51 protein-coding genes and 4 tRNA genes (2 of these 55 cut by a window edge) are annotated in these 57,671 nt (G+C 33.3%); 43 read left to right on the top strand and 12 right to left on the bottom strand.

The genetic code is table 11. The annotated features are described in order from the left end of the window. The 4 genes from ACWA1B_RS19755 to ACWA1B_RS19740 all read left to right on the top strand — a co-directional run. Positions 1 to 158: the end of a GSCFA domain-containing protein gene (locus tag ACWA1B_RS19755; RefSeq protein WP_456909915.1), read on the top strand. Its footprint begins 793 nt before the window's first position; 158 of the gene's 951 nt are visible here — the last part of the coding sequence; the start codon falls outside the window, past its left edge; the stop codon is at positions 156 to 158. 174 nt (positions 159 to 332) lie between these two features. Next, positions 333 to 5,432 carry a translocation/assembly module TamB domain-containing protein gene (locus ACWA1B_RS19750; RefSeq protein ID WP_456909913.1) on the top strand — a complete coding sequence of 1,700 codons (5,100 nt, stop codon included), beginning with the start codon at positions 333 to 335 and terminating at the stop codon, positions 5,430 to 5,432. A gap of 4 nt (positions 5,433 to 5,436) precedes the next feature. Continuing rightward, entirely contained in the window at positions 5,437 to 7,731 is a 2,295-nt protein-coding gene (gene tamL / locus ACWA1B_RS19745; RefSeq protein WP_456909911.1) for a translocation and assembly module lipoprotein TamL, read from the top strand. Positions 7,732 to 7,952: 221 nt separating this feature from the next. Then, positions 7,953 to 8,588, top strand: a complete 636-nt coding sequence (locus ACWA1B_RS19740; protein ID WP_456909909.1) for a DUF4230 domain-containing protein — start codon at positions 7,953 to 7,955, stop codon at positions 8,586 to 8,588. A 104-nt stretch (positions 8,589 to 8,692) separates the two neighbouring features. On the opposite strand, the gene ACWA1B_RS19735 is transcribed toward ACWA1B_RS19740, so the two are convergent. The 3 genes from ACWA1B_RS19735 to ACWA1B_RS19725 form a co-directional block, all read right to left on the bottom strand. Then, positions 8,693 to 10,450: an aromatic amino acid hydroxylase gene (locus ACWA1B_RS19735; protein ID WP_456909907.1), complete on the bottom strand. Its 1,758-nt coding sequence runs from the start codon at positions 10,448 to 10,450 to the stop codon at positions 8,693 to 8,695. Between the two features lie 137 nt (positions 10,451 to 10,587). Further along, complete coding sequence (locus ACWA1B_RS19730) at positions 10,588 to 11,031, bottom strand: hypothetical protein (protein WP_456909905.1); 444 nt, start codon at positions 11,029 to 11,031, stop codon at positions 10,588 to 10,590. A 102-nt stretch (positions 11,032 to 11,133) separates the two neighbouring features. Next, positions 11,134 to 11,544: a group III truncated hemoglobin gene (locus ACWA1B_RS19725; RefSeq protein WP_456909903.1), complete on the bottom strand. Its 411-nt coding sequence runs from the start codon at positions 11,542 to 11,544 to the stop codon at positions 11,134 to 11,136. A 389-nt stretch (positions 11,545 to 11,933) separates the two neighbouring features. Here ACWA1B_RS19725 and ACWA1B_RS19720 point away from each other — a divergent pair, with 389 nt between their 5' ends. After that, positions 11,934 to 14,090 carry an RICIN domain-containing protein gene (locus tag ACWA1B_RS19720; protein WP_456909901.1) on the top strand — a complete coding sequence of 719 codons (2,157 nt, stop codon included), beginning with the start codon at positions 11,934 to 11,936 and terminating at the stop codon, positions 14,088 to 14,090. Between the two features lie 78 nt (positions 14,091 to 14,168). On the opposite strand, the gene ilvA is transcribed toward ACWA1B_RS19720, so the two are convergent. From ilvA to ACWA1B_RS19700, 4 genes are all read right to left on the bottom strand, one after another. Beyond that, positions 14,169 to 15,413: a threonine ammonia-lyase IlvA gene (ilvA, locus tag ACWA1B_RS19715; protein WP_456909899.1), complete on the bottom strand. Its 1,245-nt coding sequence runs from the start codon at positions 15,411 to 15,413 to the stop codon at positions 14,169 to 14,171. Between the two features lie 181 nt (positions 15,414 to 15,594). Continuing rightward, positions 15,595 to 16,140 carry a DUF4136 domain-containing protein gene (locus ACWA1B_RS19710; RefSeq protein ID WP_035651920.1) on the bottom strand — a complete coding sequence of 182 codons (546 nt, stop codon included), beginning with the start codon at positions 16,138 to 16,140 and terminating at the stop codon, positions 15,595 to 15,597. A 44-nt stretch (positions 16,141 to 16,184) separates the two neighbouring features. Further along, complete coding sequence (locus ACWA1B_RS19705; protein WP_456909896.1) at positions 16,185 to 18,161, bottom strand: urocanate hydratase; 1,977 nt, start codon at positions 18,159 to 18,161, stop codon at positions 16,185 to 16,187. Positions 18,162 to 18,620: 459 nt separating this feature from the next. Then, on the bottom strand, positions 18,621 to 18,806 hold the full coding sequence (locus tag ACWA1B_RS19700; protein ID WP_456909894.1) for a DUF5522 domain-containing protein: 186 nt from the start codon (positions 18,804 to 18,806) through the stop codon (positions 18,621 to 18,623). 113 nt (positions 18,807 to 18,919) lie between these two features. Here ACWA1B_RS19700 and ACWA1B_RS19695 point away from each other — a divergent pair, with 113 nt between their 5' ends. From ACWA1B_RS19695 to ACWA1B_RS19670, 6 genes are all read left to right on the top strand, one after another. After that, entirely contained in the window at positions 18,920 to 19,255 is a 336-nt protein-coding gene (locus tag ACWA1B_RS19695; protein ID WP_456909893.1) for a hypothetical protein, read from the top strand. Between the two features lie 88 nt (positions 19,256 to 19,343). Further along, positions 19,344 to 20,252: a 1-aminocyclopropane-1-carboxylate deaminase/D-cysteine desulfhydrase gene (locus tag ACWA1B_RS19690; RefSeq protein ID WP_456909891.1), complete on the top strand. Its 909-nt coding sequence runs from the start codon at positions 19,344 to 19,346 to the stop codon at positions 20,250 to 20,252. Then, a complete protein-coding gene (locus ACWA1B_RS19685; RefSeq protein ID WP_456909889.1) occupies positions 20,245 to 21,144 on the top strand; it encodes a glucosaminidase domain-containing protein in 900 nt (299 codons plus the stop codon). The genes ACWA1B_RS19690 and ACWA1B_RS19685 overlap by 8 nt, the downstream gene beginning before the upstream one ends. A 27-nt stretch (positions 21,145 to 21,171) precedes the next feature. Further along, positions 21,172 to 21,423, top strand: a complete 252-nt coding sequence (locus tag ACWA1B_RS19680) for a hypothetical protein (protein ID WP_456909887.1) — start codon at positions 21,172 to 21,174, stop codon at positions 21,421 to 21,423. 40 nt (positions 21,424 to 21,463) lie between these two features. Next, positions 21,464 to 22,750: a glutamate-1-semialdehyde 2,1-aminomutase gene (gene hemL, locus ACWA1B_RS19675; protein ID WP_456909885.1), complete on the top strand. Its 1,287-nt coding sequence runs from the start codon at positions 21,464 to 21,466 to the stop codon at positions 22,748 to 22,750. Between the two features lie 167 nt (positions 22,751 to 22,917). Further along, complete coding sequence (locus ACWA1B_RS19670; protein WP_456909883.1) at positions 22,918 to 25,386, top strand: zinc-dependent metalloprotease; 2,469 nt, start codon at positions 22,918 to 22,920, stop codon at positions 25,384 to 25,386. Between the two features lie 57 nt (positions 25,387 to 25,443). Here the strand turns inward: ACWA1B_RS19670 and ACWA1B_RS19665 are convergent, their stop codons facing one another. Beyond that, complete coding sequence (locus ACWA1B_RS19665; protein ID WP_456909881.1) at positions 25,444 to 25,884, bottom strand: hypothetical protein; 441 nt, start codon at positions 25,882 to 25,884, stop codon at positions 25,444 to 25,446. Between the two features lie 194 nt (positions 25,885 to 26,078). On the opposite strand from ACWA1B_RS19665, the gene ACWA1B_RS19660 reads away from it, so the two are divergent. Together ACWA1B_RS19660 and ACWA1B_RS19655 are read left to right on the top strand one after the other, a co-directional pair. Then, a complete protein-coding gene (locus tag ACWA1B_RS19660; protein WP_456909879.1) occupies positions 26,079 to 27,101 on the top strand; it encodes a 2-hydroxyacid dehydrogenase in 1,023 nt (340 codons plus the stop codon). A 67-nt stretch (positions 27,102 to 27,168) separates the two neighbouring features. Beyond that, positions 27,169 to 27,765, top strand: coding sequence for a hypothetical protein (locus tag ACWA1B_RS19655; RefSeq protein ID WP_456909877.1), 597 nt, complete (start codon positions 27,169 to 27,171; stop codon positions 27,763 to 27,765). Here the strand turns inward: ACWA1B_RS19655 and ACWA1B_RS19650 are convergent. Both ACWA1B_RS19650 and lysS read right to left on the bottom strand, forming a co-directional pair. Continuing rightward, entirely contained in the window at positions 27,762 to 27,950 is a 189-nt protein-coding gene (locus ACWA1B_RS19650; protein ID WP_456909875.1) for a hypothetical protein, read from the bottom strand. The two genes, ACWA1B_RS19655 and ACWA1B_RS19650, sit on opposite strands and share 4 nt — an antisense overlap. An 87-nt stretch (positions 27,951 to 28,037) precedes the next feature. After that, positions 28,038 to 29,741: a lysine--tRNA ligase gene (gene lysS, locus ACWA1B_RS19645; RefSeq protein WP_456909873.1), complete on the bottom strand. Its 1,704-nt coding sequence runs from the start codon at positions 29,739 to 29,741 to the stop codon at positions 28,038 to 28,040. Positions 29,742 to 30,091: 350 nt separating this feature from the next. On the opposite strand from lysS, the gene ACWA1B_RS19640 reads away from it, so the two are divergent. From ACWA1B_RS19640 to ACWA1B_RS19615, 6 genes are all read left to right on the top strand, one after another. Next, positions 30,092 to 30,823, top strand: a complete 732-nt coding sequence (locus tag ACWA1B_RS19640; protein WP_456909871.1) for a hypothetical protein — start codon at positions 30,092 to 30,094, stop codon at positions 30,821 to 30,823. Positions 30,824 to 30,909: 86 nt separating this feature from the next. Then, positions 30,910 to 31,662: a hypothetical protein gene (locus tag ACWA1B_RS19635; protein WP_456909869.1), complete on the top strand. Its 753-nt coding sequence runs from the start codon at positions 30,910 to 30,912 to the stop codon at positions 31,660 to 31,662. Between the two features lie 5 nt (positions 31,663 to 31,667). Further along, a complete protein-coding gene (lipB, locus tag ACWA1B_RS19630) occupies positions 31,668 to 32,369 on the top strand; it encodes a lipoyl(octanoyl) transferase LipB (protein WP_456909867.1) in 702 nt (233 codons plus the stop codon). A gap of 20 nt (positions 32,370 to 32,389) precedes the next feature. Next, the gene (locus ACWA1B_RS19625; protein ID WP_456909865.1) at positions 32,390 to 33,208 is read left to right on the top strand and encodes an AraC family transcriptional regulator; all 819 of its coding nucleotides are present in this window, start codon (positions 32,390 to 32,392) and stop codon (positions 33,206 to 33,208) included. Between the two features lie 79 nt (positions 33,209 to 33,287). Further along, positions 33,288 to 33,887, top strand: a complete 600-nt coding sequence (locus tag ACWA1B_RS19620; protein ID WP_456909863.1) for an NAD(P)H-dependent oxidoreductase — start codon at positions 33,288 to 33,290, stop codon at positions 33,885 to 33,887. A 173-nt stretch (positions 33,888 to 34,060) separates the two neighbouring features. Beyond that, positions 34,061 to 34,912 carry a nuclear transport factor 2 family protein gene (locus ACWA1B_RS19615; protein WP_456909861.1) on the top strand — a complete coding sequence of 284 codons (852 nt, stop codon included), beginning with the start codon at positions 34,061 to 34,063 and terminating at the stop codon, positions 34,910 to 34,912. Positions 34,913 to 34,946: 34 nt separating this feature from the next. On the opposite strand, the gene ACWA1B_RS19610 is transcribed toward ACWA1B_RS19615, so the two are convergent. Further along, a complete protein-coding gene (locus tag ACWA1B_RS19610) occupies positions 34,947 to 35,612 on the bottom strand; it encodes a ribonuclease HII (protein WP_456909859.1) in 666 nt (221 codons plus the stop codon). Positions 35,613 to 36,169: 557 nt separating this feature from the next. Here ACWA1B_RS19610 and ACWA1B_RS19605 point away from each other — a divergent pair. The 7 genes from ACWA1B_RS19605 (at position 36,170) to ACWA1B_RS19575 (ending at position 46,608) form a co-directional block, all read left to right on the top strand. Further along, entirely contained in the window at positions 36,170 to 39,274 is a 3,105-nt protein-coding gene (locus ACWA1B_RS19605) for a SusC/RagA family TonB-linked outer membrane protein (protein WP_456909857.1), read from the top strand. 9 nt (positions 39,275 to 39,283) lie between these two features. Continuing rightward, positions 39,284 to 40,870, top strand: a complete 1,587-nt coding sequence (locus ACWA1B_RS19600) for a RagB/SusD family nutrient uptake outer membrane protein (protein ID WP_456909855.1) — start codon at positions 39,284 to 39,286, stop codon at positions 40,868 to 40,870. A gap of 180 nt (positions 40,871 to 41,050) precedes the next feature. Then, positions 41,051 to 43,018 carry a putative porin gene (locus ACWA1B_RS19595; RefSeq protein WP_456909853.1) on the top strand — a complete coding sequence of 656 codons (1,968 nt, stop codon included), beginning with the start codon at positions 41,051 to 41,053 and terminating at the stop codon, positions 43,016 to 43,018. A gap of 44 nt (positions 43,019 to 43,062) precedes the next feature. Further along, on the top strand, positions 43,063 to 44,424 hold the full coding sequence (locus tag ACWA1B_RS19590) for a pyridoxal-phosphate dependent enzyme (protein ID WP_456909851.1): 1,362 nt from the start codon (positions 43,063 to 43,065) through the stop codon (positions 44,422 to 44,424). 84 nt (positions 44,425 to 44,508) lie between these two features. Then, positions 44,509 to 44,991 carry a 3'-5' exonuclease gene (locus ACWA1B_RS19585; RefSeq protein WP_456909849.1) on the top strand — a complete coding sequence of 161 codons (483 nt, stop codon included), beginning with the start codon at positions 44,509 to 44,511 and terminating at the stop codon, positions 44,989 to 44,991. A gap of 75 nt (positions 44,992 to 45,066) precedes the next feature. Continuing rightward, on the top strand, positions 45,067 to 46,338 hold the full coding sequence (locus ACWA1B_RS19580) for a DUF2851 family protein (protein ID WP_456909847.1): 1,272 nt from the start codon (positions 45,067 to 45,069) through the stop codon (positions 46,336 to 46,338). A gap of 42 nt (positions 46,339 to 46,380) precedes the next feature. Next, positions 46,381 to 46,608, top strand: a complete 228-nt coding sequence (locus tag ACWA1B_RS19575) for a PspC domain-containing protein (RefSeq protein ID WP_142450666.1) — start codon at positions 46,381 to 46,383, stop codon at positions 46,606 to 46,608. 76 nt (positions 46,609 to 46,684) lie between these two features. Here ACWA1B_RS19575 and ACWA1B_RS19570 read toward each other — a convergent pair whose 3' ends face one another. Further along, a complete protein-coding gene (locus ACWA1B_RS19570; RefSeq protein ID WP_456909845.1) occupies positions 46,685 to 48,196 on the bottom strand; it encodes an APC family permease in 1,512 nt (503 codons plus the stop codon). Between the two features lie 257 nt (positions 48,197 to 48,453). On the opposite strand from ACWA1B_RS19570, the gene ACWA1B_RS19565 reads away from it, so the two are divergent. The 17 genes from ACWA1B_RS19565 to rpoB all read left to right on the top strand — a co-directional run. Continuing rightward, a complete protein-coding gene (locus ACWA1B_RS19565) occupies positions 48,454 to 49,344 on the top strand; it encodes a ComEA family DNA-binding protein (protein ID WP_456909843.1) in 891 nt (296 codons plus the stop codon). Between the two features lie 13 nt (positions 49,345 to 49,357). Continuing rightward, a complete protein-coding gene (locus ACWA1B_RS19560) occupies positions 49,358 to 50,500 on the top strand; it encodes an acyl-CoA dehydrogenase family protein (protein ID WP_456909841.1) in 1,143 nt (380 codons plus the stop codon). Positions 50,501 to 50,585: 85 nt separating this feature from the next. Then, positions 50,586 to 50,780: a 30S ribosomal protein S21 gene (gene rpsU / locus ACWA1B_RS19555; RefSeq protein WP_026730435.1), complete on the top strand. Its 195-nt coding sequence runs from the start codon at positions 50,586 to 50,588 to the stop codon at positions 50,778 to 50,780. Positions 50,781 to 50,886: 106 nt separating this feature from the next. Then, positions 50,887 to 51,780 carry a tyrosine-type recombinase/integrase gene (locus ACWA1B_RS19550; protein WP_456909839.1) on the top strand — a complete coding sequence of 298 codons (894 nt, stop codon included), beginning with the start codon at positions 50,887 to 50,889 and terminating at the stop codon, positions 51,778 to 51,780. Between the two features lie 35 nt (positions 51,781 to 51,815). Beyond that, a complete protein-coding gene (hpf, locus tag ACWA1B_RS19545) occupies positions 51,816 to 52,118 on the top strand; it encodes a ribosome hibernation-promoting factor, HPF/YfiA family (RefSeq protein ID WP_035652108.1) in 303 nt (100 codons plus the stop codon). A gap of 91 nt (positions 52,119 to 52,209) precedes the next feature. After that, positions 52,210 to 52,283: transfer RNA gene (locus ACWA1B_RS19540), tRNA-Thr, on the top strand. Positions 52,284 to 52,345: 62 nt separating this feature from the next. Beyond that, a tRNA-Tyr gene (locus ACWA1B_RS19535) sits at positions 52,346 to 52,426 on the top strand. Between the two features lie 79 nt (positions 52,427 to 52,505). After that, positions 52,506 to 52,577, top strand: a tRNA-Thr gene (locus tag ACWA1B_RS19530). A 55-nt stretch (positions 52,578 to 52,632) separates the two neighbouring features. After that, positions 52,633 to 53,820, top strand: coding sequence for an elongation factor Tu (gene tuf, locus ACWA1B_RS19525; protein ID WP_057123935.1), 1,188 nt, complete (start codon positions 52,633 to 52,635; stop codon positions 53,818 to 53,820). A gap of 60 nt (positions 53,821 to 53,880) precedes the next feature. Further along, positions 53,881 to 53,951 (top strand) — tRNA-Trp (locus ACWA1B_RS19520). A gap of 18 nt (positions 53,952 to 53,969) precedes the next feature. Continuing rightward, entirely contained in the window at positions 53,970 to 54,167 is a 198-nt protein-coding gene (secE, locus tag ACWA1B_RS19515) for a preprotein translocase subunit SecE (RefSeq protein WP_008466927.1), read from the top strand. Between the two features lie 10 nt (positions 54,168 to 54,177). Beyond that, the gene (gene nusG / locus ACWA1B_RS19510) at positions 54,178 to 54,729 is read left to right on the top strand and encodes a transcription termination/antitermination protein NusG (protein ID WP_012024012.1); all 552 of its coding nucleotides are present in this window, start codon (positions 54,178 to 54,180) and stop codon (positions 54,727 to 54,729) included. A 67-nt stretch (positions 54,730 to 54,796) separates the two neighbouring features. Further along, positions 54,797 to 55,234: a 50S ribosomal protein L11 gene (gene rplK / locus ACWA1B_RS19505; RefSeq protein ID WP_008466923.1), complete on the top strand. Its 438-nt coding sequence runs from the start codon at positions 54,797 to 54,799 to the stop codon at positions 55,232 to 55,234. A gap of 13 nt (positions 55,235 to 55,247) precedes the next feature. Next, on the top strand, positions 55,248 to 55,937 hold the full coding sequence (gene rplA / locus ACWA1B_RS19500; RefSeq protein ID WP_012024013.1) for a 50S ribosomal protein L1: 690 nt from the start codon (positions 55,248 to 55,250) through the stop codon (positions 55,935 to 55,937). A 22-nt stretch (positions 55,938 to 55,959) separates the two neighbouring features. Beyond that, positions 55,960 to 56,460: a 50S ribosomal protein L10 gene (rplJ, locus tag ACWA1B_RS19495; protein WP_026730430.1), complete on the top strand. Its 501-nt coding sequence runs from the start codon at positions 55,960 to 55,962 to the stop codon at positions 56,458 to 56,460. Between the two features lie 92 nt (positions 56,461 to 56,552). Next, positions 56,553 to 56,924, top strand: a complete 372-nt coding sequence (gene rplL, locus ACWA1B_RS19490; protein WP_026730429.1) for a 50S ribosomal protein L7/L12 — start codon at positions 56,553 to 56,555, stop codon at positions 56,922 to 56,924. A gap of 266 nt (positions 56,925 to 57,190) precedes the next feature. Further along, positions 57,191 to 57,671 carry the start of a DNA-directed RNA polymerase subunit beta gene (gene rpoB / locus ACWA1B_RS19485; protein ID WP_456909834.1) on the top strand. The gene runs 3,332 nt beyond the window's last position, so 481 of the gene's 3,813 nt are visible here — the first part of the coding sequence; its start codon is at positions 57,191 to 57,193; its stop codon lies off the right edge, out of view.

The following is a 57,671-nucleotide window of genomic DNA, read 5'->3' as shown; positions in this document are numbered from 1 at the left end:
AGGAAAGCATTTCGGTAATGCAGGAAGTTGATGAAATCCAAAAAAGTTTGCGTCACAGAAGTTTCAATCCAGAATCTGAACAGCATCAAAAATTTTTAGCAAAACTTCAGCAAAAAATAAATCTTTTAGGAGAAAAATTACCACAAATCAACTTCTAATTTGCCAAATCTTGTCGTCGTATAAAGTAAGAAATTGACTGTTTTACAGTGAAATTTTAGAATAATTGCAGATAATTGTGTAAATTGTTAAGGTTTAAAATCCACAATTTTGTAGACTGTATAATTACGGCCTTATAAAACTGCAACTTTAATCTAATCGTGTTTTGCTGACGTATGAATAAGAAATCAATTCATTTTCTAAAAAAAACACTTCGTGTACTGCTTTGGTGCGTGGGTTCTGTGGTTGCGCTTTTATTGCTTTTAATTGTTTTAATTCAGGTTCCGTCAGTTCAGAATTTTGTTAAGGACAAAGCGGTTTCTTACCTTCATAAAAAGATAAAAACTAAAGTTTCGTTAGATCATATTTCGATCAAATTTCCAAAAGATGTAGTACTGGAAGGTTTTTATTTTGAAGATCAAAAAAAGGATACACTTTTAGCTGGAAAGCGTTTAGAACTCGATGTTGATCTTTTTAAACTGGTTAGCAGTGAACTCGAAATCAATTCAGTTTCCTTAGAAAATACGACTGCTAATATTTCCCGAGATAAAAATGGTGTTTTCAACTTCGATTATATCATAAAAGCATTCGAATCAAAAGAACCAAAAGTTGAAGATCCAGACAGCAAACCTTTTAAAATTTCAGTTGTAAAAGTCAATTTAGACACTATCAAATTCAATTTTAAAGATGATTTCTCTAAAAATGATATTCGCGTAAAGCTGACTCATTTTGATACAAAATTCAAAGAATTTGATTTGGATAAAATGAATTTCGATATTCCGAATATCGATCTTGACGGACTTAAATTGGTTTTGAATCAAGATGTTGTAGAGAAAATTGCTGAGGTCTCGGTAAAAACAGTCGATACGATTTCCAAGCGACCGGACTTCAAATTAAAACTCGGAAAAATCAGTTTGTCAAAAATTGATATTGCTTACGATAATAAAGATTCAAAATTGGATTCGGGAATAAAACTCGGAAATCTAAATTTATCTTTCAACGAAATTGATTTAAACAAACAGGTTTTAGATTTTGATACTTTCGAACTTAAAAATCTAAGCGGAAATTTAAGATTAGGCGCAAAAGACAAACAAATTGATGCGCCCGATTTAGATACAACAGATATAAAACAAGTTGGCTGGAAAGCAAAGCTAAATAAAGTTGATATCGAAAATATTGCTTTCAAGTTTGATGATATGCAATCAAAACCAATTCAAAAAGGAATTGATTACAGTCATTTAGATTTTGATAAATTCAATTTTGAAGCAGAGAAATTATATTACGGAAATGATACAATTTCCGGAAACATAAAATCTTTGGCTGTAATTGAAAAAAGTGGTTTAAATATTCAGGCTTTAAAAACCGATTTTTTCTACGGACCAAAAAATGCGTATCTGAATAATTTATACTTAAAAACACCGCAAACGCTTCTTCAAGATAAAATCAAAGTCGAATATAAATCGCTCAAATCGCTTCAAAAAGATCTCGCAAATCTTTCGATTGAAGCTGATATAAAGAATTCAAAAATTGGTTTCAAAGACATTTTACTGTTCGCGCCTTATTTGCAAAAAACAAATCCGTTTAAAAGTAATCCAAATGCTGTTTTAGCAATCAACATAGGTTTGAGCGGAAAAGTGAAAGATTTGGATATTCCGTTATTTGAAATGAGCGGAATAGGAACCACAAAAGTTTCCCTTTCGGGGAAGATAAAAGGCCTGCCTGATGCGCAAAAAGCGTATTACGATTTGAATATCAAAAAACTTTCGAGCACTTCAAAAGATATCTATGCATTTGTGCCGAAAGGAACAATTCCGAACAATATTCAAATTCCGCAACAGTTAAGTTTAAGAGGAAAATTCAAAGGTTCGGTGCAGAATTTCAAAACAAATCTGGCTTTGAACAGCAGTTTCGGAAATGCAAAAGTCGATGCTTTATTTGATCAGCGCGTCAAAAAAAGAGAGAAATATGATGCCACGGTTTATTTATTGGATTTTAATTTGGGAAGATTAATCAAAAATGATTCGATCGGAAAAATTACGCTCAAAGCAAAAGTCAAAGGAACAGGTTTAGACCCAAAAACCGCAAATGCAGTAGTGGACGGATTGGTTCAAAAAGCGGTTTTTAATAAATATACATACAAAGATTTGGCATTAAAAGGAAATATTGAAAATGGATTATTTGCCGTAAAATCAGGCATGAAAGATCCAAATTTGAATTTCGATTTGGTTGCTAGCGGAAATACAAAAGAGAAATATCCGGCCATAAAACTAAAATTGAATTTAGATATAGCCGATTTAGAAAAACTGAATCTTCACGCCGGACCAATGAAACTTCGCGGAAATGTCGATGCCGATATTGCCAACAGCAATCCAGATTTTTTGAACGGAAAAGTGTTTCTTTCGAACATTCAGATTTTACAAGACAAAGAACCAACTGTTTTAGATTCGGTTCGTGTAATCGCATTTTCAGATAATACTAGAAATAATATCAAAATTTCGTCGCAGTTTTTAAAAGCTGAAGTTGATGGAAAATACAAATTGACGACACTAATTGCATCTGTAAAAAAATCGTTGTCGAAATATATTGATCTGAAAAATCCAAAAGTAAATGGAGAATCGGATGAACAAAGATTAGCTTTTACATTAACGGTTGATAACGACCCGATTTTGTTTAAATTAATTCCGAAACTGACAGGTTTAGAGCCCATTAAAATTACCGGAAAATATAATAATGTAACCGATTCTTTAGAAATAAAAGGAATAATCCCAAGAATTGTTTATGCGGATAATACGATTTCTGATGGAAAAATAAATATTGAAGCCAAAGAAAATGCTTTAGAATATGCTATTTCTGTTGCCACAATTGAAAGCGGTTCATTGAAAATTCCGTTTACGAGTTTATCCGGAAAAGTGGAGAATAACATTCTGGATTATGCACTCGAAATAAAAGATGCGAAAGACAAACAGCAATATTTTGTTGGCGGAGAATTCAAAGCGGAAGATTCTAAAAATAGCTGCAAAATCGATGCTGAAAACTTCGTTTTAAACTATGACAAATGGAAAATTGATCCCGAAAATAAAATTGAATTTCAAAAAAATCAGCTTAATATCAACAAGTTTTTCCTTGGAAATGAAGGAAATGAATTGAAAATTCAATCGCAAGGAACACAAAATAATGCGCCAATTCAGGTTGATTTTGTGAATTTCAAAATTGAAACGATCATGAACATTGTCAAAAAAGACAAATTGCTCATGCAAGGTTTGATTAATGGAAATGCGGTTGTCGAAAACGTTATGACAAAACCCACTTTTACATCCGATTTAAAAATTGATGATTTTACTTTTAAAGGCGATAAAGTGGGTGATTTAGAAGTAAAAGTGAATAACAAAACAGCTAATATTCTTACAGCGAATGTACAATTGAGCGATGAAGGAAATGATGTAAATCTGTCAGGAGATTATGTGATTGATGCCGGAACTTTTGATTTTAATGTCGCAATAAACAAACTGAATATAAAAAGCATTCAGGGTTTCAGCATGGACAATATTTCTGAAGGAACAGGTTATTTATCAGGAAATTTTAAAATTCAAGGCACGACTGATGCGCCTAAAATTAATGGTGAACTTAATTTTAATGATTCGGCTTTTAGAGTTACACAGCTGAATTCCTATTTCAAAATTGATCAGGAAAAAATCGCTTTTGATAATGGCGTAATCACTTTTGATAAGTTTACGCTTCACGACGAAAATGACAATGAATTATCGGTTGACGGAACTATTCAGTCGCCTGATTTCAAAAAGTACAACTTCGGTTTAACGATTGTGGCGGATGATTTTAGAGCGATTCATTCTAAAGCTCCAGATAATGATTTGTTCTACGGAGATTTGTTTTTAGACACCAAATTAAACGTAAAAGGAACGCTTGAAAATCCTGTTATTGGTGGAAATATCAAAGTCAATAAAGAAACTAAGTTTACGGTTGTTTTGCCGCAATCAGATCCTTCAATTGCTGATAGAGAAGGAATTGTGGAATTTGTTGACGAAGACAACCAATACCTGAGACAAACTGCTGAAATGGAGAAAAAACTAAATCAGTCAGAATTAATTGGAATGGATGTCAGCGTCGATATTTCGATTGATAAAGAAGCAGAATTGACTTTAATTATCGATAAAGGAAATGGAGATTATCTGAATTTAAAAGGCGAAGCGCAATTAACAGGCGGAATCGATCCTTCGGGAAAAACAACTTTAACGGGTAAATATGAATTCACAGATGGAGCATATGAAATGAATTTCAACATGATCCGAAGAAAATTCAATATTCAGAAAGGAAGTTCGATTACCTGGAATGGCGAGCCGACAATGGCAAGTTTGAATATTACGGCAATTTATAAAGTAGAAACCGCGCCTATAGATTTGCTTGGAAATCAATTAGGCGATAAAACTCAGGCTGAAAAAAACACCTATAAACAAAAAATACCTTTTGAAACACATCTAAAAATGAATGGCGAATTATTGAAGCCAGAAATCACTTTTGATATTGTACTTCCGGAGGGTAATTATGGAGTTTCTTCTAATATTGTAGAGTTGTCTCGTACGAAACTGGAACAATTGCGCCAAGAACCAGCTGAAATGAACAAACAAGTTTTTGCGCTTTTATTACTAAATAGATTTATTGGCGAAAATCCGTTTGCGAGTGAAAGTGGTGGCACAAGTGCCGAATCTTTGGCGAGACAAAGTGTGAGTAAGATTTTGTCACAGCAATTAAATGATTTTGCCGGAGAATTGATTAGCGGTGTTCAGTTGGAATTTGATTTGGAATCAACCGAAGATTACACCACAGGAACGATGGAAAATAGAACCGATTTGAATGTTGGCGTTTCTAAAAAACTTTTAGATGATCGATTGAAAGTTACTGTTGGAAGTAGTTTTGCAGTCGAAGGACAAGAGCGCGCCAACGAGCAGAGCACGAATATTGCAGGCGACGTTGCTTTAGATTATCAGTTGACAAAAGACGGTCGTTATATGCTTCGTGCCTATCGAAAAAATGAATATCAGGTGGCAGTTGAAGGTCAGGTAATCGAAACCGGAATTGCATTTATTATTACGATGAGTTATAATAAATTCCGTGAACTTTTTCATCGCAGTGAAGCCGAAAAAGAAATGATTAAAGAAGAAAAACTGCGAAAAGAACGACAAAAACAAAAGGATAAAGAAGAGAAGGAAAAAGGTATTAAAAAAGAAGATCAAATTAAAGGCACCGATATAAAAACATAATAAAATGAAAAACAGATATATAAAATATTTTATTACGCTGTCCTTATTTTTTGTTTTTGGATGCAGTAATACTAAATATTTGCCCGAAGGCGATTTGCTTTATACTGGAGCTTCAGTAAAAGTGAAAGATTCAATTATTAAAAAGAAAGATCGAAAAGCTTTAGAAAACCAGCTTGAAGATTTGCTTCGCCCAAAACCGAATAAGCAATTCTTAGGTCTTCGTCCGAAATTATGGATTTATAATATTGCCGGCCAGCCCAAAAAAGACAAAGGTTTTCGATATTGGCTTCGAACAAAAGTGGGCGAGGAACCTGTGCTTTTTAGTAAAGTCGATTTAGATTATAATGCCTCTGTATTACGAAATTTTACGGAGAACAAAGGCTATTTCAAAACTCGTGTTAGTGCTGATTCAACCGTTCGAAATAAGAGAGTTACCGCTGAATATATTGTTGTTCCCAAAAAACAATATATAATCAAAAGCGTGACTTTCCCAGATGATTCACTGGCAATGTCAAGAATCATTGGAAGATCAAGTCGAAGAAGTTTGCTGAAAGTTGGAAATCCCTATGATTTGGATGTTATAAAAGCTGAAAGAGAACGAATAGACGCAAGACTAAAAGAAAAAGGCTATTATTATTTTAATCCCGATTATATTTTGGCTAAAGTAGATAGCAGTAAAGGCGATCATGAAGTAAAAATAAGATTAGTCATAAAAGACGATGCTCCTCCAAAAGCGGTGACAGCTTATAAAATTGATAAAATTATTGTTTATCCAAATTTCTCCATTTCAAAAGACAGTGTAAAATACAAACCTGAAGACATTGTTCAGTACAAAGATTTCACCATTATCGATACGGCAGATACTTTTAAACCAAGAGTTTTTGACCGAACAATTTATTTTAAAAAAGGAGATTTATATAACAGAAAAGATCACAATTTAACTTTAAACCGATTTGTAAATCTGGGAACTTTTAGTTTTGTAAAAAATGAATTTCGAACGTCAGACAGTATAAAAAACGCACTGGATTCTTATTATTATTTGACTCTTTTGCCGAAGAAATTCATTCGTGTTGAGGTTTTGGGAAAAACAAATTCAGCGAGTTATACAGGTACAGAACTCAATGTAAATTGGAACAATCGAAATTTATTTCGCGGAGCAGAATTGCTGACTGTTTCTGTTTTTGGTGGCGCCGATTTTCAACTTGCAGGCGTGAATAAAGGCAAGAATATATATAAATTGGGAACTGAAACGAGTTTGACCTGGCCGAGATTTATAACGCCATTTCATATAGATGGATCGAGTGAATATGTGCCAAGAACCAAAGCGACACTTCGTTATGAATATCAAAACAGAACCCAATTGTATGCCTTGAATTCTTTTAAAACTTCTTTTGGTTATTTGTGGAAAGAAAATGCCCGAAAAGAACATCAATTTAATGTAATGGATATTACATATGTAAGTCCGAATCATGTAAGCGCAGAATATCAGGCAGATGCCGAGCAAGATGAATCTCTTAAAAAAGTAATTGAAAAACAATTGATTTTTGGTCCCACATATACTTACACGTATACAAATACAATGCAAAAGCGTAAAAAGAATACGTTTTATTTTAGTGGAGAATTAGATCTGGCTGGGAATGTAACGGGATTAATTACGGGGGCAAATGTCAAAAAAAATGATACCATTAAAATTTTTGATGTTCCGTTTAGCCAATATGCAAAAATTAGAGGCGATTTTAGGCATTATTTGAAATTAGGAAAAGAAAGTGAATTAGCCAGCCGAATTATCGTGGGAGCTGGAATTCCTTATGGAAATTCAACTGTACTACCTACTTCCAAACAGTTTGTAGTAGGTGGAACAAATAGTATCAGAGCTTTTAGAGCTCGATCAATTGGTCCAGGAAGTTATTTAAATACAACCACAACAAATGATTATCTACCTGATCAGTCGGGAGATTTAAAACTGGAATTCAGTACAGAATATAGAGCGAAGCTTTTTAGTATTGTAAAAGGCGCAGCATTTATTGATGCAGGAAATATTTGGCTTGTAAACGCCGATCCAAATAAACCTGGTGCCGAATTTTCTAAAGATTTTATGAAAGAAATTGCCGTAGGCGCGGGTGTAGGTTTACGATTTGATGTGTCTTTCTTTATTCTAAGAACCGATTTGGCATTTCCGCTCAGAAAACCTTATTTACCAGAAGGCCAAAGATGGGTAATTAAAGATATTGATTTTGGAAGTGGACCGTGGAGAAAAGAAAACCTGATTTTGAATATTGCAATTGGATATCCATTTTAAGTTTTGCCGTGTCTTTTTCGCCACGACTCGAGCGATAGCCAACAGGCGAAGCAATTCACGAATTTTAACTAATCTTAGCGTTGAATTTTTTTAATCAATTTCACAAATTAAAAATTCGAATAATTTAACTTTAAACATTTCAGAAAATTAATATAATTCGTGAATTCGTGGCGGCAAAAACTAAAAAAAAGGAGTAAATTGGTCTAAAATATTTTAGAGGAATGCAAAACTTAGTCAAAAGAATTATCGGTATCAGTGTTATAGTTTTAGTCATTATTTTGGCCTTTAAATATTGCCAATTCAAAAAAGACGACGATTCTGACATTCAATACAATACCAATTTAATTCAGCAACAAATTCTAAATGTTGGGAAATTGGTTGTCACCGAAGGACATTTTTCAGAAGTTATTACGTATAAAAATCAGCAGAAATATTTCTTGGACATGATTTCTTTTGAGAAGAAAGCGCTTGTGGTCGTAAATGCAAATGTGACCGTTGCCTACGATTTGCATAAAATGAAATATGATATCGATGAAAAAAATAAAACCATTACGATTTTAAATATTCCAAAAGAAGAAATTACCATCAATCCCGATATTCAGTTTTATGATGTTGAACAAAGCAAACTGAATCCGTTTACTGGCGATGATTACAATAAAATCAACAAATCAGTAAAAGCAAATCTGGCTAAAAAAATTGAAAATTCTACTCTAAAAACAAATGCCCAAAATCGTTTAATAAGCGAATTGTCTAAAATTTTGATTATGACAAATTCAATGGGATGGAAACTGGAATATAACGGAAAAACTATTGAGTCGGAGACTGAGTTGACTCAGGATTTGAATTCAAAGTTGTAAAAAAAGAATCTCGCAAAGACGCAGAGTCGCAAAGTTTTTACTTAAATAAGTTTGCTTTGCGACTATGCGTCTTTGCGAGATTAAAATAATCTGCGTGCTATATTTTAAGCAGTTTCCTTATCAAAAATCAAATCCAAACCGCCAGCGATTAAATGTGCCACTTCTGGGCGTTTTACTTTCAATTGATCAAGGTGAACTAAGACTTCTTGAAGTAGTTGTTTATCATCAGAATCCTTCAAAAGTTCTGTAATTTCAACAGACAATAACCAATCGTTAGCATGATTATTTTTTAATTTTTCAAAAACAGATTTTAATTCCGTTTTAGAATCTTTATTATTTCGCATGTTTCGAACAGTAGCGTATAGAATCTCTAATTCATCGCGTTCGTCAGTATGTTTTGCTTTAATAGTTTTAGTTGACGGAACAATATTAATCAAGTCAAAACTATTCACGTCGGCTGGACCAGAAAATGCAGAAACCACTTTTTTACCAATTGCCATATCGTAATTTCCCCATTCTGGCTGAAACAAAATCGTTTCACCATGAGTTACCGTACAATTTTTAAAACTGATTAGAATAATTTCTCCGTGAAGGTTTCGTGAACCGGTAATAATTTCACCTTCAACAATAATATTGCCTTCAAATTCCAGTTTCACCGTTTCGTTTTCAACAATACTGTAAGCCTGTAAATCTTTCGGACTCATGTCTTCAATCGCTAAATTGAAGCCTTTCAGTTTTCCAATCGGACTTCCAAATCCGTGTGGGTGTGTTAAAGTTCCGTGACCAACTAATTCTTTTTCGCGGTATGCCAAAGCTGTTTTTCCAGTAGTCTGAATATAAACCGGTTTTCCTTCTTCTTCAATTACATTTGTAAAAACTCCTGAAATTTGCAAACCAGTACTTAATTCAATTGTTCCTAAAGCGTTGGACTGAATCAATTTTTGAATTCCAGATAATCCGCCGGTACGTAAAGCCATTTTATTGGCAAATTCTTCTAAAATCAAACTCAAATAAGAGAAAGTTGGTGTTACATATAATTGAGGTTGTAGTTGCGTAATATCAAAATTTTGATTCGCTGCCGAAATATCATAAGGGATTTTCTTTACATTATCAGTCATACAGTGAGCGCTTTCACCAATTGAAGAAAGCAATCCGGCGCCATATATTTTTGGGTTTTCAACAGTTCCAATTAATCCGTATTCAACTGTCCACCAATGTAAATTTCTAATTTGAGCCATTTCAGATAATTCTCCCATGTTGTTTTGTAAATCGGCAACAGCTTTTTCAGCTTCGTCAATTTTTTCTTGTGGAGTATCTTCTGCTTCTTTCAAAATCGAAAGCAAACGAATCGCTTCATACATTTGATAATCTTTATGAGAAGAAATCGCTTTGCATCCAATTTCGCCAAAACGTCTTAAATATTCTGCATATTCAGGATTCGCAATAATAGGAGCGTGGCCTGCACCTTCATGAATAATGTCTGGAGCTGGCGTATATTCAATATGTTCTAATTGTCGGATATCTGATGCAATAACCAAAACATTATAAGCCTGAAACTCCATAAAAGCATTTGGCGGAATAAATCCGTCAACGGCTACGGCAGCCCAGCCAATTTCGGTAAGAATACGGTTCATTCCGTACATACTTGGAATCGAATCAATTTCGATTCCGGTTTTTTTCAAACCTTCTAAATAGGAGTGATGAGCAACTTTAGAAAGATAATCTACATTTTTACGCATCACATAGCGCCAAACCGCTTGATTGATAGGTGTGTAATCGCTATAATCCTGAGGCTTAATGAATTGCTTTAAATGTTTAGGTAATCGCTCTAATAATGGATTTGTTTCTATAGATGCATTCATTTCGAAAACGTTGTAGATTAGAATGTAAAATTACGAATTTAGACCTCTAATTTTTGCTGTTCAGCACAAATTTTTTATTCGAAAGTGTATTTTATTGCGTTTTTATAGATTTTTAGAACTTACCAAGAAAACAGATTTTAACAGTCATTATTCTCATAATTGACTTTTTCCATTGTTTTTTCAAAGTCAGCCAACTCTTTTTTTGTCATCGGAGCTTCTTTCAATTCAACTTTCAATTGTTTTTTAGTGTCGGGACTTATCCATAATCCTGAAAAAGTATTTTCGATTTTCTTCAAAATTAATACGCCGCTGAAACCATGTTCTACAAGAACAAATTCATTTTCAGCTTTTCTATTCTGAGTGATGTTTAACTGAATCCAATTCTTTGATTTGTTGTAGCGATACATTGAGGTGTACATTAAATCTGCTGTACATGGATTTTCTTCAGTTTTTATGTAAACCGTTATTGGTGTTTTTCCGTCAACAGTTCCTTTGTATAAATTTGATATTGGAGCCGTTTGAGCTTGAATTGTATTGAAAAAGGAGAAACAAATTATTAAAAAAAGCATTATTTTTTTCATACGAAAAACATTTAGTAGGTTTTTAATTTGGTTAAGATGGGCTTGTGTTAAACCAAATTTATTTAAAAAATAATAACATCGTCTAAATTTTGAAATTTACTTTTAAGATTTCTTGATCGAATTTCTCAATTCATTTTCAGCATTTCTGAAGTATTCAATTTTATGGTTGAACATAAAAGCCATGTTTGTGGCGCGCATTTTTGCTTCTTCTGTCAAGGGACCTGCAAATTGGGAATCAATTGTAGTGTTGAAAATTTCAATCCAGCGATCAAAATGAGTTTTATCGACTGGTAATTGTTTGTGAGGAGGAAAAGGTGTTCCGGAATAAGCTCGCACATCAAATAAAATAGTCTGCCAAAAACCATACATTTTTTGCAAATGTGGTTCCCATCGATTTTGTAATTTGTCATTAAATATTGGACCAATGAGATCATCTTTTCTAACATTGTCATAAAAGCTGTCCACCATTTGTTTAATATCTTCCAAAGTCGAAATATCTTTAATGCCATTCATTGTTTTTCTTTCTAAAATGAATTGCAAAAATACGATATAACTTCTTGCTTAATCCATGATATTTGTCATTTAACAAGTGGTTTTTCAACCCTTAAAACAATTAAATTTAGGTTGTAAAATACCTTTTTTTGAAATATTGTAGATGTACTAAAATAAAAAGTAAGGTTTTTTGTGTTTTATTTTTTATTAATTATTTCATAATCAATATATTGTATTTTAACTAGATAAGTTTTTGTTAAGGTAAATTTTACAAATGATGTGTATTTGTAAAGTTTCAATTATATCGATTTCGTTAAAATTGATATATTTTTGATGCGTTTTAATAAAAATAATCACAATAAAATGAGAAAAATTTAACTATTAACAAACCTTCAAAAACCACAAAAAAAATGCACAAAACTACTCAAAAACCTACAAATCGGGTAAAAGCTTTTATGACACAAATCATTATAATAATGCTTTTATGTATCACAAAAACAAATGCTCAGACGGTTACGCCTTTTATAACATCAGGTGATCAGACAAAATTACTTCAACAGCAGGCAACTGTAAGTTTCGGAACAAATTCAGGAACAAATCCATCTACAGTTACAGTTAATGCAGGAACAACCTATCAAACAATGGACGGCTTTGGTTATACGCTTACAGAAGGCAGTGCCGAAGTGATAAGCGGAATGGCAGCAACACAGCAAAACCAGTTATTGAATGATTTGTATAATCCAACTACAGGATTAAATGCAAGTGTAATCCGTATTAGTATTGCAGCGTCAGATTTAAGCAGTTCTTCTTATAGCTACAACGAAACTTCGGGAGATACAAATATGAATAATTTTAGTTTAAACGGACCCGATTTAACTTATTTGATTCCGATTATCAAAAAAATTCAGCTGATTAATCCCAACATCAAAATATTAGCAACTCCATGGACGGCACCGAGATGGATGAAAACCAATGGTTCCTGGGTTGGTGGAAGTTTACAGACGCAATATTATGCGGCTTATGCCAAATATTTTGTAAAATACCTTCAGGCTATGCAGGCGCAGGGAATCTCGATTTGGGCCATCACGCCACAAAACGAACCTGAAAACCCAAACAACGAGCCAAGTATGCTGATGAATTCTACAGAGCAAAAGAATTTTATTAATCAACAACTTGGACCTCAATTGGCTGCCGCTGGATATGGCGGTGTTAAGATTATTGCTTTTGATCACAATTGCGATAATACAGCATATCCAATTGATGTTTTGAACAACAGTAGTTACGTAGACGGTGCAGCATTTCACTTGTATTTAGGAAATATCTCTGCCATGTCAACTGTAAAAACGCAAACAAATAAAAACGTTTATTTTACAGAACAATACACTGGTTCTGGAGGAAGTTTCAGTGGCGATTTTGGCTGGCACATGCAAAATGTTGTTATTGGTAGTACAAACAACTGGTCGAAAACAGTTTTGGAATGGAATGCTGCCAATAATTCAAGTTTAGGACCGCGCACACCTGGCGGATGCAGTACATGTTTAGGTGCTATTACAGTTAATAATAGTACAAGCTATACTAAAAATGTTGCGTATTATATTATTGGCCAAATTTCTAAATATGTAAAACCGGGTGCAGTAAGAATTGGTTCTTCCAGCACAAGTGGTAGTATTTTATCAGTTGGATTTAAAAACCCTGATGGATCTATTGCTCTAGTGCTTTATAATACTTCCGGATCATCAAATACTATAAAAGTTGTTTCAGGATCGTCAGCATTTAATTATACCGTTCCGGGATCATCGGCAGTCACATTTACTTGGGGAACAGGAACACCGCCTCCAACAGGTTTTCCAGGATATTATAATATCATTTCAAGAAACAGTAATAAAGGTTTGGATGTTGCCGATAATTCTACAACTAGTGGCGGAAGAATTCAACAATACGATGTTACTAGCGGTGGGGGAAGCAACCAAAGGTGGAAATTTGTTTCTGATGGAAGTGGAAATTATTACATTATTGTAAAATCAACGGGAATGTATCTGGCAGTTGAAAATAACGGAACTGCAAATGGACTAAAAGTACAGCAAAGAACTTTTGTTAATTCTAATGAATTCAAGTGGACAGTTGCAAGTCTTGGCGGTGGATATTATAAAATTACCAATGTAAATACAGGCAAATCCCTTGATGTTGAAAATGTTTCTACAGCAAATGGAGCTAATATTCAGGTTTGGGATTATACCGGCGGACTAAATCAGCAATGGCAATTTGTTCAGGTAGAATCTACAGCAAAAAAAGCGTTGGCACAAACAATTTCGGCAGAAGAAGAAAATCCAAATGATATGGTGATTTTTATTAATTCGTCGAATGATTATTTAAAAATTGATACTAATCATAAAGGAAGTGCTGAGGTTGAAGTATACTCGCTTGAAGGTCAAAATGTGTTGAAGAAAAGCGTGAATTTTGAAGGTCGTCAATCTGAAATTGAAATTTCAAGATTGCCAAAAGGCATTTATGTAGTGCGGGTAAATGACAATACAGGATCGTACTCTAAGAAAGTGTTGAAACAATAAATTACAAATCTAGAATTCAATTAGTAATTTTATATTTGACTTTAAAGGCTGTCTACGGTTAATAGACAGCCTTTTATTTTATCCAATTAACTGTGTAAATAAATCCTGATTATCATTCAAATATTGAAATTCAAAGCCGTTTTGAGTCATTTTTAATTTAATTGGCATAATATCATTTTTGTTTTTTAATTCTAAACCAACAACTACCGAACCAACTTCACGGCTGTTTTTCTTTGCAAATTGAAAATAGGTGATATCATCGTCTGGACCTAAAATATTGTTTACGAATTCTTTCAATGCCCCAGGGCGCTGTGGAAACTGAATCATAAAATAATGCATCAGACCTTCGTAAAGCAATGAGCGTTCTTTTATTTCGGCGGTTCTTTCAATGTCATTATTACTTCCACTAACAATACAAACTACATTTTTGCCTTTTATGTTATCTTTATAAAAATCCAAAGCTGCAATTGTCAAAGCGCCCGCAGGTTCTACAACCATGGCTTCTTCATTGTACAATCGCAAAATTGTGGTACAAACTTTTCCTTCGGGAACCAGAATAATATCTTCTAAATTATAACGACAGATTTCAAAAGTTTTATCGCCAACTTGTTTTACAGCTGCACCGTCAACAAATTTGTCGATTGTTTTTAAAGCTGTATTTTTATTTTCTTCTATTGAAGTTTTCATTGAAGGCGCGCCTTTTGGCTCAACGCCGATGATTTTTGTGTTCGGACTTAAATGTTTAAAAACTTCGGATAGACCAGAAGCTAGTCCGCCACCACCAATCGGAACAAAAACATAATCAATTGGTTCTTTAAAACTTTCCAGAATTTCCAAACCAACAGTTCCTTGTCCTGCAATTACTTTTTCGTCATCAAAAGGATGAATGAAAGTTTTATGATTTTTAATTGCATCTGCAGTTGCCGAAGCGTAAGCATCATCAAAAGTATCTCCGGTCAAAACAATTTCAACAAACGATTTTCCAAATAACTGTACTTGTTTTACTTTTTGTTTTGGAGTTGTTTTTGGCATATAAATTTTGCCATTTATTTTAAGAAGATTGCAAGAATAAGCTACACCCTGAGCATGATTTCCTGCACTGGCACATACAATTCCGTTTGATTTTTCTTTTTCATTTAATGAAGAAATCTTATTGTAAGCACCTCTGATTTTATACGAACGAACAATTTGTAAATCTTCTCGTTTTAATAAAATGGTTGATTTGAACTCATCTGAAAGATTCAAATTTTGCGTAAGCGGAGTCGCGGCAACTACATTTTCAAGTTGCTTTTTTGCATTAAGTACTTCATTAAATAAATCCATAATATGTGTTTTTTTCTTAAAATAAAAAACCTCCCGTTTTGGGAGGTTTTTATAAAATATATTTTACTTATTTATATAACACCTCGCCATTACTGCTGAATTACAATAATGCTGATAATAGCGATAATAATGTTATTAAAATTTGTCATTTTTTAGCTGATTGAAAAGCAAATGTAATTAATTATTTTTTTACTGGCGGATACTGTGCTAAAATTTTGGTCACAAATTCAGTAATTCTGGCATCTTTTTTATCTATGTTTTTGTACAAAGTACCAATGCCTTGGCCTTGCCAGATCATTTCTTTCTTTTTAGCATCAATAAAATCAATGAACAAAGTTCCTTCGGTGTATCTTGAAACTGATGTTCCTCCGTACATATAAGGGCTGTATCCCCATCCCCAGCCGTAACCCCATCCATAACCATATCCAGCGTAAAATTGATTTACATCGACTTGCTCTTTGGCTTTGGTAAAAATGTTTATTAGGATATCAGGATTTTCGCTTTTGGTAAAACCTTTAGCTTGCATTTGATCATCAATTGCATGAAGAATTCTTTTTTTATCCAAATCAGATATTTCGACCTTATCAATTCCGGGCTTAAAATAAGCATAAGTTTTATAAGGCGTAAAATCTACGGTTTTATCGTAGTCAGAGTAAGCACTTACGGTGTCGCATGACGCGGCAAGTATCAAAAGCAAAAAAATCGGAATTAATTTGAATGTTTTCATATTATTAGAAATTTAATGTTCTCTGTTTTATGAGTAACTTTTGTTTACAGCAGACTTTCGTCAACAATATTAGGTAAAGTTACTTTTAGTAAAGGCTCAGCTTTCATGGCTCTTTTTATGGCAAAAATAGCTTCATCATTTCGAGCCCAGCTTCTTCTTGAAATTCCGTTGTTAACATCCCAAAAAAGCATTGACGCTAAACGCTTTGAAGCCTCTTTAGAACCATCAAGAACCATACCAAATCCGCCGTTTATAACTTCTCCCCAGCCAACACCGCCACCATTATGAATCGATACCCAAGTAGCACCTCTAAAGCTGTCTCCAATCACGTTATGAATTGCCATGTCGGCCGTAAAACGCGAACCGTCGTAGATGTTTGAAGTTTCTCTGTAAGGTGAATCAGTTCCAGAAACGTCATGATGATCGCGTCCTAAAACAACTGCGCCGATTTCGCCTTTTGCAATAGCTTGGTTGAATGCTTCAGCAATTTTAATTCTTCCTTCAGCATCAGCATAAAGAATTCTTGCTTGAGAACCTACGACCAGTTTATTCTCCTGTGCGCCTTTAATCCATTTGATATTATCCTGCATTTGTTGCTGAATTTCATTTGGAGCTGTTTTTGCCATTTCTTCTAAAATCTGAGAAGCAATTGCATCGGTTTTCTGAAGATCTTCTGGTTTTCCAGAAACGCAAACCCATCTAAAAGGTCCAAAACCGTAATCAAAACACATTGGTCCCATAATATCCTGAACATAACTTGGATATCTGAAATCAATTTTATTTTCGGCCATAACATCAGCGCCTGCTCGAGAAGCTTCTAATAAAAAAGCATTTCCGTAATCAAAAAAGTAAGTCCCTTTTGCAGTGTGTTTGTTGATTGCTTTCGCTTGACGACGTAAAGATTCCTGAACTTTTTCTTTAAATAAATCAGGATTATTTGCCATCATTTCATTGGCTTTTTCAAAAGAAATTCCGACTGGATAATAACCGCCAGCCCAAGGATTGTGAAGTGAAGTCTGATCTGAACCTAAATCAATTTTGATGTTTTCTTTATCGAAACATTCCCAAACGTCAACTACATTCCCTAAATAAGCAATTGAAACCGTTTCTTTATTAGCTTTCGCCAAAGTCACTCTCTGAACTAATTCTTCAGTCGAAGTCACAATTTCATTAATCCATCCTTGTTCGTGACGGATTTTAGTGATTTTCGGATTTACTTCGGCGCAGACCGTAATACATCCGGCAATATTTCCTGCCTTTGGCTGAGCTCCCGACATTCCACCCAATCCAGAAGTTACAAATAAACTTCCTTCAGGATTTTGTTTTATTTTTCTAAAGCCATTTAAAACCGTAATAGTAGTTCCGTGTACAATTCCTTGTGGGCCAATGTACATATAACTTCCAGCGGTCATTTGTCCGTATTGGGAAACTCCAAGCGCATTCATTTTTTCCCAATCGTCCGGTTTAGAATAATTTGGGATTACCATTCCATTTGTTACGACAACTCTTGGTGCTTCTTTATGAGAAGGAAATAATCCCATCGGATGACCTGAATACATCGTTAACGTCTGCTCATCTGTCATTTCAGACAAATATTGCATTGTCAATAAATATTGAGCCCAGTTCTGAAAAACGGCTCCGTTTCCACCATATGTAATCAATTCGTGCGGATGTTGCGCCACATCATAATCCAAATTGTTCTGAATCATGTGCATAATTGCTTTTGCCTGCAATGATTTTCCAGGATATTCGTCAATAGGACGTGCGTACATTCTGTAATCCGGACGAAGACGGTACATATAAATACGTCCGTATTTTTCTAATTCTTCTAAAAATTCAGGAATTAATTCGGCATGATGTTTTGGATCAAAATAACGCAATGCATTTTTTAAAGCCAGTTTTTTCTCTTCTGCCGAAAGAATTTCTTTTCGTTTCGGAGCATGATTAATAGCAGGATCGTATTCCTTTTTTTGAGGTAGTATATTTGGAATTCCTTGTTGTATTTGTTCTTTGAAAGTCATTTTTTTAAGCTACTAAGTTGCTAAGTTATTTTAGTTAGATTAACAACAGATTAATTTTTGTTTTTTTAATTATATCGCCCCGCCCGGGCTTAAATTTTGGCCGATAAATTCTATTTCTATAAATATTACGCTCCTAAAGGAGCTGTACTAAGTCTTGGAAAGGCGAAATATTTGTAGAAAACACTATAGTCGGTTGGTAAAAGCTCCATCGGATCGAAATACCTAGTCAATATAAATTTGATCTGAAATAATTATCTCATTTTCAAATTGACTGATTGGCACATTGACAAATCTCTAATTAAAAAACTAAGGATAACGGATATCCGACCTGTGATAAGACTTGTGGATTTTAATCCTGAATTTTCGTGAATGGATATCCATATGATATTTTAGATTGTTGATTTTAGATTTTAGATTGGAATTTATTTCAATTATCAAATTGACAAATTTTCAAATTATCTAATGCTGCTTCTTTTTTATTTCTCCTGTTCTTTTATCAAATCCGTATGGACAATGACGGCAACCGCTTTTGCAGCAGTAACCACGTTTTAAGTGGTGTTTTTCAGTAAAGCATTTGTAACCTTCGGGCGTATAGTAAAAATCTTCTCCTTCGATTAATTTATTTTCATTACTTTGCTCTTTCATAAATCTGCTTCGGTTTTTTGTTTCATTATTCAAAAATCAAAAATAAGTATTTGATTGAGATTTTAATGAAATCAAATAATTTTATAGCTACAAATTTATAAATTTTACAGCCAATGTTTCTGATTGTTGCCAAATATTTAATTCCGAAAGGATATCGCGGAATGGCTGTTTTTCCGTTTGTTTTGGTTAAATATGATTTTGATAAAACGAATGAAGTTTTTGTCAATCATGAAAAAATCCATTTAAAGCAGCAATTAGAACTTTTGGTAATTCCGTTTTTTATCTGGTATTTTTTGGAATATCTAATTCGTCTAATTCAGTATAAAAATGGGACTTTGGCGTATCGAAATATCAGTTTTGAAAGAGAAGCTTACGCAAAAGAAACCGACATGAATTATTTGAAAAATCGAAGTTTTTTTCAATTTTTACACTATATCAAAAGCAATTAACAGTAAGCGAAAGATTTTCAGCTTTAATAAATTAAGATATGAATTATCACTTTCGACTTTGGACTTTTGACTTTCAATTTTAAATTAAATGAATCCAGTTTTCAATCAACATATTTTCATTGATTTTCCGAATGATATTTCGCTGACAATAAAACGGGAAGATCTTATTCATCCTTTTGTTTCGGGAAATAAATTCAGGAAATTAAAATACAATTTGCTTCAGGCTAGAGCCGAAAAAAAAGATACTTTATTGACTTTTGGAGGTGCATTTTCGAATCATATTGCGGCAGTTGCTTTTGCCGGAAAAGAACAAGGATTTAAAACGATCGGAATTATTCGTGGCGATGAGCTTTTTGATAAAATTGAAGAAAATCCAACGTTAAAATTTGCTCAGGAAAATGGAATGCAATTTGAATTTGTGTCGAGAGAGGAGTATCGTCTAAAAAATGAAATTTCATTTTTAGAAAAGTTAAAAGATAAGTTTGAGGATTTTTATTTGGTTCCTGAAGGCGGTACAAATGAACTCGCGGTGAAAGGTTGCGAAGAGATTTTGACTAATGAAGATTTGGTTTTCGACTGTGTTTGTTGTGCAATTGGAACGGGTGGAACAATCTCCGGATTAATAAATAGTGCATTGCCAAATCAGAAAATTTTAGGGTTTCCGGCGCTAAAAGGTGACTTTTTAAAGGATGAAATTCGTATTTTTGCAAAAAAAGATAACTGGGATTTAATTTCTGACTATCATTTTGGAGGTTATGGCAAAGTAAATTTGGAATTAATCGAATTTATAAATGCTTTTTTTGAAGAAACAAAAGTGCCCTTAGATCCAATTTATACAGGAAAGATGGTTTTTGGCGTTATAGATTTAATAAACAAAAATTATTTTCCTGCACATTCAAAAATTTTACTCATTCACACCGGCGGATTACAGGGAATTGATGGAATGAATATGAAGTTGAAGCAGAAAAAATTACCAATACTCATAACTAATGATTAAAAAAATTGTATTGCTTTTCGTAATATTAGCCTTAGCAAGCTGCTCATCAAGCAAGCCTGCAATCGCGACGACTAAAAAAGCGGCGGCAGTTCAAGCCAGAACAGCTTCAGTTAAAAGAAATACCCCTGCCAAGCCAATCGGAAAAAATTACCCTTCTACAAATAATACAACTGAAGTTATTCAATCGACTTCAAAAACAGTTGTAACCAGCGATTTAGTTAATTCATATATTTTGCAGTATAAAGATATTGCAATGGGAAATATGCAAAAATATGGTATTCCTGCGAGTATTATTTTGGCGCAGGGAATATTAGAATCGGGTGCGGGAAAAGGAGATTTGGCTGTCGATGCCAATAATCATTTCGGAATTAAATGTCATAAAGATTGGCTTGGAGAAAGCGTTCGCCATGATGATGATGCAGAACAAGAATGTTTCAGAAAATATAAAGAAGCCTCAGAATCATATCGCGATCACGCTTTGTTTTTAGTTGGAAAAAAGAGATATGAATCTTTATTTACTTATGAAAAAGACGATTACAAAGCTTGGGCAAAAGGACTGAGAGCTTGTGGTTATGCAACAGATCCAAATTATCCGGATAAATTGATAAGTTATATTGAACGTTATAATTTGCATCAATATGACTGCCAGATTACGGGAAAAAATTATGTTGCAATCAATAAAACGGCTCCACCAAGAAAATCATCTTATGATGTGAGTTCTGATCCAAAGATAAATTTGGACTCAAATGACCCAAATTTATACGAAGTTCAAAAAGGCGATACGCTATACTCAATTTCAAAAAAATTCAATTTATTGGTCGATGATTTAAAACAAAAAAACAATCTCACTGATAATGCAATTTCAATTGGACAAAGGCTTAAGGTGAAATAATTATTCATTGTTAATTGTAAATTATTAATGAAAAGCAAAATCTCAATTGGAATTTTTATTTTGGCAATAGTTGCAACAATTAGATGTTTTTGTGGAATCTATCAACATGATGAATTTCCTGAAAAGAATTTTTTTATAAAACATAGGCCAACATGGAAATGGGCTTTTTATTCGCCAATTGGAATGTCGGATAAAAAGATTGAAGAGCTTTCAGAAGAAGAAAAAAGAGAACAAAAATATTTCAATGAGTTTGTTTTAGATCAAGGTTTAACTAGATAAATTAAATCTGAAATTTAAACTGTAAAATCAAAAATTAAGAATGTTATATAAAAGAAGTAGTCAGCTTTTTGCTGAAGCAGAAAAAGTAATTCCGGGAGGAGTAAATTCACCAGTAAGAGCATTTAAAGCAGTTGGCGGAACTCCAATTTTTGTAAAAAGCGCCAAAGGTGCTTATTTGTATGATGAAGATGGAAATAAATTAATAGATTATATCAACTCTTGGGGACCAATGGTTTTAGGCCATGCTTATCAGCCAGTTGTTGATGCCGTAATCGAAAAAGCAAAACTGGGAACTTCGTTTGGAATGCCAACAGAATTGGAAACAGAAATCGCAGCGTTAGCCGTTTCTATGGTTCCGAATATCGATAAAATTCGTTTTGTAAATTCAGGCACAGAAGCTTGTATGAGCGCGATTCGTCTGGCTCGAGGATTTACAAAAAGAGATAAAATCATCAAATTTGCTGGCTGTTACCACGGACATTCTGATTCATTTTTGATTCAAGCCGGAAGTGGCGCAGTAACTTTTGGATCTCCAAATAGTCCAGGTGTGACAGAAGGAACTGCGAAAGATACTTTATTGGCAAAATACAATGATTTAGAAAACGTAAAAGCGTTAATCGAAGCTAATAAAGGCGAAATTGCAGCAATTATTATTGAAGCAGTTGCAGGAAATATGGGATGTATTCCGCCTGCAAAAGGTTTCTTAGAAGGCTTAAGAGAATTATGTACAGCAAACGGAATCTTATTGATTTTTGATGAGGTTATGACAGGTTTCCGTTTAGCTCGCGGAGGAGTTCAGGAATTATATGGAATTGATGCTGATATCGTAACTTTTGGAAAAGTAATTGGAGGAGGACTTCCAGTTGGAGCCTTTGCAGCACGTGAAGAGATTATGAATTATTTAGCACCTCTTGGGCCGGTTTATCAGGCAGGAACATTATCTGGAAATCCGCTTGCAATGGCTGCGGGATTAGCGATGTTGCAGGCTTTAAATAATGACCGCGAAATTTTTACCCGTTTAGAAGAAAAAACTGCGTATTTAGAAGCAGGAATCGACAGAGTTTTAAAAGCTAATAATGTTGTTTTTACTATCAATAGAGTAGGTTCTATGATTTCTGTTCACTTTGATGCAAATCCTGTTACAGATTTTCAAACAGCTGCAAAAGGAGATAATGAAACGTTTAAAAAATTCTTCCACGGATTGTTGCAGGAAGGAGTATATATTGCACCTTCAGCATATGAAACTTGGTTTATTACCGATGCTTTGACGTACGAGGATTTAGATTTTACAATTAATGCAATCGACAAGGTTTCGAAAACATTTTAAATCAAATAAAAAACATTTTTCAAAGGTTCAGTTTTATCAACTGAACCTTTTTTATTATTATAATACTTATTTTGTAGTTAATAAAAAGTTAATGAAGATGTATTGTCTTGTGTTATTATAATCAAAAATTATTTTTGTTTATCAAATAACCATAAAACCTGCAATAAATGAAGAAATTTTTCATTTTATCTACGATAGCGGCATTTGCGCTATTTCCAACAAACCAATTTGCCCAATCGAAAAAGAAAAAAGACGAAACTCAAACTGCTCCGCCAGAAAAGAAGCCAGAATCAACAATTAAAGAATACAGCAAAGTAATTACAAAAGATGCTGTTTCAGACGAAGGACTTTTTACGGTTCACAAAGTGGATAAAAAATATTACTTCGAAATTCCGAATAAATATTTAGATAAAGATATGCTCTTGGTAAGCAGATTAGCAAAACTACCTTCGAATTTAGGAGGAGGCTACGTAAATGCTGGATCTGAAACTAACGAGCAATTGATTGTTTGGCAACGTTTTCAAGATAAAATTTTGATCAAATCGAAATCATATAATTCGGTTGCAAATGATACTTTGCCTATCAGTATTTCAGTAAAATCAAACAATTATGATCCAACATTATTTGCTTTTGATATTGTAGCTTTCAGCAAAGATTCGGCTAATACTGTAATTGATGTAACCAAATTTTACAGTACAGATGTGAAAGCAATCAGCGGAATTTCGGCAGAAATGCGCGAAACGTACAAGGTAAAAGGATTGGATGATTCGAGAAGTTTTATCAATAAAATTAAAAGTTTTCCAATGAATATTGAAGTTATTCAGGATATGACTTATAATGCTTCAAAACCATCAATGTTAGAGGAAACAGAATCAATCAGCATCCAGATGAATCAATCGATGATTTTATTGCCAGAAGTACCAATGCAGCCGAGACTAGCTGATCCTCGTGTGGGTTGGTTTACGGTTAGCCAATACGATTATGGTAGTAGCGAATTGAAATCGGATCTTAAAACTTATATCAGACGTTGGAGATTGGAACCAAAAGATCCGGAAGCTTATGCAAGAGGAGAATTGGTTGAGCCAATAAAACCGATTGTATATTATTTAGATCCTGCAACTCCGGCAAAATTGAAAAAATACATCAAACAGGGAATTGAGGAATGGCAAAAACCTTTTGAAACTGCCGGATTTAAAAATGCAATTATAGCAAAAGATGCACCGACAAAAGAGGAAGACCCGGATTTTAGTCCAGAAGATATTCGTTATTCGGTAATTCGTTATGTAGCGAGTACAACAAGAAATGCAGTTGGACCAAGCGTTTCTGACCCTAGAACGGGCGAAATTATCGAAAGTGATGTAATTTGGTATCACAACCATTTACGTTCATACAGAAACCGTTATTTACTTGAAACTGGAGCGGCAAATCCATCGGCAAGAACTTTGCAGACAAGTGATGAAGAAATGGGCGAAATGATGCGAATGGTAATTGCACACGAAGTAGGGCATGCATTAGGATTTCCGCACAATATGGGAGCAAGTTCATCATATGATTGTGAAAGTTATAGAAACGGAGCTTTCACACAAGAAAACGGTATTTCTCCAAGTATAATGGATTATGCGCGCTATAATTATATTGCGCAGCCTGGAGATAAGAATATTCGTTTTATTCGCAAAATGGGACCTTATGATCATTATGCTTTGAATTGGGGTTACAGAGTGATTCCAAATGCAAAATCACCGCAGGAAGAAAAAGCAATTTTAGATAAATGGATTTTAGACAAAGCCCGAAATCCAATTTATAAATTCGGAAAACAGAGCAGTACGTTTGATCCTTCTTCTCAAACAGAAGATATCGGAAATAATTCAATGAAAGCCAGTACATACGGAATGAAAAATCTGGAATATGTGGCAAATCATTTGAGTGAATGGACCAGTAAAGTGACAAATGATTATGAAGATTTAAGCGAGTTATACAAAGAAATGTTAGATGTTTGGGGGAGATATGTCGGGCATGTTGTAACAAATGTCGGAGGTGTTTATGAAAATACGAAAAATCCAAATCAGACCGGAAATGTGTATGAAGTTGTTCCAAAAGCAAAACAAATTGAAGCAATGAACTGGCTTCAGGCAAATGCTTTTGCATCGCCAACTTGGATTGTCAATATCAATACATTAAAGAATACAGGATATGCGGGTTATACGGAGACTTTCAGAAATATTCAGGTTCGACATTTGAACAATTTACTGAGTCTGCCTCGTATTGGAAGATTAATGGATAATGAAATTCTTGGTGCCGATACTTATAAAGCTTTGGATTTCTTCAAAGATCTTCGAAAAGGAATTTGGAAAGAAGCCGCTTCAGCAACGAATGTTACTATTTATCGCAGAAACCTGCAAAGAGCTTATATTGACAGAATGGGGGGCTTAATGACAGAGGAAATTAAACCAAATGACCGATCTGCAACCTATTATAATGCTGCACAATCTGATCTTAGAGCTTTGGTTAGAGGAGAATTAAATGCTTTGAAAAAATCACTTGTAACGGCAAAAGCGACAGCAGTAAATACAGAAACAAAATACCATTACGAGGATTGCATCAAACGAATTGATTTGATTTTAAATCCAATTAAATAAATTATAAAATAAAAACAAAAAAGAGGCTTTTATAGCCTCTTTTTTTATGAAAACAAATTAGTTGCTTTCATTTTTGTACTCTCTCATTTTTTCTCTAGCCTTGTCTTTGTTTTCCTCCTGAATTTTTTTCCATTTAGTGTATTGGTCAGCATTCAGAATTGATTTCATTTTAGCGTCGTTCGCGTCTCTTTCAGCTAACATGTCTTTTTTAAAGGTTTCTCTTTCAGCAGCGGTTAGTTTAGTTCCATTTTCTTTATTTGCTTGACGGGCTTCTCTTAGTTTTTCTGCTTTAGCGCTTCGGTCAGCTAAAAGCTGTTTTACCTGAGTTTGCTGATTAGCATCTAAGTTTAATTCAGAAGTTAATTTTTTGAGCTGTTTTTCATTACGCTGTTCAGGCGTCATTCTTTCTCTTTGCTCACGTGCTGGCTTTTGATCCATGTCTTGTGCAAAAGATGCTACTCCAACAAATAACATAGCGGCGATAAATAATTTTTTCATGATTAAGTTTTTTTAATTGTTATATCGATTAGACTTCATCAAATTCATTAGGTTTAATTTTTACTAATAGATTTGTATTTTATTTAACATATTGATTCATAATTCATTAAAACGTTAACAAGAAGTGTAATAGTATAGAAATAATTGCTTATTTTTAAAGTGTCAAGACGTTTTAAGAACCTAGAAAAAATCTTATGAGCTCAAATTCTGTATCAAATAATAAAATAGCTTTTTTCTCAACCCAGCCTTATGATAAAGTTTTTTTCAATAAATACAACAGCGATTTTGGTTTTGAATTGGATTATTTTGAAACACAACTAAATCTTCAAACTGCTGTTTTAATTGAAAATGCTAGCATTGTATGCGTTTTTGTAAATGATATTGTAAACGAAGCGGTAATTAAACAACTTGCCGAGAAAAACGTAAAAATAATTGCCTTGCGTTGCGCCGGATTTAACAATGTAGATTTAGAAGCAGCTAAAAAATACAATATAAAAGTCTGTCGTGTTCCTGCTTATTCCCCTCAGGCTGTAGCCGAACACGCAATGGCCATGATTTTGACCCTAAACAGGAAAACACATAAAGCTTATAACCGAGTTCGTGAACAAAACTTTTCCCTAAACGGCTTGTTAGGTTTTGATTTGTTCGGAAAAACAATAGGAATTATTGGAACGGGAAATATCGGTAAAGCATTCGCTAAAATTGTGTTAGGTTTTGGCTGTAAAGTTTTGGCATATGATATTGTCGAAAATGATGAAATGATTAAAGATGGAGTTTCGTTTGTTAGTTTAGAAGAGATTTTTAAATCAAGTGACATTATATCGCTGCATTGTCCGTTAAACGATCAGACGAAGCATGTCATTAATAATACGTCGATTTCTTTTATGAAAGAAAGCGTTATGATAATTAATACAAGCCGCGGCGGATTAATTGAAACGTCATCTGTTATTGAAGGTTTAAAAGAAGGAAAGATTGGTTATTTAGGAATTGATGTTTACGAACAGGAAGAAAAACTGTTTTTTAGAGATTTATCAGCCGATATTATACAGGATGATGCCATTCAGCGATTAATGAGCTTCCCGAATGTTTTGGTTACAGCGCATCAGGCATTTTTTACCAATGAGGCTTTGACACAAATTGCATTAGTGACTTTTAACAATATAAAATCGCTATTGGAGAAAAATGACATTGAGAACAAAGCAGCACTGTTGGTTTAAATTGTCAAATATTTTTCGTAATTTAATTAGCTGATAAGGAAAATGTAGATTTTAAAAATTTCAGATTATGAAAAGTAAAATTCTAATTTTAATCGGAATTCTGGCATTCTATTCCTGCCAAAATAAAAATGAATCAAAAAATATAATTAAAACTATTGTTCAGGATACTTTGTCAAAAACTGTTGGCGGAACAGCTAACTTAAGCGATGCGCCGTCAAGAGATGATAAAGCAGTTGAATTGATCAGAAAGCAGTTGAATATTTTGCTGGAGAAAGATTTGCCTGCCATGACAAAAGCAGACCGATTTTTTTATTATCAAGCTTTTGATTTAAACAATGATGATAAAAACGAATATTTTGTTGGCTTTTCAAACTCATATTTCTGCGGAAGCGGCGGCTGCTCTGGTTATATTTTAAATAATGATGGAAGCCTAATAAATCGCTTTTCAGTAACCGATTATCCAATTCTTATAGCGAATACATCCACTGAAAATTTTTCTGATTTAATAATAGAAAGCAACGGTGAGTTTCATATTGTAAGAATGAAAGACGGAAAATACCCATCAAATCCATCAGTTCAGGAAATTTGGAAAGGTGTAACGCCAAAAGAAAGCACTAAGGTTTTGAATATTACAGATAAAAAAATGGAGAAATATTCGTTTTAAAATACAAAACTCGATAAGTTTTTAAAAGCTGTCGAGTTTGAATAACATATTTCGGATAGCCATTCAAGATCTTCTTTGTCTAAATCTTCTTGAGAAATGACTCTTCTATGTTTTATGTCTTCTTCACTTTTTTTAATGATGTCTATTTCTTCTTCATCTAATTGATAAATTTCAGAATTATTCATAAGTTATATTCTTTTTTACATAATTAAATAAAAAACCCGATAAGTTAAAACCTATCGGGTTGTATTTGTAATAAAATAATACTAAAATTACCCCACCAATTCCACAATCTTAAACTCGCCGTCAACGACAACTTTAGTCAAACCGTGTTTTGATAAGTTTTTCATAGATGCATCCCATTTTTTACCGCTTAAGTTAGCAGTAACTTTAAGCTGAGATAAATCCATTTTATTTTCGTTTCCTTTCAATAAAGTAATGATAATTTTTTCTTCGTCAGACAATTCAATCTGAGCTAATTTTTTCTCAGGACGCATTTGAGGGAACAATAAAACTTCCTGAATAGAAGCATTGTTTGTCAAATACATAATCAAACGATCCATTCCAATTCCCATTCCAGAAGTTGGAGGCATACCGTATTCAAGTGCTCTTAAGAAATCCTCATCGATAATTCCGTTTGCTTCATCATCACCTTTTGCAGCCAAACGCATTTGATCTTCAAAACGCTCTCTTTGGTCAATCGGATCATTTAATTCAGAATATGCATTTGCAATTTCTTTACCGCAAACCATTAATTCAAAACGCTCAGTCAAATCTGGATTATCGCGATGCTCTTTACAAAGCGGTGACATTTCTTTTGGATAATCAGTAATGAAAGTTGGCTGAATATAATTTCCTTCGCATTTTGCTCCAAAAATCTCATCAATTAATTTTCCTTTACCCATTGTTTCGTCAACTTCAATTCCCATTCCTCTTGCCGCTTCAAACAATTCCTGTTCAGTTTTTCCAGAAATGTCAAAACCAGTAAAATGTTTGATAGAATCTGTCATTGTAACACGTGCATAAGGTGCTTTAAAGTTGATTTTGTGCTCACCAAAAGTTACTTCGCTTGTACCATTTACAGCAATTGCGCAATGCTCTAATAAACCTTCAGCGAATTCCATCATCCAGTTGTAGTCTTTGTAGGCTACATATATTTCCATTGCAGTAAATTCAGGGTTATGTGTTCTGTCCATTCCTTCGTTACGGAAGTTTCTAGAGAACTCATAAACGCCTTCAAATCCACCAACAATTAATCTTTTTAAGTACAATTCATTCGCAATACGCATGTAAAGCGGAATATCAAGCGAATTATGATGCGTAATAAATGGTCTTGCCGAAGCACCACCAGGAATTGATTGTAAAACTGGAGTGTCAACTTCAAGATATCCAGCGTCGTTAAAATAACCACGCATCGCAGTAAATAACTTAGTACGTTTAATAAAAGTTTCTTTAACCTGAGGATTTACAGTTAAATCTACATAACGCATTCTGTAACGCAATTCAGCGTCGTTGAAAGCATCGTGAACGTTTCCTTCTTCATCAACTTTTGGCAATGGTAACGGACGCAATGTTTTACTCAAGAAAGTAAATCCGCTCACGCGAATACATTTTGCACCAACTTGCGTTGTAAACAATTCACCTTCAATACCAATAAAATCACCTAAATCTGTTAATTTTTTGAAAACCTGGTTGTATAAAGTTTTATCATCACCTTCACATAAAACATCACGATTCACGTACAATTGAATACGTCCTTCGCTGTCTTGTAATTCAGCAAAACAAGCTTTACCCTGATCACGAACACTCATCAAACGTCCCGCAACGATAACCTTCTTACCCTCCTCAAATGTATCCTTTATCTGCTTCGAAGTATGATTTACAGGAAAAAGATTAGCCGGATAAGGATTGATTCCTAAGTTGCGTAAGTTCTGAAGTTTTTCTCTTCTAATGATTTCTTGTTCTGATAATGCCATTTTGTGCTCTGTTTTTTAAGTGTGCAAAGATAGTTTTTAAGTCGCAAAGTTGCAAAGTCATAAAGTCTAAAGTTTTAGAAAAGAGTAATGTTTTTTATTTGAAGCAGAAAAAACAGTTTTTTATTGGCTCTTGTCCCGCTATTCACTTGTATCTTTTCCTTCCGCCGCGGCGGAAGAAAAAGGATACCGCTTCTATCGGGGCTAGATGAGATTTTTTTTTTTTTCAAAAGATGTTTTAGTTGGAATGTTTATTCTTAACGCAATTACAAACAAAAAATCTGTAAGAAATAATCTAAAAGAAAACTTAGTATCTTAGTCACTCAGAATCTTAAAATCTTTTCAAAAAAAAAATGAAATACATATCCGTTTTTTTAATCTTAATTTCTTTTGCAAGTTGTCAAATTACTGAAACCATCAATCTCAATTCAGACGGAAGTGGAAATATTGAATATTATAATCTTCGTGATGAGAACAGTTTTCAACAATTAGGGAGACAGGATCTTAGGTACGAAAAATTCAGAGATACAATTTTTACTTTTCAAGATTATATTACAAAGTATCAAGAAACTTTTGTGAGATTTAGTAAGGCTGATCAAGCTTTGTTTACGGAACATGCGAATGTAAAAATGCATATCAAAGCAGATCCAATTCAAATGGAAAACTTCACTAGAGTATGGGTCGATTTCAAAAAAATAGATGAAGTGCCATATGTTTACGAAAGCCTCGGATTAGCAAATTCATTAAAAGAAAATTATCCGATACATAGAAAAAATTATAAAATAAAATACAGTTTTGATGGCGCTATCTTTAAAAGAAATTTACAAATAATAGATCACGAAAATTTTGAGAAAAACAAAAAAGAATGGGAGGATAGAAAGAAAATATATTCGAAATATAAATTAGTGGAGTCCTATATTCTAAATTATCATTTTCCGAGAAAAATAAAATCGGTTTCAAATGAAAAAGCGATTCTCAGCCCAGATAAAAAATCATTAACTGTAGAGTTTAAGCTTTCAGATTGTCTTCGAAATCCTGAAATTACAGATTTAGAAGTGGTTTTAGAACCAAAAGACTTTCAATAAGCTAGACCTAGCATCATAGAAGCTTAGTTACTTAGAGTCTTAAAAATAAAAATAGACTTCGTATCTTTGATAAAAATAAAACCATTATGAAATTATATAAACTTCTGTTTTTTTCTTTTTTATTAGCGACCCTGACAAGCTGCACTTTCACTGAAAATATTTATATCAACGATAACGGAACTGGTAAATTTTCTGTAGACATGGACGGTTCTTCTTTAATGCAAATGGCCGGCGATCAACTTGGAAGTCAAGTAGGAACTGATGCCAAAAAAGACATTGATTCGACTTTTACTTTTAAGCAATTGCTTGCGGAGAAAAAAGACAGCATCGCAAAATTATCTCCAGAAATGCAAAAAGAACTTAAAAAGCTGGAAAACTTCGTAGTTACTACAAAAATGAGTGCTGAGAAAAAACAGTTTTTAATGACTTTATCAACTGATTTTAAGAGTGTAAATGAACTTCAGGATATTTTACAGACAGCAAGTACATTGCAAAAATTAGAAGGAGGAGCAACGGTAAATCCTCTTGGAAGCAGTTTCGGAGATAACAGCAGTAAGCTGAACTATACTTATGATGGAAAAAAATTTACAAGAAAAGCGACAGTCGATCAGCAAAAATTGACAGAAAAGCTTAATGATTCTAGCGCCGCTATGTCTAAAATGATTTTTGCATCGTCAAATTATATTGTGAAATATCACTTTCCGAAAAAAATCAAAAAAGTTTCTAATCCGAGCGCTTTACTCAGCGAGGATAGAAAATCAATTACAATTCAATATTCTTTCACGGATTATATGGAGAATCCGGACAAACTTAACTTTGATGTTGAGTTTGAAAAATAATCAAAATGAACAAAAATATTCAACTTCAGGATCTGGGAAACAGAGACTATAAATCGACTTGGGAATATCAGGAAGAGCTTTTTGCTGCCATTGTAGACTTAAAAATCAAAAACAGAAGAGAAGAGTTAGATTTGCCAACGCCAAATTATTTGTTATTTGTTGAGCATCCGCATGTTTATACATTGGGTAAAAGCGGTGATTTGGAAAATCTATTATTAAACGAAAAACAGCTCGAAGCGAAAGGAGCGACTTTTTATAAAATCAATCGTGGTGGTGATATTACGTATCATGGTCCGGGACAAATAGTAGGTTATCCTATTTTGGATTTAGAAAACTTCTTTACAGATATTCATAAATACCTACGTTTATTAGAAGAATCAATGATTCTTACTTTGGCAGAGTACGGTTTAGAATCAGGTAGGAGCGAAGGTGAAACAGGTGTTTGGCTTGGTGTCGGAACTCCATTTGCGCGTAAAATTTGTGCAATGGGTGTTCGTGCCTCTCGCTGGGTAACCATGCACGGATTTGCCTTAAATGTAAATGTTGATTTAGGGTATTTTGATAATATTATTCCGTGTGGAATTCGCGGAAAAGGCGTTACTTCTTTACATGTAGAACTTGGTGTTGAAAAAGTCGATGAAGATGAAGTAAAAGCCAAAATTCTAAAACATTTAGCTAATTTGTTTGAAGCTGAATTTATTAAATAAGTTTCTAAAATATATAAAGTATGAAAAATGCTGGAGAAAATAACAATTACAGAATTGCCGTTCCTTCAGCATTTGAAACTGTTTTTTCGCATTTCTACTTTGCCGAAAACAAAACGGAATTTCCCATAACCAAAACCTTATTGCCAAGTTTTCAAAGTATACTGGTTTTTAACTTCGGAACAAAATCATCTTTAAAATCGCAGCAGAATACTTTTTTGGAAATTGAAAAATGCATTGTTTTGGGGCCAATAAAGCAGGCTTTTGATTATACTTTAGAACCAGGTTCGGAGATTTTAGTGGCCAATTTTAAAGATGATGCTTTTTACAGATTTTTTGGTAATGCGCTTTTTGATTCTATGCCCATTCATCCGGATGATTTAATTAATGAAAACTGTTTTACTGTTTTATGGGAAGAACTTCAAAATATTACTGATCCAAAAGAACGTGTCGCTTATATTTTAGATTTCTGCAAACCCTATTTGCGGGAACAAACGGCAATTACGACTCTTTTAAGCGATTTTCATGATCAGAATTTAAATCCAATAAAAGCGATCGCTTCACAGATCAATCAAACCGAAAGAAACATTCAGTTGAATCAAAAAAAGCTTTTTGGTTATTCTGTTAAAGAAGCCAATCGTTATGAAAGGTTTTTAAAGGCCATTGATCAAATTCAGAAAAATATTCTAAACGAGTTAAAAATAGATTGGTTGACAATTGTTAATGAATGCGGATATTACGATCAAAGCCAGCTTATTCACGACTTTAAATATTATATGAATATTTCGCCAACAAAGTTCCTTAAATTTCAAAGCGATATCTGCAGTTCAAAACGGCAATAAGACTGATTTCGTTTTCTTACAATTACTGCTAAAACCTGCGTTATACATTTGTCATGTTCAATCTTAAAAACTAGAAAACATGAAAAATTTAATTATTTACGCACATCCAAACGAAGCAAGTTTAAATCATTTCTTTAAAAACACAATTGTGGAATCTTTGGAAAAATCTGGACAGGAAATTGTTGTTCGTGATTTAAATGAAATCAATTTTAATCCGGTTCTTTCTTTGCATGACATGAAGGGGCAAAGAATGGGACAAGTTGCAGAAGATATCAAGATCGAACAAGATTTTATTTTGTGGGCAGATCAAATTATTTTTATTTACCCAATTTGGTGGACAGGAATGCCAGCTATTATGAAAGGTTATATTGACCGTGTTTTTAGTTACGGATTTGCATATCGATACGATCAAGGCGTTCAAAAAGGTTTACTGACAGGAAAAAAAGCCGTTATTGTAAATTCTCATGGAAAATCAAATGCTGAATATCAAGCAATAGGAATGGACAAAGCTTTGGAATTAACTTCGGATACCGGAATTTTTAAATATTGTGGATTAGAAATCAAACAACACTTTTATTTTGACAAGGCTGATAGAGCTTCGAAAGAAAGCATATTAGAATGGGAAAAGGAACTTAAAAATACTTTTAAAATGATTAATGAAGTTTCTGTTTTTCAATAGAAATTTATTTTTCAAAAGAATAATTGAAAAAAAACTAAAAATTGTCAGCTTAGAGTCTGGATTTTGAATTGATGGTAAATTGGAGCAATATCGTGGATTTCTCATGTTTTTATGGTAAATTTGGTTTTATACTTTACACACAGGCTATTAACAAAATCTAATCTAAACAACTTATGAGAAAAATCTACTTTGTATGCTTCCTATTTATGCTTAATGGTCTTTTTGCTCAAAAGAAAGATAAATTATATCCAATTGCAGTTTATGAAAAGTTATGGCAAGAAAAAAATAGCGACATCAGATTAAAAATGATTAAATCGATTTGGCTAGAAGATAGTACTTTTGAAGATCCTTCCGCTTCAATAAAAGGAACTACGGCGTTTAATAATGTCATTAATGAATTTTATAAAAAATTTCCAGATGCTGTATTGACATCCGGAACAAAAATAGTGAAAGATAATTATGTAACCTGGGAATGGAAAATTCTGGATCCTAAGAATAATCTAATAATGGCAGGCCGAGATTTCGCCCGCTTGAATGGAAAAGGGCAGGTAAGCAAAATAATTGGATTTTGGGACAATTCGGCAACTTTATCTGAAACGGATATTTTAAAAAATCTTGAAGCAGATAATCTTAAAGTTGTTGCAAAATATTATGAATGTCTTTTTAAAACAAGAGATTTTGATACCATGGCAACTTTAATTGAGGATGGAGCGGTTTATAATCAGGCTGTAGGTTTGCCTTATGGTGGAACTTTTGTTGGTTTTAGCGAGTGGACTAAAATGTTTACTAAATCAGCTGAATTTTTTGATTTACAAATAGAGAAAGAACCAACATATTTTAGTGATGCTTCTAAAAATGAAGTAATTATTTATTTTACAATTAATTGTAAATCTAAAAAATCAGGTAAAACAATGCCAATGCCGATATCAGAACATTTTGATTTGAAAAACGGAAAAATTACAGCGATCAGACCTTTTTATTATGATACCAAACAATTTGCAGAATTCCTGAAAAGCAAAAAATAAAAAAAAAGCGACCTTAATATTTAGGTCGCTTTTTTTATTCAAAAAAATCTAGAGTTAGTTGGTCAGGTATAAGTCTGAAACTCATTCGATGATATTTTGTAGGGCCATATTTTTTAATAGCTTCTCTATGTTCTTTGGTTGGGTAGCCTTTATTTTGTTTCCAATTGTACATCGGGAATTCTTCGTGAATCTGATCCATATATTCATCACGATACGTTTTTGCTAAAACGGACGCTGCTGCAATACTTAAATATTTTGCATCACCTTTTATGATGCTTTTGCTTGGGATTGATTTTAATAATTCAATTTCAGCTGTAGAAAATTGCTTCCCGAAAGTGTTTTTAAGTCCAAGTTTTGCATTTAATGCTCGGTTTCCATCAACAATAATATATTCGGGAACATGTTTTAATTTTAAAATACATTCCTGCATTCCTTTCATAGAGGCATTCAAGATATTTATTTCATCAATTTCTTCCGGAAATAAATGTGTAACCGAAAAACAGAGCGCTTGCTGTTCAATAATTGGTTTTAAGAGAGCTCTTGTTTTTTCAGACAATTGCTTACTGTCATTTAAAATTTGATTTTCAAAAGTTTCAGGCAGAATTATAGCAGCTGCAGTGACGGGGCCAGCTAGACATCCTCGTCCGGCTTCATCGGTTCCTGTTTCTAAAATAAATCCTGAGAAATTCTTTTCGAGCATTTTTAAACTTTTTGGTTGGCAAAGATTATAAAAATTTAAATAAAAAGGTTAAGCCACGATTAGAAATCGAGGAAAACATGTGAGAATGCAAATAAAGAATGTTATTTTTTGAGTTATTTTTAGAGATAATATTTGATTTTTTTTACACTTTCTCTTAATAATTTTGTTCAGAAGCACTTTTTTTTTGAATTTTTTTAGGGCAACTATTAAAAAAACTTATAAAAAATGGATGTTTTGCCATGTTTTGCTCTTGTTTTTGTCAAAAGTTTAAAAAAAACTATGGATTTAGAGAACTTAATAAAAGATATTGCTGTTTTTTATGAGTTTAACTATTTGATTTTCTTAAATGTTAAAATCTGTTAATATTTTTAACTCAAAATAATTATGTTTTTCGATATTTTTGAAGGAAAAATAGTATTTAAAGTTTGGAATAGTTATATTTTCTGGGATTGGATTACGCTTTTGTTAATAATCTTAAGGAAATTTAAGTACAAATAGTTTGTTATTTTAAGAAATAATTAAGATGTTTGTCGCATACTAATTCAAAATAAATTAAAATGAAATTAAAATTTAAATGGATTTTTACGCTCCTTGTAGCGTTATCTATGCAGTTTTCTTTTGCTCAGGAGAGAACTGTTACTGGAAAGGTATCTGATAAAACAGGTGTTATTCCAGGAGTAAATGTTCTTGTGAAAGGATCTAAAGCAAATACTCAGACTGATTTTGATGGAAGTTATTCTATCAAAGCAAAGACTGGTGATGTTTTAGTTTTTTCATATGTTGGTATGAACAACAAACAAGTTACTGTAGGAACTTCAAATACAGTAAATGTTGAGCTAGAATCTGAAGCACAATTAATGAATGAGGTTGTGGTAGTAGGTTACGGTGTTCAGAAAAGAAAAGAAGTTACAGGGTCTATTTCTAAAATTGCTGGAAAAGACATTGCTAACTTAGTAACTCCATCTTTCGAAGGCGTTTTAGCTGGTAGAGCAACTGGAGTTCAAGTTTTAACAAACACTGGACTTATTGGAGCTGCTCCAAAAATTAGAATTAGAGGTATTTCATCTATTTCAGGTGTTACTGAACCATTAATCGTAGTTGACGGTATTCCAATTTACTCTGGTGATATTGGAGGTGTTACCCCAACAAACGGTTTGGCAGATATTAATCCAGAAGATATCGAATCTTTTGATGTATTAAAAGATGGTGCTGCAACGGCTATTTATGGTTCTAGAGCTGCAAATGGTGTAATTTTGATTACTACTAAAAGTGGTAAAAAAGGTACTTTAAAAGTAAACTATTCAAGTGTTTTAGGTGTTGCTAGCGCTGCTAAAAAGTATAATTTGTTACAAACTCCAGATTTCATCACGATTTCTAATGAGAAAAGAGCAAATATGGGTGCAGGTCCATGGGCTGTAGGAAATACATACAATACTGACTGGCAATCTGCAGTTTTAAGAAATGCTCCGCAAATGACGCATAATCTTAACTTTAGTGGAGGTTCTGATAAAACTAAATACTATTTATCTCTTGGATATTCTGATTTAGATGGTATCAACTTAGCTAATGATATGCATAAATACTCTATCAGAGCTAACATTGACCAAGAAGTGAACAAATGGTTTAGCTTTGGTACAAATGTTAACTTGAATAGAACTGAGGTTAATGGTTTGAATAGTGCCGCAAGCAGTCTTTCTGGAAATATTTTCAATACAATCAGACAATTGCCAAATACACCAATTTATGATGCTCTTGACCCAACAGGTTATAACCTTTCAGCCGATAATTCAACTGTTGGACAATGGGATAACACTGCTGTTGCAGGTGATAACATTACGAATATTATTTATGTTCTTGATCATAATAAATATAAATCAACAACAACGAGAATTATTGCAAGTGCTTTCGCAAATGCAAAAATTACTTCTGACTTAAGTTTTAAATTACAAGTAAGTGGTGATAATGCTATCACAGATGGTTTCCAATATTGGAATCCAATTCACGGTGATGGTCGTGGATCAAAAGGATACCTATATCAAGATAATACAAATCTTTTAAGATGGAACTGGCAAAATATTTTGAACTATAAGCATACTTTTGCTGAAGATCATAATATTGGTCTTACAGGTGTTGCTGAATATCAAAAATCTAGATCTAAAGTTTTCTGGGGTTCAGGAAGTGATATTTTAAGTGATTTCTATGATGAAAACTTAGTAACTGGAACGTACACTACTAAAGATTCTGGTGGAGGTGTTACAGAAAAAGGAATTATTTCTTACTTAGGTCGTTTTACATATAACTACAAAGAGAAATACTACGTACAAGCATCTCTTAGACGTGACGGAATTTCACAGTTCCAAAAAGATGTAAGATTCCACAACTTCCCAGGAGTTTCTGCTGGTTGGACAGTTTCTAAAGAAAACTTCATGGAAGGAATTAGTAAAGTAGTTTCTGATTTCAAATTGAGAGGTTCTTACTCTGAGGTTGGTAATGTTGAAATTTTGAATGGAACTTCTTATCCTTCACAAGGACTTATGATTGGTTCTCCATATAACGTTAACAATGGTATTGGTTACTACCAATTCGGTAATGAGACTTTACAATGGGAAACAAGTGATAAAGTTGACTTTGGTGTTGATTTAGGATTCTTAGATAACCGTGTAACTTTAGCATTTGATTACTATAAAAATAATATCGATGGGTTAGTTTTACAAGCACCAGTTGCACCATCTTTAGGTGTTCCTAATAACTTTATCAACTCAAATATTGGTAAAATGTACAATGAAGGTTATGAGTTTGCTCTAACTTTTAAAGCAATCAATAATGCTAACTTTTCATGGGATCTTGCGTCAAACTTCACTTTAACTAAAAACGTAGTAACTGGTATTGTTGCTGGACAAGATATCATTGGTGGTTCATCTACAGATACAAATATTGCTCCAAACATTATCATTAGAGAAGGTGAGTCAATCAACTCTTTATATGGATACAGATACTGGGGTGTTAACAAAGCAAATGGTAACCCAGTATATTACAAAGCTGACGGAAGTTTAGTTCAAAGTGTATTGCCAGGAACTGGTTTAGCAGTTTTTGATCCTAACAACCCTACTGTAATTGGCGCTGCTGCACAATTAAGTAATGCTGATAAAGTAGTTTTAGGAAATACATTACCAACATATTACGGATCGGTTTCATCTAATATGAAATACAAAAATCTTGATTTCGGATTTATGTTCAGATTCAGTGGTGGTAATAAAATTTTCAACTCTACAAGAAGAGAGTTAATGAATACTAACTTTAATAACAATGGTACAGAAATTTTAGGAAGATGGCAAAGTATTGACAATCCTGGAGACGGATGGACACCAAAATTATATGCTGGTACAAACTCTTCTACTAACTTAACAGGTTCTGCAACTTCTCGTTTCGTTGAAAAAGGTGATTTTATTTCACTTGATAACATCAGTTTGGGTTATACATTGCCAAAATCGGTTATGGATAAAATCGGAGTTGATAATTTCAGACTTTTTGTTCAAGGACAAAATATCTGGTTGATTTCTGACTATAAAGGTATCAATCCTGAAATGGAAACATCTGGAGTAGACATTAATGGTACTCCACGTTCTAAAGTGATCTCAATGGGAATAAATGTAAGTTTATAATAAAAACATATGAAAAATTTAATTAAAACAATTATACTTTCTGTAGCTGTACTCGGGATGAGCTCATGTACAGAGGAAAAAATATTGGATTTAAAACCAGTAAACAATATTTTGGATGCCGATGCTTTTTCAACACCTGACTATATAAAAGCATATATGAATGGTGTTTATAATGCTGCTGCAATTGGACAATATAATGCTGTACCAACTAGCCCAAACGGAGGTAGAGGTTATGTTTGGGGAGCTGCATACGTTGAGCAAGGTGAAGCTAGAGGTGAAGATGTTATTAACATGGCTACTTTCTATGAGTTCACGTATAGAGCTACTTATGATGCAACAACAGCAAATAACGTTTACTACTGGGTTGATGGATATAGATTGATCAACAGATGTAATCTTATGATCGAAGGAACAACTGATGCAGTTGCTAAAGGGATTATTACAAAAGCTGTTGGTGATGATTATATTGGACAAGCTAAGTTTTTAAGAGCAATTACTCATTTTGAGTTATTAAACTATTTTGCTAGACCATACTTCTTTACTTCTGGAGCTACACATCCAGGTGTACCTTACAGAGAAGTTGGTGTGAATACAGCAGCAGAAGTTGCTTCTGAAGTTGCAAAACCTAGAAATACTGTTGCTGAATGTTATGCTAAAGTTTTGGCTGATTTAAATGATGCTGAAGCTTTAATTACTACGGGTAATGGCACTTCAGTTTCTGGAAGAGTTCTTGGAAAAGCTTCTAAATGGGCTGCAATTGCTTTTAAGACTAGAGTTTATTTACAAAAAAGAGACTGGGCAAATGTTATTGCTGAAGGTATTAAGTTAAATGGCGCCTTTGCACTTACTACAGATCCTTACGCTCCTTTCACTAACAGTACTTCTGTTGCACCTGCTAATACTGAATCTATTTTTACAATTCAGCATTCAGCTACTTCTAACCCTGGAGTAAATGCATCATTGCCTAGTATTTTAAGAAACAGAGCTTTAGTTTGTATTAGTCCAATTATTTGGAGAGATTCTCAGTGGTTAGCAGATGACAAACGTAGAGAAGATGGTAAATTTATCTATACTGCACCAACAACAGGTATTAAATATACTAACAAATATACTGATATTACTAACCAAACAGATGGTGCTCCAGTTATCAGATATGCTGAGGTAGTATTAAACATGGCTGAGGCTCAAGCTCGTTTGTCAAACTTACCAGCTGCTTTAACTTTGTTAAACTCAGTAAGAAACAGATCATTGGCAAATCCTGCAACTCAGGCTTATACTGCTGCTTCTTTTACTACAGATGCTACAATGGTTGCAGCTATTCTTAAAGAAAGAAGAATTGAGTTCTTACAAGAAGGACGTAGATGGTCTGATATCCATAGATTGCAAGGAGATCCAATTGCTGCTGTTGCAACTAATGGAATTCCTGCAAAAATGGCTAATGGTGCTCCAACTGCTGCTGCGTTTGTATTAGGAAACAGTTATGTTATCACTACTCCTATTGCTGCAATTCCTGGTACTGACTATAAATTCTTATGGCCATTACCACAAACAGAAATCAATACTAACCCAGGTTTAGGACAAAACCCAGGATGGTAAGAAAATAAATATTTTGATTTTTTTAAAACCCTCAATCATTTTTTGATTGAGGGTTTTTCTATTTTGAATATATTGTGATAAAAACTTCTCAATCATACTGATTTGTTTTTTTATACGTTTTTATCTTTTACCTTTGCTTGACTAATTTCGTCGAATATAATTTCAATATAAAGCTATCAAATGAGAATACTCTTTTTTCTATATCTAATAATAATGCCAGCCTTATTGTTTTCTCAAGAAAAAAACACTTCTAAAAATAATTTGGATATGAACACGAAATATTCAAGTATTACAGATACCTTAAAAAAGAAAAAATCTTTAATAGCTAAAATTGAGCAATACCAGATTATCACTTTAGAGCATGATACTACTTATGCTGATACATCTTTAACATTGAAAAGTGCGTATAGACAAAATTATCTCCGCAAGGATAATTTTGGTCTTTTAGAATTTTCGAATATTGGACAAACTTATAATACATTAAACTATGGTTTAACTAGTTTTTCTCCATATCCTGAAGTTGGTTTTTCAGGAAAACATTTTGATTATATGCAGGTTTCGGATATTAAATATTATTCTGCCGCAACGCCTTTTACAGAGCTGTTTTTTAACACGACTATTAATAAAGGTCAAAATGTTGACTCATTTATTACATTAAACACTTCTAAAAATCTGAATTTTTCAATTGCGTACAGAGGACTTCGTTCTGAAGGGAATTATATTAACCAATTAGTAAGTGTTGGTAATTTTAGATTTACAACTAGTTATGCCACCACGGATAAGCGATATATTTTGAACGCTCATGTAACATACCAGGATGTCACAAATGAAGAAAATGGAGGAATTACAACACCGGAGGATTTCGAAAGTAATGATCCTGATTTTAAAAACCGTCAACGTTTACAGGTATATTTAACAGATGCGGAATCTTTACTAAAAGGGCATCGTTTCTTTTTCGATCATGCATTCAGAATTAATTCTAAAGGTGGCGATAATAATTTATTTGTTACTCATCAATTCAATTATGAATATAAGTTCTTTGAATATAAACAGCCAACTGTTCTTTCTTCAGTGGGTACTACTCCAGTTCAACGTTTTGGTGAATCGTATGTGACAAGTAATATTAATGATCGTACTCGTTTTGAAAAACTGTATAATAAAGCTGGGCTTGCCTATGAAAATTCGCTTTTAGGAAAATTCTATTTCTTCATTGATGACTATAGATCTAATTATGAATATAACAGGATTATAGTAAAAGAGAACGGACATATTATTCCTGATAATTTATTTTTACAGATTAATAATGTGGGGGGGCAGTATGAGTATCAAAAAAATAAATGGAACGGACGTTTCTTGTATACACGATCAATTACAAATCAATCGCTTTCGGACTTAGATGCAAAATTGAGATACAATTTAAACAAAGATTTTCAATTTGATTTTAGATATCGCAACATAAATAAGCTGCCAAATAATAATTATAATTTATATCAAAGCAGTTATATACAATATAATTGGTCTAATAATTTTAAAAACGAAAAAATCAATCAGCTGGGAGCAAATGTTTTCACGCCTTGGTTGAACGCAGAAGTTCAATATTCAGTATTAAAAGACCATTTATATTTTGCTGATGTTTCTACACCTGCTCAAGTTTTGGCTCATACACAAATTATAAATCCAGCACAATACGGAAATGTAATTAATTATTTTTCTATCAAGGCTAATAAAGAATTTAAATTTGGACGATTTGGTTTTGATAATACACTTTTGTATCAAAAAGTAGATCAGTCTGAGTTAATTGTAAATGTGCCCGATTTTGTAACCAGAAATACACTGTATTATTCTAGTTATTTTTTCAAGAAGGCATTATTTATGCAAACAGGAATTGTATTTAATTATTTTACGAAATACTACGGAAATGATTATAATCCGGTTGTTGGCGAATTTTTTGTTCAAAATACAAAGGAGATCGGTAATTATGCTACTTTCGACTTTTTTGTGAATGCAAGAATTCGTCAAACTCGTTTTTACTTAAAAGCAGAACACTTTAATTCTTCTTTTTCTAATAACGATTACTATTCGGCGCCTAATAATCCATATCGCGATTTTGTAATCCGTTTTGGTTTGGTCTGGAACTGGTTCGAATAAAATTATGCCTTATTTTTTTAAACCAAATATTAAATTATAATAAAATGGACTTTTCAAATAATATTTTAGAAACAATAGGCAATACGCCGCTTGTAAAGCTCAACAAAATTGTTGCTGAAATTGATGCATTAGTGTTGGCAAAAGTCGAAACTTTTAATCCAGGAAATTCTGTAAAAGATAGAATGGCCGTTAAAATGATTGAAGACGCTGAAGCAGACGGCAGATTGAAACCTGGAGGGACAATTATTGAAGGAACTTCAGGAAATACTGGAATGGGATTGGCACTTGTTGCTATTGTAAAAGGTTATAAATTAATCTGTGTAATCTCAGACAAACAGTCTAAAGAAAAAATGGATATATTACGTGCCGTTGGTGCAAAAGTTGTGGTTTGTCCGACTGATGTCGAACCAACGGATCCACGTTCTTATTACTCGGTTTCAAAGCGTTTAGCTGAGGAAACTCCAAATTCCTGGTATGTGAATCAGTATGATAATATGTCTAATTCATTAGCTCATTACGAACAAACTGGACCAGAAATCTGGAAACAAACTGATGGAAAAATTACTCATTTCGTTGTAGGAGTTGGAACAGGAGGAACAATTTCTGGAGTTGGGAAATACTTAAAAGAGAAAAACCCGAACATTAAAATTTGGGGAATAGATACTTATGGTTCTGTTTTTAAGAAATATCATGAAACGGGTATTTTTGATGAAAATGAAATATATTCTTATATCACTGAAGGAATTGGAGAGGATATTTTACCAAAAAATGTTGATTTCTCTTTGATTGATGGTTTTACAAAAGTTACCGATAAAGATGCAGCAGTTTATACGAGAAAAATTGCTTTGGAAGAAGGGATTTTTGTTGGAAACTCAGCTGGAGCATGTATAAAAGGCTTACTTCAGTTAAAAGAACATTTTAAACCGGATGATGTTGTAGTGGTTTTATTTCATGATTCAGGAAGCCGTTATGTAGGTAAAATGTTCAACGACGACTGGATGCGCGAGCGTGGCTTTTTAGAGGAAAACATTACTAAGGCTGAAGATGTTATCAAAGATCATATTGATAAAGAATTAATTGTGGTTAGAACTGAGGAACTAGTTTCGCATGCGATTGACCGTATGCGAAAGTATAAAATCTCTCAAATTCCAGTTGTAGATATTAACGGTTTTGTTGGATCTGTTGACGAAACTGACCTATTTAGAAGTTATGTAGCTGATAAAAATGTAGCTGAAAAACCAATTAAAGAAGTAATGGGAAAACCTTTTCCGATTGTGAAATTAGGTACTCCTATTGAAGAAGTATCTAAACTTTTTACAAAAGAAAATGATGCAGTTTTAGTTGATTTAGGAAACGGTGCACATCATATTATTACTAAATATGATATTATTGGTTCAATAAAATAGAACGCATAAAATAGAATTTATCCATAAATCTGATTGATATGAAACGATCGGATTTATGGATTTTCCTTTTAAAATTATTAGAAAATGAATTTTACTGCAATTGATTTTGAAACTGCGACAAGTTTTCATCCCTGCTCAGTCGGAATCGTGACAGTGCAAAATGGTGTAATAGTCGACGAGTTTGTTACTTTAATAAAACCGCCAAACAATATATATAATCCATTTACAATTCAGGTTCATGGAATTTATCCTCGCGACACCGCTAATGCAAAATCATTTGTTCAGGTTTATCCGGAAATTGAAAAAAGATTAAAGAATAGAGTGGTGGTAGCTCACAATGAAAGTTTTGATCGAAATGTATTAATTAAGTCTATGTTGGTAAATGGCTTAAACTACGAGGATTTGAATATTGCATCAAAATGGGAGTGCACAGTAAAAATTTACAAAGCGAAAGGTATAAAACCTACAAAGCTTAGTGATTGTTGTCGTGAAATGAATATTAAATTAAATCATCACGAAGCATTGTCAGATGCTAGAGCATGCGCAAAACTATATATGTTACGTTAAAACTATAATTTTGTAGGAATAATATTAATTTATTTTTTATTTTTAGATTTTGTAAATTTATTATAGTATCTAAAAATGAAAGAAGATTTTCTTCATTATCTCTGGAAATTCAAGAAGTTCAGTACCCTGAATTTAAAAACTGCCCAAAACGAACAACTTGTCATTTTTAGAACAGGGGATTATTTAGGACTTTCTGGTCCGGATTTTTTTAATGCTCAAATTAAAATTGATCAACAAAAATGGGCTGGAAATGTCGAAATCCATCTAAAATCATCAGATTGGTATTTGCATCATCATGAAAAAGACACTGCTTATGAGAATGTAATTCTGCATGTTGTCTGGGAACATGACACTGAAATTTTCAGAGAAAATAATGCCGAAATTCCTGTTTTGATTCTAAAAGATTATGTTTCGAAAGAAATAATCGAAAATTATAATGCCCTTGTTTCTGAGAAAAGTTGGATCTTTTGTGAAAGACAATTAGCTGAAATAGACAATTTCGTTTTTAAAAATTGGCAGGAAAGACTTTTTTTTGAAAGATTAGAGCGTAAATCGGAGTTTATTTTTCAATTATTAGAAGAGACAAATCAAGATTGGGAAGCTGTTTTGTTTTGCATGTTGGCCCGAAATTTTGGATTAAACACAAATGGTAATTCTTTTTTTCAAATGTCACAGTCAATTCCTTTTTCTATTTTTAGAAAAGAAAGTTTTGAGATAGAAAATATTGAAGCCTTGCTTTTCGGATTTTGTGGTTTGTTAGATACTGAAAAAGAAGATGTTTATTTTAAAGATTTAAAGTTCCGATATTTTTTTCTGCTTCATAAATACAATTTAGATAGAGCTTATGTAGATCCTGTTCAGTTTTTTAAGCATCGACCAGATAATTTTCCTACAATCAGACTTTCTCAGTTGGCAAGTCTTTATCATAATTATCAAAACTTATTTTCAAAAGTAATTGATTTAAAGTCGGTAAAAGATGTCTATAAACTGTTTAGTATTTCTGCAAGCCCATATTGGCAGAATCATTACCAGTTTGATAAAGAAAGTCCAAAGAAATCCAAAGCATTGTCAAAGTCATTTTTAGATTTATTAATTATCAATACAATAATCCCAATCCAATTTACCTATTCAAATATAATGGGATTAACAATTGTCGAGAATTTAATAGATTTTATGAATGACGTTTCGTCTGAAAAAAATGCAATTATAGAAAAGTTTGCATCTTTTGGTGTGAAATCAAAAAATGCATTTGAAAGCCAGACTTTATTGGAACTTAAAAATGAATATTGCAATCATAAGGCTTGCTTAAAATGTGCGATAGGATTAGAATTGCTTAAAAATGATTAGATAATTTGTACTTTTGTGAAAATTAAAATCTAAAACTAAAAGATGTCCGCAATTTTAAGACTTAAATTCTTTTTTGAAAAGTACGGTTTTCATGTCTCGTCAAGATTGGCAGATAAACTTGGAATGCGAGTAACCAATGTTAGATTGTTCTTTATCTATATTTCTTTTGTTACTGCCGGTTTAGGATTTGGTGTTTATTTGACTCTTGCTTTTTGGATCAGACTGAAAGATTTAATTCGCTCAAAACGAACATCGGTATTTGATTTATAAAGTTTACTATACAATTTTCAACATAAAAAAACCTGTTCATAATTGAACAGGTTTTTTATTTTTTCAAAAGTTTAGATTAAATCTCTTCAACTTCACTTTCAAGATTATTAAGTTTTGCTCTTTTTTTACTGTAAACAAAGTAAACTATAATACCTAGAGTTCCCCAGCATAAAAAGGCAATCCATGTCTCATGTCTTACTTGAGTCATTAAAAACAAGTTAAAAGATACTCCCAATGTTCCTACCAAATATACAGCCGGAGTTTTATAATGTCTTTCTAATTCAGGTTTTTTGTATCTTAAGATCATTACAGCCACACAAACCATTCCGAAAGCCAATAATGTTCCCATACTACACATTTCACTTACTTTTTCAATTGGTGTAAGTGCTGCAACGATTGAAATAATTGTTCCAACTAAGAAAGTACTTTTGTATGGTGTCTTGAAAGTTGTGTGTAGTTTACTGAAGAATGGAGGCAGTAAACCATCTTTAGACATACCTAAGAAGATACGAGTTTGTCCTAACATCATCACGAGCATTACAGAAGTCAAACCTGCAGTTGCTGCAATTGTGATAATAAATACTGCCCATGTTAATCCGTTTTCGCTAAACGCAGAAGCTACAGGCGCAGCTTTATCTAATTGATCGTAATGTACCATTCCAGTTAATACTAATGATACAAGAATATAAAGAATTGTGCAAATTACTAATGAAGCAATAATAGCAAAAGGAACATCTTTCTTAGGGTTAATTGCTTCACCAGCCTGAGTTGAAACCGCGTCAAAACCGATATAAGCAAAAAATACAATTGTTGCTGCAGTTAAAACACCTCCAAACCCGAAATTCATTTTTCCGGTAGCATTTCCAAGAGAATCTAAAGCAGGAACTTCTGTAGGAATAAATGGATGCCAGTTTTCTACATTAATGTAAAAAGCTCCACAGATAATTACAAAAAGCACTACTGCAATTTTAACAATTACAATGATGTTGTTTGTGCTAGCAGCTTCTTTAATTCCTTTTATAAGAATAGCTGTAACGATCCATGTAATTACAAACGCAGGTAAATTAAATGCAAACGTAGGTATATCAATTAAATCCTGAGGGAAGGCTTTATTATGTTCGATGATTTTTTCTGTTGCAGTAGCAAGATCATTGCAGAGCCAAATAGGAAATTCTATTCCAAATAAATGTATCAGTTTTACGAAATAACCGCTCCAGGCGACGGCAACGGTTGTGGCTCCCATCATATATTCAAGAATTAAATTCCATCCGATGAACCACGCAAAAATTTCACCTATCGTTCCGTATGCATATGCATATGCCGATCCTTCAACAGGCAATACCGAAGCAAATTCAGCATAACAAAGTGAAGCAAATAAACAGCCTATACCAGCAATAACAAACGATAGAGCCAAAGCTGGGCCAGCATAATCATGAGCAGCGATGCCCGTTAAGGTGAAAATTCCTCCACCAATGATTGCCCCAATTCCCAATGAGGTCAATCCCCATCTCGTAAGAACTCTTTTTAAATCACTTTTTTTCATATCGGCTTCAAAAGCAGATATAGGTTTAACTCTCCAAATTGACATATGATTATATTGGTTTATTGTTATTAAGTGCCAAATGTATTGTTTTTTGTAAAAAATAAAAACAATTATAGAGTTTTAAGTTATAAAATGTTTAAAATATTCATAAATGTCATGTAAAATAAGCTTAAAGCCTTGGATTTGTCAATCTTTTTAGGTTAAAATTTTAGAAAATACATTTCAGTGTAGAAATAAAAATTTAGTAAAATTCTTAATAAATTGATATTTTTGGATTCTTTTTAATATTAGCAACTAGAATTATGAAAAATTATAAGCCGTTTATATCCTATTTCAAATTTACAAATCAGCAACGTACAGGCATAGTTGGACTTTTTGTTATTATAATTGTATTAGAGGTTTTATATTTTACTTTAGATTTTAATATGACCGAAAAATCTTTTCCTGAAAAAGACCAATGGATGTCACTGCAATCTGAAATTGATTCTCTAAAGATGGTTAAAAATGAGAAAAAGCCAATGCAGTATTCTTTTAATCCAAATTTTATTTCAGATTATAAAGGTTATAAACTTGGAATGTCAGTTTCGGAAATTGATAGATTATTGGCATTTCGAAAAGAAAATAGATATGTAAACTCTGCCGAAGAATTTCAAAACGTAACAAAAATTTCAGATTCTTTGCTAAGAGTAATTTCTCCTTTTTTCAAGTTTCCAGATTGGACACGTAGTAAACCAAATTTTAAAAATGAAAAGAAAGAGTATGCTCAAAAGACAGAATTCAAAAAAGAAAAAATTATTGTTTTGGATATAAATCAGGCATCTCAAGAAGATTTGATGAAAATTTATGGTATTGGAGAAGCTTTATCGGCTAGGATTCTTAAGCAAAAAGAAATTTTAGGATGTTTTGTTTCGATGGAACAAATGAATGATGTCTGGGGATTATCGCCTGAAGTAATTGATGAGCTGAGCTCTCATTTTAAAGTTGTAATTCCGGGCAATTTGAAGAAAATAGCTATTAATGACGCATCCTTAAAAGAATTATTGCAGTTTCCATATTTTAAATATGCTTTGGCAAAGCAGATTATAACTTATCGAAGTATGAATGGAAATTTCAATAATATTGAGGATTTGATAAAAATTAAAGGTTTTCCTGTTGAAAAAGCAAAAATAATTAGTTTATATTTGGAGTTCTAAAAAAAGCCAACAAATGAATTTTGATTATAATGAAATGCAGTCAATGATTGCTCAGTCTATTAAAGAATTTGCAGAGAAAAACATTAGACCTAATATTATGGAGTGGGACGAAGCTCAAATTTTTCCTGTAGCGCTCTTTAAACAATTAGGAGAAATGGGTTTTATGGGAGTTTTAGTGCCAGAAGAATACGGAGGTTCAGGATTAGGGTATCATGAATATATTACAATTATTGAAGAAATTTCAAAGGTTGATCCTTCAATAGGATTGTCTCTTGCGGCTCATAATTCATTATGTACAAATCATATTTTGACTTTTGGAAATGAGGAGCAAAAGAAAAAATGGCTCCCTAAATTAGCTACGGCAGAATATATAGGCGCTTGGGGATTAACGGAACATAATACCGGTTCTGATGCAGGCGGTATGAATACGACCGCAGTAAAGGATGGGGATTTCTGGATTGTAAACGGAGCTAAGAATTTTATAACTCATGCTATTTCTGGAGATATTGCGGTAGTTGTGGTTAGAACTGGTGAAAAAGGTGATTCGAAAGGAATGACAGCTTTTGTTTTTGAAAAAGGAATGGCAGGATTTTCATCAGGAAAAAAAGAGAATAAATTAGGAATGCGTGCTAGTGAAACGGCAGAATTGGTTTTTGATAATTGTCGAGTTCCTGATGCAAACAGGTTAGGAGAAGTTGGGCAGGGATTTGTTCAGGCAATGAAAATATTAGACGGAGGCAGAATTTCTATAGGAGCTTTGTCGCTCGGTATTGCAAAAGGAGCATACAATGCAGCTTTAAAATATTCGAAAGAGAGACATCAATTTGGGCAGCCAATTAGTAATTTTCAAGGAATATCATTTAAATTAGCAGACATGGCAACTGAAATTGAAGCTTCAGAATTGCTGCTTCACAAGGCTGCTTACTTAAAGGAACAGCATAAGCCAGTAACGACATTAGGTGCGATGGCAAAAATGTACGCCTCTGAAGCTTGTGTGAAAATCGCGAATGAAGCAGTTCAGATTCATGGCGGATACGGATATACTAAGGATTTTCCAGTAGAGAAGTTTTATAGAGATTCGAAATTATGTACAATAGGAGAAGGAACTACTGAAATTCAAAAATTAGTAATCTCCAGAAATTTGCTTAAAGAATAAAGAAAAAAATAATTCAAAATTTATGATTGATAATTCATAATTAATTTTTACCTTTGCAGCCTTAACGAGAGGAGGTGTCTATATTATGTTAATTATACCAATTAAAGACGGAGAAAATATCGATAGAGCATTAAAGCGCTATAAAAGAAAATTTGATAAAACAGGAACTGTTCGTCAATTAAGAGCACGTACTGCTTTTATTAAGCCTTCTGTTATCAAAAGAGCACAAATTCAAAAAGCTGCTTACATCCAAGGCTTGAAAGATAGCTTAGAGAGTTAGTATTACGCTTTTTAAAAATAATTACCGTTAGTTGTCGAGATTTTGACACTGACGGTTTTTTTATGCTTAATTTTGAGTTTAAGTGTGAATGAATAAATTGGTTGTAATGAAGTCAAATAAAGATGCTTTTCGGGATTATCTTCAGTTGGAGAAAAAATATTCTCTACATACTGTAAATGCTTATCTGAATGATATTTCGCTTTTTGAGGAATTTAACAAACTTCATTTTGATCAAGATGGAATTGAAAATTCGAATTACGGTCAAATCAGGAGTTGGATTGTTTCTTTGGTTGATGATGGTGTTGCAAATGTTTCGGTTAATAGAAAAATGGCTTCATTGAAGTCGTTTTATAAATTTCTTTTGAAATCGAAGCAAATAGAGGTAAATCCAATGTTAAAGCACAAGGCTTTGAAAACGCCGAAAAATGTTCAGATACCATTTTCTGAAAAAGAATTGGGAGATTTGATTCAGAGTATAGAGGCTCCCGTTGGTTTTGAAGAGGTAAGAGATAAGTTGATTGTCGATTTGTTTTATACAACCGGAATGCGAAGAGCAGAGCTTATACATTTGATGTTGTATAATGTTGATTTGTCTTCAAATGTAATTAAGGTTTTGGGTAAAAGAAATAAAGAGCGAATTATTCCGGTTTTGCCTATTGTTGCTGATGAATTAAAGGTGTATTTAAGTGAGCGTTCTTTGGTTGAGAATATTCAAGATGGGGATTATTTTTTTATTTCAAAAAAAGGATTAAAATTGAGTGAATCTTTTGTGTATCGATTAATAAATTCTTACTTTAGTGGAGTCTCTGAAAAGGTGAAAAAAAGTCCGCATGTGCTACGGCATACTTTTGCAACTCACTTATTGAATAATGGAGCAGATTTGAATTCAGTTAAGGAATTATTAGGGCATTCGAGTTTGGCGTCAACGCAAGTGTATACACATAGTAGTTTGGCGGAACTCAAAAAGACATATAATGATGCGCATCCTCGAAATAAATAATGATTTCTGAAATGTTTAACCCTAAAATTAGTATTATGAAGGTAGATGTTCATGCAGTTAACTTTACTGTTGACCGAAAATTGGTGGATTTTATTCAGGAAAGAATGGATAAGTTAGAAAAATATTACGACCGAGTAGTGTCGTCAGACGTTTTTTTAAAAGTGGAGAGAACAAGTGATAAGGAAAACAAGGCAGTAGAGATAAAGATTAATGTTCCGGGAGATGATTTTTTGGTAAAAAAACAATGCAAGACATTTGAAGAGGCAGTTGAGCTTTCGGCAGAATCGTTAGAACGTTTATTGGTGAAAAGGAAAGAAAAAATAAGAGCGCATATATAATTGAAATTTTTTTTTAAAAAATGTTTTGATTCAAAGATAAAATAGTTACATTTGCAGTCCGTTAGAAATAGCGGACTTTTTTAATGCATTCGCCGATGTAGCTCAGCTGGCTAGAGCAGCTGATTTGTAATCAGCAGGTCGTGGGTTCGAGTCCCTCTATCGGCTCAAAAATATTTCAAATGCGATTTGAAATTTAGTTCTTTTACGTTATTGAATTGTAAAAATTAGGGGAGATACTCAAGCGGCCAACGAGGGCAGACTGTAAATCTGCTGTGTGAACTTCGCAGGTTCGAATCCTGCTCTCCCCACATAAAAGTGAATTTTGGAATGCTTTTTTAAGTTATAAAGCTTGAAATAAGGCAAATCTTAAATTCAGATTAAGGCTCTGCCGGTGTAGCTCAGGGGTAGAGTGCTTCCTTGGTAAGGAAGAGGTCTCGGGTTCAAATCCCGACATTGGCTCAAGTAAGTAGGAAATTGAAAATTAATATATAACTAAGATTAAAAATTAAGTAAAATGGCAAAGGAGAATTTTAATCGTTCCAAACCGCACTTAAACATAGGTACAATTGGACACGTGGATCACGGAAAAACTACATTAACTGCAGCAATTACAAAAGTATTATCTGATGCTGGTTACTGTCAAGCAAAATCGTTTGATCAAATCGATAACGCTCCAGAGGAGAAAGAAAGAGGTATTACTATTAATACATCGCACGTAGAGTATGAAACAGCTAACCGTCACTATGCTCACGTTGACTGTCCAGGTCACGCGGATTACGTAAAGAACATGGTTACTGGTGCTGCTCAAATGGATGGAGCTATCTTAGTAGTAGCTGCTACAGATGGTCCAATGCCACAAACTCGTGAGCACATCCTTTTAGGACGTCAGGTAGGTATTCCAAGAATCGTTGTTTTCATGAACAAAGTGGATATGGTTGATGATGCTGAGTTATTAGAGCTTGTTGAAATGGAAATTAGAGATTTATTATCTTTCTACGAATATGATGGAGATAATGGTCCTGTAGTTCAAGGTTCTGCTTTAGGAGGATTGAATAATGATCCTGCTTGGGTTCCTAAAATTATTGAATTAATGGAAGCTGTTGATGCTTGGATCGAAGAGCCAGTGCGTGACGTAGCTAAGCCATTCTTGATGCCAGTTGAGGACGTATTTACAATTACAGGTCGTGGAACTGTTGCTACAGGTCGTATCGAAACTGGAGTTGCTAACACTGGAGATCCTGTTGAAATCATTGGTATGGGAGCTGAAAAATTAACTTCTACTATTACAGGAGTTGAGATGTTCCGTAAAATCCTTGACAGAGGTGAAGCTGGAGATAACGTAGGTTTATTGTTAAGAGGTATTGATAAAGCTGATATCAAAAGAGGTATGGTTATTATTAAGCCAGGTTCAGTAAAACCACACGCTAAATTCAAAGCTGAGGTTTATATCTTGAAAAAAGAAGAAGGTGGACGTCACACTCCATTCCATAATAACTACCGTCCACAGTTCTACGTACGTACAACTGACGTAACAGGGGTTATTTCTTTACCAGCAGGTGTAGAGATGGTAATGCCAGGTGATAACTTAACTATTGAAGTTGCTTTATTAAGCCCAATCGCTATGAACGTAGGTTTACGTTTCGCTATCCGTGAAGGTGGTAGAACAGTTGGTGCTGGTCAGGTTACTGAAATCGTAGAGTAATTCTATAAATAAATAAAAGCCAGTTGATATTTCGGTATAGAAAATCAACTGGCTTTAATTACGGGCGTAGTTCAAGGGTAGAATAGCGGTCTCCAAAACCGTTGATGGGGGTTCGAATCCCTCCGCCCGTGCAATAAAAAATATATCAAATGACAAAAGTTACTAATTATTTATCAGAGGCTTTCGAGGAGTTAAAGTCAAATGTTACTTGGCCAGCATGGGCTGAGGTTCAAAAATTGACAATTGTTGTGGCTGTATTTTCGATTCTTTTCGCTTTGGCAACATGGGGAGTAGACGAATTTTTTGCAAAAGCTTTGGCTGGATTTTTTAACTGGTTAAAAGGATAATTTTTTTGTGATGGCAGATAATAATGTGAAAAAATGGTATGTAGTTAGAGCTGTAAGCGGTCAAGAGAATAAGGTTAAAGCTTACATTGAAACTGAGATTGCCAGACTAGGGATGGAGGATTATGTTTCCCAAGTTTTAGTTCCTACTGAAAAAGTGGTTACTGTAAAAGAAGGGAAAAAAATGTCTAAGGATAAAGTTTATTTCCCTGGATATGTTATGATTGAAGCTAACTTAGTTGGTGAGATACCTCATATTATTAAGTCTATTACAAGTGTAATTGGTTTTTTAGGAGAGATCAAAGGTGGGGAACCTGTTCCTTTGAGGTTATCTGAAGTAAATCGTATGTTAGGAAAAGTCGATGAGTTAGCAGTTAATACTGATACTCGTTCAATTCCTTTCAGTCTAGGTGAAACTGTAAAAGTGATCGATGGTCCTTTTAACGGATTTAATGGTACGGTTGAAAAAATCAATGAAGAAAAGCGTAAACTTGAAGTTATGGTTAAGATTTTCGGTAGAAAAACACCATTAGAATTAAGTTTTATGCAAGTAGAAAAAGTATAATTTTTTGTTACACTATAATAAACCATTGTAATCGCTTCCATTGATTGCAGTGTTAAATTTTTTAAAAATGGCTAAAGAAATTAGTAAGGTAGTTAAACTACAAGTTAAGGGAGGTGCTGCGAATCCGTCGCCACCGGTTGGACCTGCTTTAGGAGCTGCTGGGGTTAATATCATGGAGTTTTGTAAGCAATTTAATGCTAGAACTCAGGATAAACCTGGCAAAATTTGTCCAGTGCAAATCACTGTGTACAAAGACAAATCATTTGATTTTGTTGTTAAGACTCCTCCAGCAGCAGTTCAGTTAATGGAAGCTGCAAAGCTAAAATCTGGTTCTGGTGAGCCTAATCGTAAAAAAGTAGCTAGCGTTACTTGGGAACAAATTAGAACTATTGCTGAAGACAAAATGCCGGACTTAAATGCTTTTACAATTGAAAAAGCTATGAGTATGGTTGCTGGAACAGCTAGATCTATGGGTATAACTGTATCAGGAGATGCTCCTTTTTAATTAAGAAAAAGACATGGCAAAATTAACAAAAAAGCAAAAAGAGGCTGCTTCAAAAATTGAAAAGAACAAATTATACTCTCTAAAAGATGCTGCGGCATTATTGAAAGTTGTTGCTTCTGCAAAATTTGATGAGTCTGTTGATATCGCAGTTCGTTTAGGAGTAGATCCTAGAAAAGCGAATCAAATGGTAAGAGGTGTGGTAACTTTACCTCACGGAACAGGAAAAGATGTTAAAGTATTAGCATTGGTTACTCCAGATAAAGAAGCTGAAGCAAGAGAGGCTGGAGCAGATCACGTTGGTCTTGACGATTACCTTCAAAAAATTAAAGATGGTTGGACAGATGTTGATGTTATCATCACAATGCCAGCTGTAATGGGTAAATTAGGTCCATTAGGTCGTATTTTAGGACCTAGAGGATTAATGCCAAACCCTAAAACAGGTACTGTAACTATGGATGTTGCAAAAGCTGTTCAAGAGGTTAAAGCTGGTAAAATTGACTTTAAAGTTGATAAAACTGGTATCGTTCACGCAGGAATTGGTAAAGTTTCTTTTGGAGCTGAGCAAATTGTTGACAACGCACACGAAATTATTCAAACATTAATAAAACTTAAACCAACTGCTGCTAAAGGTACATACATTAAAGGTATTCACCTTACAAGCACTATGAGTCCTGCTATTGCATTAGACCCAAAGGCAGTATAATTGGTAGTTAAAAATTTTTAGTATGACTAGAGAAGAAAAATCAATCGCGATTGAAAATTTAACTGCGCAGTTAGCTGGTACAAATATCATTTATGTATCTGATATTTCTGGTTTAAACGCAGAGACAACTTCAAACTTACGTAGAGCTTGTTTTAAAGCTGGTATCAAATTAGAAGTAGTAAAGAATACTTTGCTTGCAAAAGCAATGGAAGCTTCTACTAATGATTATGGTGATTTACCAACAGTTTTAACTGGTAACAGTGCTATCTTTATTTCTGATGTTGCAAATGCACCTGGAAAAATTATCAAAGATTTCCGTAAGAAATCTGATAAACCAGTTTTAAAAGGAGCTTACATCAACTCTGAAGTATATATTGGAGATAATCAATTAGATGCATTAGCTACAATTAAATCTAAAGAAGAGCTTATTGGAGAAATCATTGGATTATTACAATCTCCAGCTCAAAGAATTATTTCTGCTTTACAAAACAAATTCGCAGGAAGCGAAGAAGGAGCAGAGTAATTTTAAATGTAGGGAAGTTTACTTCCTTACTGCTTAATTAGCGCACAATAATTAAATTATATTTTTACAAATCATTTTAAACGATAGAAAAAATGGCAGATTTGAAACAATTCGCAGAACAATTAGTTAACTTAACAGTTAAAGAAGTTAACGAATTAGCAACAATATTAAAAGACGAGTATGGTATCGAGCCTGCTGCTGCAGCTGTAGTAGTTGCTGCTGGTGGTGGAGAAGGTGCTGCTGAAGAAGCACAAACTGAATTTACAGTTGTATTAAAAGAGGCTGGTGCTTCTAAATTAGCAGTTGTTAAATTAGTAAAAGAACTTACAGGTTTAGGTCTTAAAGAAGCTAAAGATGTAGTTGACGGAGCTCCAAGTAACGTTAAAGAAGGTGTTTCTAAAGAAGAGGCTGAAGGTCTTAAAAAAGCATTAGAAGAAGCTGGAGCTGTAGTTGAATTAAAATAATTCAACTCGGTTTTAAGAACTAGGTTTAGGTCCTGAGTTAACACTCAAAGGCCTAAACCATTTTTCGTATAATAAAATACATTAAATTTTATTATCAAATAGTTTAAAATACGAAAAAGTTTTTGATCAATACGAAGAAAGAAAATTGAACTGAATTTAATCGGTTTATTTTTAAAGATGTATTGATTTTAAAAAGAAAGTATAAACTAAGCAGTGTGTTTTTACACAAAAAAATTACTTTTTTTTAATCAAAATTTTGTCCATTGATGATAACAAATCAGACTGAAAGATTGAATTTTGCCTCTACAAAAAACATTCCTGACTATCCGGATTTCTTGGATGTTCAGGTTAAATCTTTTAAAGATTTCTTCCAATTAGAAACGAAATCTGACGAAAGAGGCAACGAAGGGTTATACAATACCTTTATGGAAAACTTCCCAATTACAGATACAAGAAATAACTTTGTATTGGAATTCCTAGATTATTTTGTTGATCCGCCACGTTATACAATTCAAGAATGTATAGAGAGAGGTCTTACTTATAGTGTGCCTTTAAAAGCTAGGTTAAAACTATACTGTACAGATCCAGAACACGAAGATTTTGAAACAATTGTACAAGATGTTTATCTTGGAACAATACCTTACATGACTCCAAGTGGTACTTTTGTAATCAATGGTGCCGAGCGTGTTGTAGTATCACAATTACACCGTTCTCCTGGGGTTTTCTTTGGACAGTCATTCCACGCAA

This window comes from Flavobacterium xizangense, assembly GCF_054075145.1.
The sequence above is the reverse complement of the archived record's forward strand: the minus strand, read 5'-3'. Positions and strand labels throughout refer to the sequence as shown.

Excerpts from the sequence above, each read along its gene's own strand:
- ACWA1B_RS19750 (WP_456909913.1), top strand. The coding sequence starts at position 333 with ATGAATAAGAAATCAATTCATTTTCTAAAAAAAACACTTCGTGTACTG.
- tamL (WP_456909911.1), top strand. The coding sequence starts at position 5,437 with ATGAAAAACAGATATATAAAATATTTTATTACGCTGTCCTTATTTTTT.
- ACWA1B_RS19740 (WP_456909909.1), top strand. The coding sequence starts at position 7,953 with ATGCAAAACTTAGTCAAAAGAATTATCGGTATCAGTGTTATAGTTTTA.
- ACWA1B_RS19735 (WP_456909907.1), bottom strand. The coding sequence starts at position 10,450 with ATGAATGCATCTATAGAAACAAATCCATTATTAGAGCGATTACCTAAA.
- ACWA1B_RS19730 (WP_456909905.1), bottom strand. The coding sequence starts at position 11,031 with ATGAAAAAAATAATGCTTTTTTTAATAATTTGTTTCTCCTTTTTCAAT.
- ACWA1B_RS19725 (WP_456909903.1), bottom strand. The coding sequence starts at position 11,544 with ATGAATGGCATTAAAGATATTTCGACTTTGGAAGATATTAAACAAATG.
- ACWA1B_RS19720 (WP_456909901.1), top strand. The coding sequence starts at position 11,934 with ATGCACAAAACTACTCAAAAACCTACAAATCGGGTAAAAGCTTTTATG.
- ilvA (WP_456909899.1), bottom strand. The coding sequence starts at position 15,413 with ATGGATTTATTTAATGAAGTACTTAATGCAAAAAAGCAACTTGAAAAT.
- ACWA1B_RS19710 (WP_035651920.1), bottom strand. The coding sequence starts at position 16,140 with ATGAAAACATTCAAATTAATTCCGATTTTTTTGCTTTTGATACTTGCC.
- ACWA1B_RS19705 (WP_456909896.1), bottom strand. The coding sequence starts at position 18,161 with ATGACTTTCAAAGAACAAATACAACAAGGAATTCCAAATATACTACCT.
- ACWA1B_RS19700 (WP_456909894.1), bottom strand. The coding sequence starts at position 18,806 with ATGAAAGAGCAAAGTAATGAAAATAAATTAATCGAAGGAGAAGATTTT.
- ACWA1B_RS19695 (WP_456909893.1), top strand. The coding sequence starts at position 18,920 with ATGTTTCTGATTGTTGCCAAATATTTAATTCCGAAAGGATATCGCGGA.
- ACWA1B_RS19690 (WP_456909891.1), top strand. The coding sequence starts at position 19,344 with ATGAATCCAGTTTTCAATCAACATATTTTCATTGATTTTCCGAATGAT.
- ACWA1B_RS19685 (WP_456909889.1), top strand. The coding sequence starts at position 20,245 with ATGATTAAAAAAATTGTATTGCTTTTCGTAATATTAGCCTTAGCAAGC.
- ACWA1B_RS19680 (WP_456909887.1), top strand. The coding sequence starts at position 21,172 with ATGAAAAGCAAAATCTCAATTGGAATTTTTATTTTGGCAATAGTTGCA.
- hemL (WP_456909885.1), top strand. The coding sequence starts at position 21,464 with ATGTTATATAAAAGAAGTAGTCAGCTTTTTGCTGAAGCAGAAAAAGTA.
- ACWA1B_RS19670 (WP_456909883.1), top strand. The coding sequence starts at position 22,918 with ATGAAGAAATTTTTCATTTTATCTACGATAGCGGCATTTGCGCTATTT.
- ACWA1B_RS19665 (WP_456909881.1), bottom strand. The coding sequence starts at position 25,884 with ATGAAAAAATTATTTATCGCCGCTATGTTATTTGTTGGAGTAGCATCT.
- ACWA1B_RS19660 (WP_456909879.1), top strand. The coding sequence starts at position 26,079 with ATGAGCTCAAATTCTGTATCAAATAATAAAATAGCTTTTTTCTCAACC.
- ACWA1B_RS19655 (WP_456909877.1), top strand. The coding sequence starts at position 27,169 with ATGAAAAGTAAAATTCTAATTTTAATCGGAATTCTGGCATTCTATTCC.
- ACWA1B_RS19650 (WP_456909875.1), bottom strand. The coding sequence starts at position 27,950 with ATGAATAATTCTGAAATTTATCAATTAGATGAAGAAGAAATAGACATC.
- lysS (WP_456909873.1), bottom strand. The coding sequence starts at position 29,741 with ATGGCATTATCAGAACAAGAAATCATTAGAAGAGAAAAACTTCAGAAC.
- ACWA1B_RS19640 (WP_456909871.1), top strand. The coding sequence starts at position 30,092 with ATGAAATACATATCCGTTTTTTTAATCTTAATTTCTTTTGCAAGTTGT.
- ACWA1B_RS19635 (WP_456909869.1), top strand. The coding sequence starts at position 30,910 with ATGAAATTATATAAACTTCTGTTTTTTTCTTTTTTATTAGCGACCCTG.
- lipB (WP_456909867.1), top strand. The coding sequence starts at position 31,668 with ATGAACAAAAATATTCAACTTCAGGATCTGGGAAACAGAGACTATAAA.
- ACWA1B_RS19625 (WP_456909865.1), top strand. The coding sequence starts at position 32,390 with ATGAAAAATGCTGGAGAAAATAACAATTACAGAATTGCCGTTCCTTCA.
- ACWA1B_RS19620 (WP_456909863.1), top strand. The coding sequence starts at position 33,288 with ATGAAAAATTTAATTATTTACGCACATCCAAACGAAGCAAGTTTAAAT.
- ACWA1B_RS19615 (WP_456909861.1), top strand. The coding sequence starts at position 34,061 with ATGAGAAAAATCTACTTTGTATGCTTCCTATTTATGCTTAATGGTCTT.
- ACWA1B_RS19610 (WP_456909859.1), bottom strand. The coding sequence starts at position 35,612 with ATGCTCGAAAAGAATTTCTCAGGATTTATTTTAGAAACAGGAACCGAT.
- ACWA1B_RS19605 (WP_456909857.1), top strand. The coding sequence starts at position 36,170 with ATGAAATTAAAATTTAAATGGATTTTTACGCTCCTTGTAGCGTTATCT.
- ACWA1B_RS19600 (WP_456909855.1), top strand. The coding sequence starts at position 39,284 with ATGAAAAATTTAATTAAAACAATTATACTTTCTGTAGCTGTACTCGGG.
- ACWA1B_RS19595 (WP_456909853.1), top strand. The coding sequence starts at position 41,051 with ATGAGAATACTCTTTTTTCTATATCTAATAATAATGCCAGCCTTATTG.
- ACWA1B_RS19590 (WP_456909851.1), top strand. The coding sequence starts at position 43,063 with ATGGACTTTTCAAATAATATTTTAGAAACAATAGGCAATACGCCGCTT.
- ACWA1B_RS19585 (WP_456909849.1), top strand. The coding sequence starts at position 44,509 with ATGAATTTTACTGCAATTGATTTTGAAACTGCGACAAGTTTTCATCCC.
- ACWA1B_RS19580 (WP_456909847.1), top strand. The coding sequence starts at position 45,067 with ATGAAAGAAGATTTTCTTCATTATCTCTGGAAATTCAAGAAGTTCAGT.
- ACWA1B_RS19575 (WP_142450666.1), top strand. The coding sequence starts at position 46,381 with ATGTCCGCAATTTTAAGACTTAAATTCTTTTTTGAAAAGTACGGTTTT.
- ACWA1B_RS19570 (WP_456909845.1), bottom strand. The coding sequence starts at position 48,196 with ATGTCAATTTGGAGAGTTAAACCTATATCTGCTTTTGAAGCCGATATG.
- ACWA1B_RS19565 (WP_456909843.1), top strand. The coding sequence starts at position 48,454 with ATGAAAAATTATAAGCCGTTTATATCCTATTTCAAATTTACAAATCAG.
- ACWA1B_RS19560 (WP_456909841.1), top strand. The coding sequence starts at position 49,358 with ATGAATTTTGATTATAATGAAATGCAGTCAATGATTGCTCAGTCTATT.
- rpsU (WP_026730435.1), top strand. The coding sequence starts at position 50,586 with ATGTTAATTATACCAATTAAAGACGGAGAAAATATCGATAGAGCATTA.
- ACWA1B_RS19550 (WP_456909839.1), top strand. The coding sequence starts at position 50,887 with ATGAAGTCAAATAAAGATGCTTTTCGGGATTATCTTCAGTTGGAGAAA.
- hpf (WP_035652108.1), top strand. The coding sequence starts at position 51,816 with ATGAAGGTAGATGTTCATGCAGTTAACTTTACTGTTGACCGAAAATTG.
- tuf (WP_057123935.1), top strand. The coding sequence starts at position 52,633 with ATGGCAAAGGAGAATTTTAATCGTTCCAAACCGCACTTAAACATAGGT.
- secE (WP_008466927.1), top strand. The coding sequence starts at position 53,970 with ATGACAAAAGTTACTAATTATTTATCAGAGGCTTTCGAGGAGTTAAAG.
- nusG (WP_012024012.1), top strand. The coding sequence starts at position 54,178 with ATGGCAGATAATAATGTGAAAAAATGGTATGTAGTTAGAGCTGTAAGC.
- rplK (WP_008466923.1), top strand. The coding sequence starts at position 54,797 with ATGGCTAAAGAAATTAGTAAGGTAGTTAAACTACAAGTTAAGGGAGGT.
- rplA (WP_012024013.1), top strand. The coding sequence starts at position 55,248 with ATGGCAAAATTAACAAAAAAGCAAAAAGAGGCTGCTTCAAAAATTGAA.
- rplJ (WP_026730430.1), top strand. The coding sequence starts at position 55,960 with ATGACTAGAGAAGAAAAATCAATCGCGATTGAAAATTTAACTGCGCAG.
- rplL (WP_026730429.1), top strand. The coding sequence starts at position 56,553 with ATGGCAGATTTGAAACAATTCGCAGAACAATTAGTTAACTTAACAGTT.